A 57,671-nucleotide genomic window follows, 5' to 3' on the forward strand; every position below is an offset into this window, starting at 1 on the left:
TTCCCTGATCAGCTTTGGCTTCACCATCTTCCAGGTGTTCCAGAAGCTGCGGGACGCAGGCACGCTCGCGCACGCTGCCGCACCGCGCAATTTCGGGGTGACGCTGGTGTTGCTCGGCATCCTGATGCTGGTCGTCGGCATCATCTATCACGTGCTTTTCATGGCCGGATTGCGCCGCGAACGCGATGCGATGCGCGATGCCGGTCTGATCCATGCCCAAAGCGGATATCCCGTCTCATTCACGCTGATAACGGCAGTGATCCTGTTGCTGATCGGTCTCGTCGCCATCAGCAGCATGGTTTTCAACGTCGGTCCGTTCACGGACGCCTCAGCGGCATGAGAAAGGATGGACAACCTTGAGATGGAAACTCCCCGCATCATCGCGCTGCGAACCGCGCTTCGTGAACTGCACAAGGCGCAGGACAGCGCAATCGCCGAACTCGCAGATGAAAACAGCGCCGAGAACCGTAAGGCTCTCCACGACATTGCCGACACTTTGAAAACACTCCGATCAATCCAGAAGGAAGAGCAGGGCATCGTCACGCGGATTTTGAAATGGCTGCACGTGATCCCGTGAAAAGGCGCTTCAGCCATTCGCGATCATGCCACTGAGACAGCGGTAACCAAGGAGAAACAGGATGGCGAAATCACCAAAGACCGGCAAGCCGAACATCCTCGTCATATGGGGCGACGATATCGGCACGGCCAATCTGAGTTGCTACACGCACGGATTGATGGGCTACAAGACGCCCAACATCGACCGCCTCGCCAAGGAAGGCTTGATGTTCACCGACGCCTATGGCGAACAGTCCTGCACCGCCGGTCGCTCGTCCTTCATCACCGGGCAGAGCGTCTATCGCACAGGTCTTTCAAAAGTCGGCCTGCCGGGCGCCGATGTCGGCCTGCAGGCCGAAGATCCGACTATTGCGGAAGTTCTCAAGCCGCTCGGCTATGCAACGGGGCAGTTCGGCAAGAACCATCTGGGCGACATGAACAAATATCTGCCGACAGCGCATGGCTTCGACGAATTCTTCGGCAATCTCTACCACCTCAACGCCGAGGAAGATCCGGAAGATCCGAACTATCCGAAGGACCCGCGGTTCAAGGAAAAATTCGGCCCGCGCGGCTTGCTGCATTGCTGGGCGACGGACAAGGACGACCCCACCGAGCAACCGCGCTGGGGCCGCATCGGCAAGCAGAAAATCACTGATACCGGTCCACTGACGCGCAAACGCATGGAGACCGTCGACGACGAAATCGCGGCCAAGGCGAAGGACTTCATCAAACGCCAGAATGATGCCGGCAAGCCGTTTTTCATGTGGCTCAACTTCACCCACATGCATCTTCGCACCCACACCAAGCCCGAGAGCCTGGGGCAGGCAGGGCCAGACCAGTCGCCCTATCACGACACGATGATCGACCACGACAAGAACGTCGGAGAAATGCTCGACTATCTCGACGAGCTCGGCATCGCCGACGACACCTTCGTCATGTACTCGACCGACAACGGCCCACATATGAACTCATGGCCGGATGCCGGCATGACGATGTTCCGCTCGGAGAAGGACACCAATTGGGAAGGCGCCTTCCGCGTGCCGCTCATCGTTCGCTGGCCCGGCAAGGTTCCGGCAGGCGAGGTGACCAACGACATTGTCCAGCACCACGACTGGCTGCCGACCTTCTGCGCGATCGCCGGCGATGCCGACATCCCGAACAAGCTGCTCAAGGGCCACAAGGCCGGCGACAAGACGTTCAAAGTCCATATCGATGGTTACAACCTTTTCGATTTCCTGACGAAGAAAGGCGTGGAGAGCCCGCGCCATGGCCTCGTCTATTTCGACGACGACGGCAGCCTCGTGGCAGTGCGCTTCAAGAACTGGAAGGTCGTGTTCATGGAACAGCGGACCGAAGGCACGTTGCGCCTGTGGATGGATCCGCTGGTCGTCCTGCGCTGTCCCAAACTTTTCAACCTGAGGACAGATCCGTATGAGCGGGCGGACGTTACCTCGAACACTTACTTCGATTGGTACATGTCCAAGGGCTACATGATTATGGCGGCGCAAGCGGTCGTCCAGCCGTTCCTTGCATCGTTCAAGGACTACCCTCCACGCCAGAAAGCGGCGAGCTTCACGCTTGACCAGGCGCTCGCGAAGATGGCGGAGAGCTTCAACAGCGGGCACTAAAGCATGTGCTCCGGCGGCAGGCGCACGCCTGCCGCCGGCGTCTGCCGAACCGCGGAATCACAGACGGAGAACGCCATGACCTTCAGACATCTGCTCGCAGGCGCTTTCGCTTTCGGTCTTTCAATGTCCGTGACCGATCCCAGCGCCGCGAAGGTGTGGACTTCGGAGCAACTCGCCGCGCGCACGATCGAACGCCGTGCCGTCGAGGCGGTCATCTGGGGCATTCCGGCCGTCAATTACGACCTGATGCTGCAGGAAACGCTCAACAAGGCCAAAGGCAAGGTCAACCAGATCGTCTATTGGTCCCGCCTGCCGGATTGGAAGAACCAGACGCTCACACCGAACCCGGATTCCATCTACCTGATGCCCTTCATCGATACCAAGGACGTTGGCCCGGTCGTCCTCGAAATCCCGCCTGCAGACGGCGGCTCGATAACCGGCAGCATCGACGATGCCTGGCAGGCGGCTCTCGAAGATGTCGGACCGGCCGGCGTCGACAAGGGCAAGGGCGGCAAATACCTGATCCTGCCGCCGGGCTACAAGGACAAGGCGCCCGACGGCTACATCGCGCTGCCATCGAACACCTACCAGAGCTATGCGCTGCTTCGCTCCATCCTAAAAAGCGGCAGCGCAGCCGATGTCGCAAAGGCGGTCGAATACGGGAAGCGGGTCAAGCTTTACCCGCTCTCGGAGGCTGGCAATCCACCGCCGACCACATTCGTCGATGCGATCGACGTCGTCTTCGATGCCACGATCCCCTATGACATCGACTTCTACAAGTCGCTCGACCGCATGGTGCAATACGAGCCGTGGCTGGAGCGAGACAAGGCGATGATCGACATGCTCAAGTCGATTGGCATCGAAAAAGGCAAGCCGTTCGCGCCCGACGCCGGGACCCAAACGGCCCTGAGGGCAGCGGCACAGGAAGCCCACGCCTATCTCGACATGCGCTACGAGCAGTTGTTCGGGGCCACCTACTACGACAGCGCCCACTGGGCGGTGCCTGCCACGCCCGCCGTCATCGAAGGCATGTCGACACAATTTGCCAAGCCGGGCGACTATCCTACGGAGGGGCGCGGAGTGGCCTACTCGATGGGATTCTTCAGCGCCAAGCATTTGGGCGCCGGCCAGTTTTACCTGATGACGTTCAGGGACGCGGGCGGCAAGCAGTTCGATGGCGCCAGAACCTATCGCCTTACCGTGCCGGCGAAGGCGCCGGTGAGCCAGTACTGGTCGGCGACCGCCTACGACCGGGCGACTCACGCGCTGATCCGTGACCAGAAGTGGTCGAGCCGTTCGTCGCAGAACACGGACATCCAGAAAAACGCCGATGGCTCGGTGGACGTGTTCTTCGGCCCGAAGGCTCCGAAGGGCAAGGAATCGAATTGGGTGCCCACCAGCCCCAAAGGAAAATTCGAAGTCCTCTTCCGCCTCTACGGTCCGGAAAAACCGCTGTTCGACAAGACATGGATGCTGCCGGATATCGAGAAGACAAAGTGAGGACACTCACATGAAAATACGGGCTTTCACAATTGCCACGGCACTCTCGTTCGCCGCGCTTGGTTCCTTAGCGGGCTTGCAAGCCCGAGCAGCGGATGCCGTACCGGTCACCGTCGACAATTTCGTTCGCGCCGAAACCGATCTCTATTTCGGCAGTGCGATCAAGGACGCAGGTGGGATAGGCAAGTTCCTGCATCGCCGCGAGCCGATGCAGATCGAGCATCAGGCCGTTGTTCGCGCGAATCGCGATACGCTTTATTCGTCCGCCGTTTTCGACCTCGACGCCGGTCCCGTGACGATCACATTGCCCGACGCCGGAGACCGGTTCATGTCGCTGATGATCGTCAACGAGGATCACTATGTGCCGCAAGTCGTCTATGGGGGCGGTAGCTATAAGCTCGACAAGGAGACGGTCGGCACGCGCTATGTGCTTGCCGGTATCCGCACGTTGGTCGATCCAGCCAATCCCGACGACGTGACGAAAGTGCATGCCCTGCAGGATGCGATAAAGGCCGAGCAGGCCAATGCCGGCAGCTTCGAAAGCCCGGCGTGGGATCAGGCGAGCCAGAAGAAGGTGCGCGATGCACTGCTGGTTCTTGCCACCACGATGCCAGACTTCAAGGGTGCATTCGGCAAGAAGGGAGACGTCGACCCTGTCCGCCACCTCGTTGGCAGTGCGGCAGCATGGGGTGGCAATCCGGACAAGGATGCCACCTATCTCAACATCACCCCGGCCAACAATGACGGCACAACCGTCTACAAACTTGACGTCAAGGATGTGCCCGTCGACGGCTTCTGGTCGGTGAGCCTCTACAATGCCGAAGGCTATTACGAGAAGAACCAGTACAACGCCTACTCGCTGAACAACCTCACGGCCAAGAAGGGCGACGACGGCACAATCTCTGTCCAGTTCGGCAGTTGTGACGGCAAGATCGCCAATTGCCTGCCGATCATGAAGGGCTGGAATTACACCGTGCGGCTCTACCGCCCGCGAGCCGAGATTTTGGACGGGAAGTGGACATTCCCGGAGCCGAAGGCGGCCAAATAACAATCCTGCGATCTTCGGCGCCGTCACAAATACCGGCTGAACCAGGAGGGAAGGATGACGCGTCAAACTGCTCCACTCGCGAAAGCCCCGGTCAGATCGTCTGAAGCGGATGCTGCCGGGTTGAACCCGCAACCCTTGCCGCCCTCGCCGAACTGGGCGGCGGCGATGCCCTCCGGCCCTGACGCGCGGGTGAAAATCACCGAGCAGTACGCGCGAACCGTCGCGCGGGACGCCTTTCTCTGGGCTTGGCCCCTGGTCAATGTCATGAACCGCCGCGCGATAAATGCAGAGATCCCGCAGCCGCTGATCTCAGGCGGCGCTCCGGCCGCGCCACTCAACCGGCTATCGATGATTACGGACTACATAGCGCCCGACGAGCGGTTGGTAGCCTGCCCGAACCAGGATGTCGTCTATGGCGGCGGGCCGCTGGCGCTGGATCTTTCACCGGCGGTGATACAGGTGCCAGATTTCGGCAATCGCTTCTGGGTCTACCAGATCGTCAATTCACGAACCGACAGCTTCGCAAGCCTGGGCAAGATGTATGCGAGCCAGCCCGGCTTCTACTTGTTCGTCGGCCCGGGCTGGCAGGGTGAGGTACCCAAGGGCATCGCGAAGGTGTTTCGATGCACCACGACGACCGGCTACGTGATCCCTCGTGTGTTCATGGACGACACCATTGAGGACCGGGCAGCGATTCAGCCGGTCATCAACCAGATAAACATCTACCCGCTCAGCGAATTCGACGGCACCATGAAAACTGTCGACTGGAAAGGCATTCCGCATGTCGATGCCGAGGGTGGCGATAAGGAAACGCCATGGGTACCGCCGGCAACGTTCTTCGACGCATTGCCCGGTGCGCTCGCCGATGCTCCTCCGCTTCCCGGCGAAGAGGCTCGCTACGCCCAGGTCCTGGCGGTGCTGCAGGCGGCAAAGGTCGACGCGGGTCTGCGAAAGGCGATGGACGATGAGGCGGCCAGGGCCGATACCGAGCTTGTCGCTCCCCTGTTCGAATTCCGCAACTGGGGGGTCCAACTCCCGTTCAATTGGTCGACGACATCCAACAACGCAGCATTCGGCACGGACTATTTTACGCGGACTGCCGTCGCGAAATCCAACATCTTCGTCAATGCACCGAACGAGACGAAGTATTATTATCAAGACCTCGATGCGGACGGCCGACGTCTGAACGGAAGCAAAAAGTATACTGTAACTTTTCCGAAGGACCAAACGCCGCCCGTGAGGGGCTTTTGGTCGCTGACGCTCTACAACGAACACCATTTCTTTGCGCCGAACGTTATCAAGCGATACTCGGTCGGCACGAAGAACGCGGATCTCAGGCTTGCCGCCGACGGGTCCTTGACGATCATCGTTCAATCCGATGCGCCCTCGGACCCTGTGCAGCGGGCCAATTGGCTTCCTGCGCCGAAAGGTGCCGACTTCTCGCTCTTCCTGCGCGCCTATTGGCCAAAAACCGCGGTCATCGATGGCTCCTGGACGCCGCCACCAGTGGAACGGCAGTAGAGGCGACAACAGGACACCAAGAGGAGGAGAGCAATGACACGTTCATTCAAGGGCAAGATCGCGCTCGACGTTCGCGATTCCAAGGCGGATTGGGACGCCTTCCTCGACAATCGGGCACCCAAGGATGCCCCCAACGTCCTCGTCATCCTCTACGACGACACCGGCCAGGCAGCCTGGTCGCCCTATGGCGGACGCATCGAGATGCCGACGCTCGACCGGCTGGCGAAGAACGGGCTCACCTACACGCAGTGGCACACGACTGCCGTCTGTTCGCCGACACGCTCTTGCTTCCTGACTGGCCGCAACCACCATGCCAACGGCTTTGGCACCATCTCGGAAGCTGCCACGGGTTTCCCCGGCTACAACGGGCATATCCCGCTGGAAAACGGCACGATCGCCAGCATCCTGCGCGACGCGGGCTGGAGCACCTTCTGGATCGGCAAGAACCACAACGTGCCGGTCGACGCCTTCGGGATGAGCGCCTCGAAGAAGAAGTGGCCGCTCGGCCTCGGCTATGACCGCTTCTACGGCTTCATCGGCGGCGAGACGAACCAATGGTATCCCGAACTGATCGAGGACAACCACTTCGTCGACCAGCCCAGCCAGCCAGAAGACGGATACCATTTTTCGAAGGATATCGCCGACAAGGCTATCGGATTCATCCGTGACTCCCGCCAGGCCGACCCAGGGAAGCCCTGGTACATGTGGTACTGCCCCGGCGCGAACCATGCGCCACATCACGCGCCGCAAGACTTCATCGACAAGTACAAGGGCAGGTTCGACGACGGCTACGAGGCCTACCGCAAGTGGGTTCTGAAGCGGATGATCGAGCGCGGTATCCTGCCGGCCGACACGGAGCTGACGCCCATCAATCCGATGCCACCGGAGATCGCCGCCGAGGGCGACATGGTGCGGCCCTGGAACACTCTCAATGCCGACGAGAAGCGCCTGTTCAGCCGCATGGCCGAAGTCTATGCCGCCTTTTCGGAATACACCGACGTCCAGATCGGCCGGCTGGTCGACTACCTCGAGGAATCGGGACAGCTCGACAACACGCTGATTTTCTACTGCGCCGATAACGGCGCCTCGGGTGAAGGCAGCCCCAGCGGCTCCGTCAACGAAAACCTGTTCTTCAACGGCTTCCCGGATGATGTGAACCGCAACCTTGCCATGATCGACAAGCTGGGATCGCCCGACACCTACAACCACTATCCTACCGGCTGGGCGACAGCTTTCTCGACGCCATACAAGATGTTCAAGCGCTATGCCTCGTACGCCGGCGGCACCTGCGATCCGCTGGTCATCCATTGGCCAAAGGGGATCAAGGCCAAAGGCGAAATGCGCCACCAGTACCATCATTGCACCGACATCGTACCGACGATCCTGGAAGCCTGCGGCGTGAAGATGCCCGACGCGATCGACGGCGTAAAACAGTCGCCTTTGGCCGGCGTTTCGATGGCCTACACCTTCGATGACGCCAAGGCGCCGACCACCAAGGAGACCCAGTACTATGAGATGTGCGGCACTCGCGGCATCTGGTCGAAAGGCTGGAAGGCCGCCGCCGTCCACGCGCCGCTTCCTTCGGACCAGGGCCATTTCGACAAGGACGTCTGGCAACTCTTCCACACCGACGCAGATCGCTCGGAGGCCCGCGACCTGGCTGCCCAGCATCCCGAAAAGCTGAAGGAACTGACCGACCTCTGGCTATCGGAGGCCAACAAGAACAACGTGCTGCCGCTCATAGATCTCGGCGTGGCGGCCATGCACGCCGCCGAATACCACGCGCCAAAACGGAACCGATACGTCTATTATCCGGGCACGACCGAGGTGCCCGAGGCAGCGGCGGCTCCTACGCTTGCCGTGTCGTTCAAGATACTGGCCGAGGTCGAGTTCACCGGCAACAGTCAGGGCGTGATCGTGGCGCAAGGCTCGCGCTTCGGCGGCTATTCGCTATTCGTCAAGGGTGGCAAGCTGTTCTATGTCTACAACTTCCTCGGCATCCCGCCCGAGCAGCGGCTGGTTGTCGAAGCGCCCAAGCTGGGCAAGCACATTGTCGGCGTCGAGTTCGTCAAGGAACGGATCACCAAACAGCTGGAGACCCTGGGCCAGATGACGCTCTACGTCGATGAGGAACCGGTCGCGCACGCGGCCTTCCGCACCCAGACGGGCCGTTACATCCTCTGCGGCGAGGGGCTTTGCGTCGGCTACGATGGCGGCGATGCCGTCAGCAGCGAATACAAGCCGCAGTTCCCGTTCGCAAACGGGCGGGTGGTCAAGGTCGTCTTCGACGTCGCCGATGACGTGTATCTCGATCTGGAGCGGAAGTTCGCCGCCGCGATGGCCCGGGACTGAGGGAGCACGATGACGATCGCGCAGCTCATTCCCATGGCCATCAACCTCTCGATGGGGCTGATGGTGTTCGCGCTTGGGCTCCAGGCAAGCTGGCGGGATGCGGCATACTTGTTGCGGCAGCCGGGGCTTTTTGCCAGATCCCTGCTTTCCATGAACGTCATCATGGTTTTGCTGGCGATCGCGATGGATGCGTTGTTTGCCCTCAACCCGGCAGTCAAGCTCGCCCTGGTGGCGCTCGCTTTGTCGCCGGTGCCACCGGTCCTTCCCGGCAAACAAACCAAGGCCGGCGGCTCGGTTTCCTACACGGCCAGCCTGCTCGTTACCATGGCGGCGCTTTCCGTCGTCATCGTGCCGTTGGGTATCGCCCTCATCGGCCGCACATTCGGGTTCGGGATCGCCGTGCCGGCCAGCCAGATCGTATCGATCGTGGCGACAGGCATTGTCCTGCCGCTCATCATCGGGCTGCTCGTCCGCCAGTTCGCTCCCGCCCTCGCATCCCGCCTCGCGCGCCCGCTGTCTCTATTTGCAACGATCCTGCTGGTCGCGGCCTTCATTCCGGTGCTCATCAGGATCTGGCCGGCCATGGCGGCGATGATCGGCAATGGATCACTTGCCGCGCTGGCTTTCTTTGTCGTGGTTGGCGTCCTGGTCGGTCACGGTCTTGGGGGTCCGGAGGCCGACAACAGAACCGTGCTGGCCCTCGCCACCGCAACGCGTCATCCTGGCGTGGCCATCGCGATCGCCCACGCAACCTTTCCCGACGAGAAGGCCGCCATGGCCGTGGTACTCTGGCATCTGATCGGTAGCGCGATCCTATGCATTCCCTACGTGAACTGGCGCAAGCGCGTCCGCGCAGCAACGCAGTCAAAGACCGCATTGTGACGGAACTGTTGAGAATTTGCCGGAAAAGCCGGATGATTGAATGATTGCGATGCTTCTTCGTCGCCGCCGGCAATTGTCCGGGATCGACGCCTGGAGGCATCTTCTGGTCGCCGCGGTGACGGGAGCGGACGAACGAGGCGAGTTCATTCAGGAGAAGCCCAAATCCGGCAGCCCTGCCGCCGGCACAATCGACAGCCGCGGCCTGTCCGTGACGACGGCGCAAGGAGGTTGACGGATGGACGAAATCGCAAGAGCTGATGACCTGCTGGTCGAAAAACGGGAGGCGATCCCGCAGTCTGTCAATTCACCGACCGACGGCATGATCTGGATACCAGGCGGCTCGTTTCTGATGGGCTCCGACAAATTCTATCCCGAGGAGGCGCCGGCCCATCGCGTGAAAGTCGACGGTTTCTGGATGGACCGATTTACCGTGACCAATGGCGATTTCGAAAAATTCGTCGCCGCGACGGGCTACGTCACGCTGGCCGAAAAGCCGGCCAACCCGGACAATTACCCAGGCGCATTGCCGGACATGCTTTCGCCGTCCTCGACCATGTTCAAGAAGCCGGCCGGACCGGTCGACATGCGCAACCACTACAACTGGTGGGTCTATGTGCACGGCGCCAACTGGCGCCATCCGAGAGGCCCCGCCAGCTCGATCAAGAAGCTGGCCGATCACCCGGTGGTGCATGTCGCCCATGAGGATGTCGAGGCTTATGCGCGTTGGGCAGGCAAGGAGTTGCCGACCGAAGCCGAATGGGAGTTTGCGGCGCGCGGCGGCCTCGAAGGCGCCGACTACGTGTGGGGCGATGAACTCACGCCCGGTGGACAGCACATGGCCAATACCTGGCAGGGCGAGTTTCCTTATCGCAACTCGCTGGACGATGGTTACGAATACACGGCGCCGGTGGGCTCGTTCCCGCCCAATGGCTACGGTCTTTTCGACATGGCCGGCAACGTCTGGCAGTGGACGACGGACTGGTATCAGGAGCACGGCAGGATCGACAGCCCGTGCTGCACGGCGGAAAACCCGCGCGGCGCCCCGCGCGAGGCAAGCTACGACCCGCGCCAACCGGACGTGAAAATCCCGCGCAAGGTGACCAAGGGCGGTTCGCATCTCTGCGCGCCAAACTATTGCCGGCGCTATCGTCCCGCGGCACGCATGGCACAGCCCGTCGACACGTCGATTTCCCATCTTGGTTTCCGCTGCATTGTCCGCATCACCAGGGACGGCAACCCATGATCGTTGCACAATGGCTGAACCAGCTGGCTGAACTCAGCGCCCCGATCATCGATCTTCTGGCCCTGGTCCTGATCCTGGCAGGGACGCTCGAGGCCTTCGTAAACGGTGTCAGGGTGATGCTCAGCCATCCGGACGGGCACTACGCCATTCGCGCGGTGTGGATGCGTCATGCCAGATGGCTGATCGCCGGCCTTACATTCCAACTTGCGGCCGATATCGTCGAGACCTCCGTCGCGCCGAGTTGGGACGACGTAGGCCGCCTGGCGGCGATTGCCGTGATCCGGACGTTCCTCAATTTCTTCCTGGAGCGAGATCAACGGGAGGCTCGCGAACTCCAGCAGGAGAGTGAAGCCAGAAAGATGGCAATGACCTAGAGCGGTTCAAACGCCGAACCGCTCTATCTCTTTGTTTTGACGCAATTCCGGACGGAAACCGTTTCACACTTGTCCTGGAATTGCTCTAATGCATGTCGCCCAAAAGCGGCCCGGTTTGGGGCAACGACATGCAAGGCGCGTCGCCGGAATCCGTTTCAACGCAGCGCGCTTTAGACGGCCATAAGCCCTACTGGAGGCGAAGGCCGGCGAGTTGGAGGCCTTGTGCAAGCTCCGTGGTCAACTGCGGATCAAGGTGACGGCGAGACATATCGGAATGGAAATTCTGCTCGAAATCGGGGCGCTCTCTGCGTATGTCGGAGATGATTGCGGATGCATCTCCCTCTCGCCCCAAGCGTCCCAACGTTGCCGTCAACAACAGGTCGGTGAGATAGCATCCGTTGGCCTCGCGCTTCAGGCGGAGCAACACGTCACCCAGTTGTCCCTGGCGATAGGCGTCGAACGCCAGCGTCCACTCAGCGTCCGGTAGCGGCAACCCGTCGACCTTCAGGGCCTCGTTTGCAAGCCTTATCCCCTCGTCTCGCTCGCCGGTGGCGTAGAGAATCCGGGCGAATGTAGCTGCTACCTTGGTGTTGTAAGGGTTGAGCGTAATTGCCCTGCGCCCCGCGGACACCGCTGCTTCGACGTGGCCTGCCCGAAACTCCGCCATCATCTTGGCGGTGAAGCTGCGGGAGGATTCCGGGGCCAGCGCTACTGCACTATCGGCATGTTCGTGAGCGGCCGCAGTCAGGTCGGTCGACGCATCTGGCTGATCGATCGACAGGAGTATCGGGACCAGCATCGCATGCGCATCGGCATCGTACGGGCGCTGCCGCAACGTCCGCTCGAGGCATTGCCTCGCTTGCTCCAAGACTTGCGGCGTCTGCATCCCCAACGCGCGGTTGGCCCGCAGAACGCAACCATTGCCCAGCGTAGGATGTTCCAGGTCCCGGTTAGCCTCGACGGTGTTGATCGCGCCATCCAACGAGGCGATGCGTGCAGCCAGCCGGGAAACCAGCAATTCGGCCGGGTCGGCCGACGAGGCGGTATCGACGTGAACGCGCTCTTTCTCGGATTGAATCGCTTCCCCTGTCTGCTGGTCGACGACCTGCCACCAGACCGACTTCTGGACCGAATCCGAACTGTACTTCAGGATCAGTCGATAACGGCTAAGAGGCAAGGCAGCGGGGGTGCCTTCGGCGGTACTTGACGTGTAGGCGTCGGGCGCTGAAAGCCTTAGCGTACTGAAGTCTGAAAGCGCGCTCATCAGCAAGTCACGCAGGGCGATTGCTTCGTGATCGTTGACACCGTCCAATTGCAGATCGACGGCGACCGACGGCCTTTCCGAAATGGTCATGGTGTTCAGACCACTGAGCAGATTATAGCCAAAAAACAGCGCGACGCAGGACAAGGCCACTCCAGCCAGGCCCGTCCTTCTTAGGGCGACGATGGCTTTTCGCCTCATCATTCGACGTTGATCTGATCTGGTCGCGACAACCCGGGGACGAGATTGCGCGCGACCAAGGTGATCGCTCCCCTCAGGGTCCTCCCGGATGTGCCGGGAAAACACTGGCACATACCTGCCTTTCGGGAGTTCGATGCTGATCTCTCGGTCCGACCCGTATAGTTCATAGTAGCGGGCGAGAGCCGCTCGAAGCCGGGTTGCTTCGATTCGGACGATCGGATCGGTCGAAGCGTCGAAGGACGGCGGACGGCCGAAGACGTCAACGGCTATGGAGTATGCCTTGAGCGCGCTCTCGCGTCCGGCGAAAAGCTCTTCGGAAACAAAGCGCAAGAACTTTCTGTTGCGCTCGGAACATTGAAACTGAGGGTCTGAAAGGATCGCTTCGAGCTCTTCGTGAGCCTGCGTATAAGAGACTGCTAAATATCGACCCGAATCGATATCACCTTCGTGGTTGGCTTCCACTGCACGCTCCTCGGATCTTTTTGACAGCTCGCGTGCTGCATTCCAGCGTCTCAGGCTAAACCGCTGCTGTTGTTGACGCTATGCAGTTTGTGCCAGCGGTGATCGGGTAGACGGCGAATAGGCGACTTGGCTGCCTCTTTTCGCTGAAAAACGTCAAGTTTCGGCATATTGTGATTTTCCCGTTATTTTGAGAAGCAAGAAGCCACCCTTCGTTTGGCAGGATCGTTGGCAAGTACATTCGATTCTAAACTTAACCATCGGTAATTTTTCACGGTACGCTTGCGCCGCGAGCTGCTATACTTATAGCGTGGGGGGAGGGTCTCGCGGATCATCCCATGGTCAATGACGCTTCTGAGGAGAGGCAGCCTGGCGATTGCAGCGGTCAGTCTTTGCCTGCCAGTTCGGCTGGTCGGATGAATTCCGTTGCGCTCAACGTCCACACCGTCAAGCTTCAGACCGCGGAAGATCTTCGAGAGGCGGTGCGTGGTGCGGATTTGAAGATCGTCCAATTGGCGCCGGGCATATTTGACGGCCATTTGATGCATGCGCAGATCGGTGCGCTGTCTCTGAGCACTGGCGATTTTGGACCGGATATCCGCGCACGTGGCGTGATGAATCAGCACTTGGTGACAATCGGCATGATGCTGGAGAGCAGCGGTGCGGTCTCGCAATGGGACTACGACGTCGTTCCTGGCGACGTCATCGTGTTTCCCAAATCGGTCGAGCAGGAGGGGCGCTTTACCGGTCACTCCCGCTACGCCACAATCACACTCAGCGAAGACGCACTTGCTGCCTTCGCGGCAGGTGAGCCGGTTCTGCAGGACCCGCAGTTCTGGACCAAGATCTCGAGGTTCCACCGGTCACCGTCCCTGCGGGCATCTGCTCGCCGTGAGATTGGGGAAATGGTTTCGCAATTGCGTGAGGGTTTAGTCCCTGACGATGAAGCAGGGATACGCTATTTCCAGCGATCTCTTGTCGAAGCCTTCATCACAGGCATCGTCGATGAGGTGTCGAACGAGAGCGACGAACGGCATTGCTCTGGCGCGAAATTGGTCCGCGATGTCGAGGATTTTGTCGACAGCATCGAAATCGATCGTCCGGTGCATATCTCGGAATTGTGCTCGTCTCTCATGGTATCACGGCGCACTCTCCACCGTGCCTTTCAGCATACCCTGGGGATAGGTCCGGTCGCCTACCTGCGCCTGAGGCGCCTATCGGACGTTCATCGCGTGCTAAGCAGCGCGAACCCGACCTGTGTCGGCGTTACGCAAGCTGCCCTTGATCAAGGGTTCACCGATCTCGGGAGGTTTGCGGCGTTCTACAAAAGGATTTTTGGCGAGGTCCCTTCAGAGACACGCTTCAAAGCGACAAGCCCGCTTGGTCGCCGGTCACGCTCACGGCGCGGTACGGCCTTTCCGCCTGTCCAAGATCAGGCTGCTCCGGGATTAGATGTCAGTGGCTTTGGGACGGCCTTAATGCCGTTTTCCTGAAATGCCTGGTGCACGGCGATCAAAGCGGCGCGGCGGATCATGAAGTGTCTGCCCGCTTTCGCCTTGAATTTGGCCCGGATGACCAGCGTGCCGTCCTCGACTTCGCCAATTCCCTGGCTCTTGAACGGCTCGAGCATATCTGCGGCAAGTTCCGGGTTGGCTGACATATCCTGGCCGATCTTCTTGAAAATCTTGCGGACTTTTTCGACATCGGTGTCGAATGCAACGCGAAAGGTCAGTTTCTCGATCATCCAGTCGCGGCTGAAATTCTGAATCTTGCCAATCTCGCCATAGGGGATTGTCGCCAAGGCACCGCGCTGATGGCGCAGGGAAACCGACCGGACCGAGATTTTTTCCACGGTCCCCTTGGCGCCCGACGTTTCGATATATTCGCCGAAGCGGAATGCATCGTCGATCAGGAAAAACAGCCCGGAGACCAGGTCCTTCACCAGCGTCTGCGAGCCGAAGCCGATGGCCAGCCCGAACACGCTCAAGCCGGCGATCAGCGGCCAGACATTGACCCCGATCGACACCAGGATCGAGAGCAGCGCCAAGGCCACAATGCTCGATTTGCCGACCGCGCTGATCAGCGGCACCAGCGTGCCCAGCCGTGAACGCGGCGCACCCAGCGCCTCCTCGTCACCACCTACGGTGGGCAACTCCGCGCGCAAGGCGCGAACCGACACTGCGCCGACCACGTTCCACAGAAACGCCGCCACCAACATGATCAGCGCCACACCGGATGCGCCCTTGACGACCTCTCGCAGATCTATGCCGAACCCGGCAGCCAGCGGTGTCGCCCACAGCGTTCCCAGCATGGCAATCATGATAGCCACAACGGTGAAGCGGGCGGTCTGTCGCCCTGCCGCTGCCAAGATCGAGATGTCAGGAGACTCCAATCCGCGTTGCGCCCAGTTCCCGATCATTGCGTCGAGATGTGGTGCGGCGAGAAATATCAACCCGGTCAGCAGAACGGCCGACCCACGAAGCGATGCTCCCATGGTTAGCGCGGCCTGAGTGGTGAGAAAGGTGATTATCAGGAACGCGATCACGATTGCCGGCCACACTTTGGCGAGACGGGTGCGCCAGCGGCTTCTGGGGCGCGGACCGGCGACGGCGACTGCCATTGTGCGTCTGTGCCGCCATACGGCCCATCCAAACAGAACGTAGATCGGAATTCCCAAGCTTGTTCGCAGCAGATCCCCCAAGGCGGGTCCGACGGTCCAGAGCCGCAACGTCGCGATCAGTGTTGTGCCGATGATCGCCAAGCCAATGGCAAGCGAGAGGTCGCGCACGAGCGCCGCCAGATGGGCAGAGCGCTCCTCCGCGACCTCGGTTCGCCGCGATGCCATCAACAGTGATCTGACGGCGGCGAGGATGATGAAGCCGAGCACGGTCACCACCGTCCAAAGGTGAAGGGTTTGCAAAGGCACGCCAGACCCGGCCAGCAGCCGCGCAGCAATGAAGCCGATCACCAGCGCCACGACAATAGCCGCCACGCCCGCGAAGAATCTGCGCGATGCACCACTTGCGGCACTCGCCTTCGCGAACCGCCGGGCGAGCAGGATGTACACGCCGGCGACGAGCGCAACAACCAACACAATCTCGAACAGGAGCCCAAGGAGAGATGTTCCCCCGGCTGCAAGCGAGGTCCTCAGATTTTCAAACTCGACGGGAACGTCGCCCAAAGCGGAAACCCGCGCGTACAGTCCGGAGACGAAACGATCGGCGAGCTGTTCGAAGCCCGAGATCAACGAAGTAACGTCCGTATCCGCTGTCTTGTCCACGATTTCCCCCTCTTCAGCGCCTCGGAAGCCAGTTCCGGCAGTCAAGGCCGCTGTCTCGCTATCCAGCACCCGACCGTCGCACAATTCAAGCTTCTTTTCTGTCCGGACCTGTTGCCCGCGCGCGGGGTCCGAGCGCACTGAACTTGTCGCCCCAGAGCGCAACGACCGCGCCTATGAGATAGGCCTGATTGGAGATGTCTATCAGGCGTTTACAGTGGCTTTCTTCTGGCTCGATTCTTAGAAAACCAACATCTCATTCAGCTCTCGATTTGACGCCTCGCCGTAAGCAAGTATGCAAACGACAATGGCCCATTCGACGGGTGTGTTTCATCGTAGCGGAGCGGGCGTGTTGAGAGAAGTTTGGGCGACATTCCATCGCTGACTGAGAGGCAGCGCCGCGAGGAAGCGCTGAATGGCTCACGTCTTCGGCGATGCAAAATAACAACTGCGCCGCTCGACCAGCTTGCCCACCTGCGAGCCCCTTCCCAGATCAACTGCCAAGGCCTGGAGACGGCACACCAACCCGGATCAATCTCGAAAAATCCGGTGAAAGGCCCGACTTCCGCGCACGGTCGTCTATGTGGGCCACCTCCCGCAAGGTCGACAATGGCAAGCGGGTATCGAGCGCACCGCGGTCGTACGCATAATCAGGAAGATAGCCGTTAACAATGAGCCGCCAGTCGAATGGAACCACGTCGCCGACTGCTCGCATCATCTTGACGATCGTCGTCGTGCAGTTCGTCGTGATCGAATTGTAGAATGCAGGCTTCGTGGAAAGCGCATTTGCGTCCGAGACGTATTCCAGCAGAAGCGTCCGGGCCGCGTCAGGCGATGCTTTCAGGCGATAGATCTGGACGTCCTCTCCCCGAACATTTGACCTGACACCGACCACGTCTCGCTCGTCGGCCGCGATAATAACCAAGGGATTGCTCTTGAACAGATCCGCTATGGGCGAAAACTCGCCACCTACACGGCGCCGCACCTCAATGGACCAAGCAAGATATTCACCGCCCGAGAAGCCAAAGCTCATGATGACATGGGCCATTTTCGGTCCAGCCCAATAGGACATGAAGAGGTCGGCGGTCTGAACCGTGGAAAGGTCGTAGGTTCGGGTTGTCCAACGTTCGGTGAAATCGGTGTCGCTGCGCCATTCGAAATCACGCACGTCTTTCAGGGTTAACAGGTTTCCATCGCGCGTCCCGGTTACCTGACGGGCGACATCGGGCGCCCAGTCGGCGTCGCCCAAAGGCTTGATGGTGCTCCACCAGACCAGAACCGCAGCAAACGCGGCGAGAAACAGGACGAGCGCCCGGAAGCGAAAACGGCTGAACAGCGCGATGATCGTGCCGAGGCCGAACAAGATGAAAAGGGCGCAGGCCGCAGCCCGGCCGAGCTCTCCCGCAGGCAGGCGATACCACATGGCAAATCCGGCCCAGGCAGCTACGGCGGCAATGGCGAGCGACAAGATAATGGCGAACGAGATTTGAGCGATGCGACGCATCATTCCCCCTTCCAGCCCTACGGTACCAACAGAGGCGTCTCTTCAGGGGCGGCCGGAGTCGCTTGCTGCCGTCCGAATGCCATTCTCACGGGCGCTGGAACCAACTTCGAGATGGAGCATCCATAAAGCTTTGTTGCCGGCCCTAGCCTGGAACAATTACTTCTTACAACCTTTCGTGGAGGTCGCTGGCAAAGTACAGCCCTTGTTGGCCTGTGTCCTTCGAGAGCCGGTCAAATTCTCGACCTCGTTGCCGTAGTTTTCTCTGGTGTTCTGATCGACCACTGCAACGGGTGCCGAAATCACCAACCCTGCAGCACTGCCAGCCGCAGCCGCCGCGCCGGTCGTCGCTTGCACGATCGTGTCGCCAAGGCCCACCCTGCTGTCTGTCAGGGTCTGGCCAGCAGCCATCCGCGCTCCAATCAACTGGACGATCTGCGGAGACGAGGCGAACTTGCCGTGATTCAAACTGTCTCCGGACTTGACCTTCGTCAGGTCGATGACGGTTACATTGTTGCTTGAAAGTTCTTCCTTGTATGGAGCCTCTTCCGGATTGATGGAGCCGAGCCGGGGGATGTTGCCCCAGACCCGTCGCGAAAATGCGAGCGCCCGGTCATCCTGCGAGACAAAGAGGGTGAACTGGGGGTGCTGTTTGCCCATGTCGGCAATCTGTGTGCGAAACACGTCGACATCGACGTCAGGCGCGGCCAGCATGACGTTCTTGAACTTCGCCGGCAGTCCGCCATTGCGGATGGCCATCTGGCGCAAGGATTCCAACGCAAGCCAGTTGCCCATCGAATGGGCGAGGATCGAAACCTCTTTCACTTCAGGATCGCGAGCGAGGTATTGGAACAGCGTCTCGAGCGCATCTCGCGTGTAATTCGTGCTTTCGCGATCGTAGCCATAGGCCAGCGTACTGCCTCGGGAAGGCCATGTGACCAGGATCGGAGCGCTGTCGGTGCCTGTGTCGTGAGCGATCTGCGCAAAGCGATAAAGGGAGTCTTCGAAGCGGTTGTTGAAGCCATGGACGAATACCAGCACGCTGTGGTCCGGGCTCTTCCTGACAGTGGCGTGCAGCCATTCCTTCGCGCCATCCCGTGTTAACTCTTCGGCTTTCACCACCGCGAAATCGGTTGCCGGGTTTGAGGGCAGCTTCTTGGGCCAGGCGACCTCGCCGACCTTGCGCACCGACGCTGGTGGGATCGACACCGTAACGTCCGCGAATGAAGGAGCTATCCCGCGTTCGCCCGTATACATCTCGGCCGGATTGGTGGAGCGCGCGCGGGTCGTCGTCACCAGCATCTCCACCTTGCTGGATGCCGGAGATGTATCGGCTACGGGCAACAACACATTCGTTGGACGAGATGCGCAACCGCCAGACAGGCCGATCAGTGCGAATGCCAGCAACGCACGGGGGATACACATGAATTTGAACTCGCCTGCAAAGCCGGCTTCCAAAACGTCCCCCTCACGTGTGCAACGTCAACAAGCCGCCTCGGATACTGCTTGTTGCCAATCGAAGTCAGTTGACAATGATTGCCTCGACAGTGGCACCCAAGATCCGATCGGCACGCTGCTCCACACCACCAACCAAGTACCGGAATCCGTTCTTTTGCGCAACTGCTAGGCCCCGCGTCTCAACATTTCGCCTGGCTGCGCGCCGCCGGTCCGCTCCTAACTAAACAGCGAGGCATTCAACGAAGAGGTCGTCGCGTACCCAGCCGCTGCAAGCCATGCCGCCGACGTTACTTTGTGCGGGCGACGCCACCCGAAATCTCGATCGTTTCCGACCCGGTCAGGGGCTCGAGGTCACCATTGGGCCAGGTGACGAAACAGCCGTTCGGGCAGAATTCCACGGTCTCGCCGGGATGCAGTGCAAGCTTCGTCTTGCTGCCGCCTTCCGTCACGATCAATGTTCGGATCTTGCTGTCCTTGTTAACCACGCTGGCTGCCAAAGCCGAACCACCCACGGCAAGAACAGCAATGGCGGCGGCGAACGACGTCAACACGTCGCACTTGATCGACCGATTTAGTGGCGGGCAATATTTGAACTGCTGTGTCACTAGGGTCGTGAACCACCCATTCGGGTTGATCATGAAGGCGCCTCTGCCGACGAGGTTGGCATTGGCGATGGGATCACAGTTTCCGAACCGGGCTAGTCACCTGTCACCTGCCATTTGTCGTCGGGATTGAATTGCTTTATCGCGCCGGCCAAAGCCTCCGTCTTCGGGCCTAGATCGGCCTCGTAGACGATACCTTGCTGATTGACCACAAAGGTTTTGACGCCCGTTTCGGCATATTTCACGGGCCAGGCCACCAGCGCGAAACCCGCGATCATGTTGCCGTTGATGATATAGTTGTAGGCGCCTCCGGCGATATTCGCGCCTTGGCCGGTCAGGATGCGGAAGCGATACCCAAAATAGCCATTGCCTTTCTTCGCCTTGTCGAGAGCCGCCTGGTTGATGAAATCTCCTGCCGGACTGACGCCATTGGTCTCGTCGGACGGCCAATATAGTCCGTCGGCCCGGCCCTCGCTGCTGATCAGCTTCTGGGCGTATTCCAGCACGCCATCACCGTCGCGGTCCTCTGAAGCGTAGTCACGCTGAGCTTCCACATAGGCGCGAACCGTTTCGATCGCTGTGATCTCATTTTCCCCAACGCGCCGGTTGATGATCTCTTCGATGCCAGCCTCGGTATCGAAAGCCCACTTGCCGTCCTTGCCCTTGGCGATGGGGAATGGCAGCGTCCATAGCTTGTCACCAATGTCGAGTTCCTTGCGGTCGCCAAGATCACGGACAATCAGTGTCTTGGCAGCGCCTTGCCGGATCTGCGTGTAGGTGTCCATCACGCCTTCACTTGTCCTCAGCTTTGCGGCATCCAGCCCAAGCAGTACGGCCAGTCCATCGAAATCATCCTTTGCCAGGACTGACTTGAACGCGTCCACAGCCGCCGAGGGATCATCGAAAAGCGGCGGACCTTTTTTGGCCACGTAATCCTCAAGGCTGTGCACCTCCTGCGCGCTGGCAAAATTTGCGGAACCCGCGCCAATGCTCAAGAACATTCCGGCCCCGAGCAGCGAACGTAGAACAAGACTCCGGACGGACGTTTTCATGTCGGTTCTCCTCGCCAAATTTATTAACGCCGGCCACCGCCGCGCCCGCCACCGCCGCGCCCGCCGCCGCCGCGCCCGCCGCCGCCCTGCCTGCCACCGCCGTGCCTGATCATTTTGTTGCCGCCACCGCCGCTACGAATTCCACCTCCCATGCTCCTCGCACCGCGGTTGGAGGAAATTTGCTGACGTTTTCCGGAGCTGACGTTGCCAAGACCCGAAGGATTCCTCGGCCTGTTGTCCGCTCTCGCTGCCGGCCTCGACTTGCCAACCGGGCGATCAATCTTCCCTGACGCCTTGGCTGCAGGGCGATCATTCTTTCGTGCCCCGGCAATCTGGTTGTTGTTGGTTGGCTTTTTGAAATCCTGCCTCGACGCCGGGGGGCGGTTTTTCAAGCCCTCTCTGATTTCGCGTTGGCGGACGTCCTTCACCTTGCCGGACTTTCCGGCAAGCGTGCTCGCTCGGTCCCTTTTTAGATCGGACGCCTTGTTGCGCATATTGTTGCGATCGTCGGACTTGACCCGATTGCTGATCTTCGATTTGTCGATGTTGGCGAATTGGTTCTTGTCGAAATTTATTTTCGAACGGTCGACGTTTTTCCAGTCGACGTCGTTGAAATTGACCTTGCCGTTTCTGTTGTTGAAGCAATCGTTGCAGTCGATATCGATATCGTTGCCGTTCCAGCGGCCTCCCGACACACCCCAGTCATCCCAATCCACTGCCGCTGCCCAGACGGCGCCTGTCACGAAGGCGGCGAAATAGGGCGCGGTGGGGTAATAATAACTTGGGTAGGGGTCTGGATAATAGGAGATCGGAGCGACCGGATAGTCGGTGGTATAGAGCATTTGCGGCTCATACCGTGGAACGTAGATCGTGTCTGCGCTCGCGGACTGGATGACGACATTGTCGTTCTCCTCGACAACCTTGATCTTGTCATCCGACTTGATCACGCCTTTGGCGACAGCCGTGTCGCGCAACTGCTGAATGGCGACCAGAACGTCTTTTTGCTGATACGTCAGTGCGTCGCCAAGCGCCTGGGTCCACTCCAGATCGTCGTTCATCATTTTGACGATGTCGGGATAGTTGAGCAGTGAGATGACGCTTCCGTCCCAGCTCTCCTTCGGTTTCAGGCCTGGCTTCTTGGCGACCTGATCCAAAAACCGGTTCGCTTCCACGATCTGCAATGGATAAAGCGACGCTTCGGAAATCACCGCGACAAGTTCATCGGGATAGAGCGCTATTCGCGCTACCAGAACTTCGAGTTCATCCTCGTCGAGCGGTTCGGGCGCCGGGGTAGCCGCTGCGCTGGCTGTAGCGGCGGCTTGATCCTGAGCAATCGCGAAAGAGGGTGGACCCGAGCAGATCAAGAACGTCAGTATGGCCACAGTCCCAACAGGCCAACGCGGAAACTTGATCTCCATTGCCATCCCTCCAAGGTATGTGAACCTGGTTGTCAGCGATGTTCTGTCGCCGAGTCCGGGCGAGTGATCATGCCTTGGCGTTATGTTGGCGCATTACCTGCCGAGGGGCAATGTAAGTAACTGTATGCTACGTGTGCGACCCTTCACTTGTGAACCTCGCTGGTTAGCGCATCGGGGCGCGAGCCTGCGGAGCGGTGCCGCTTGGCGCAAAAAGGGCAGAGGCCAAGCAAAGCCAAGCCTTTGATAAGATCAGATCGATTGCAATCGGCAGCGCGCTCGTCACGGTCTGCTCGAACAATCCTTCAGTGGCCACCCAGCACGAGAGTCTGGACGGGCAGCAACAATGCCTGAATCCGAAGGATCATGGCATGCACAAGCGCTACGGTGTCCACCACATGCAGGAACACCCAATTAAGCGTGCTGATGTCCTTTGCCGCGAGCGCGTCGTGGTTGTTGGTGTATGCGTTGGCAATGCAACTGCTGCCCGGCGGCAGGCCGTCGAGCTCCCCAGGGAAGAGCGGCTCGAGGAAGACGGTGAGCGTCCCACCCTTCGAAAGCTGTTGAACGTCGACAAGCTGATCTGTCGGCCGGATTTGTCCGGCAGCGATGACATCCTGTACCTGGGTCACGACCATGGGAAGGATCGTAAACGGCTTGCCGACGCATGTGGCCTCGGCGATCATCCCCTGTTTCATCACCTGCGCCTCGATCTGGCCAAAGCCGGCAATTAGGGCGCCACGTCCGGCGTCTTCCGGGACCAGGATGCCGGCGGGCCGCACCATTGCGTTTACGACATCGCCGGGCCGAAGCGTGAACTGCTGGACGGTTCCGGCGACGCCGGCCCGAACCAGGGTTTTATCCAGTTCGACCTGTGCCTGCGCAAGTGCTGCCTCCGCACTGGCCTTCTGGGCGGGCAGCAGCGAGGCTATTTTCGTTTCGAGGGTACGCTTGCTTGCGACAGCAGCATCAAGACCACCCTTGCGGCCATCCACGGCGTTTTGCAGCCGCTCGACCTCCCGAACCGAAACGACGTCCTTTTTCACCAGCTGCTGCTTCATTTCCAGTTCGTCCAGGGCCTGCTGGTAGGCGCTTTGCGCCTGCTGGATGAGCCCATCCGCCGCTGCAAGGTCCGTTTGCGCCACCGTGGCCTCGGCGTCGGCTTCGGCTATTTGGCGCTTTGCTGTCTCGAGCGCGGCTTCCTGCTCGGAACTGTCAAGCCGAAAGAGCGGATCACCAGCCTTGACCTTTGCATTTATGCCAACGTCAACGAACACCTCGGCAACACGGCCGGTGGTTTGGGGAAGGATGGTAACGGTGCGGAATATCGCCGAGACGTTTGTCGTCGAAGGATGATAGTAAAAAATGAGGGTGATCAACGAAACGGTCAGCACCAGGCACGCCGTGATGCCCCAGCGCAACTCGTACCACATCGTATAGAGGTTGATCTCGCGCCCGATACGCTTGCCTTGCACATAACGGCGGAAAAGATAGTCCGGAAAGACCGTGAGCAACGAACAGAGAATTAGCTCAAACATGGCTCAGAGCATCCATGCGCGCGGTGTCGATTTTCTGCTCGGGACCAGGCTGCACCATCGCCTGCTCTTCCCCCTGCTCCTCCGCCCGCTCCTCGGCGGCGGGATCGCGTCCGGACAGTTTCTCGAGCGAGCGTGCAATTGAAGACATCGGCGTCTTGAAATCCGGCAGCTCGATGAACGCCAGCAACAGACCCGCGATCCAGAAAAGATGATTGTGGGTGAAAAGCGAGATCAGACAAAGGACAGCCACAATCTCCATTTGCACTTTTTTCGATCCATGCGCCATTCGTTCCGGAAGGGCATGGAGTTGAAAGTACAGATTGCCGATGATGAGGATCATTGCCAAAATCAGGACGACGACCACATTGAACAGCCAATCGGTCTGGCCGGGCGCAGTGACGAAGATCGGCAAATGCTCGATCGCCGCAGGATGTATCGTGTCCGCCATTTCGGCTCTCCCACAAAGACTCTCACGGCCAGCCCAGCCAAGGTACCATTCTCCAGATTGCCTGTCGATGGTTTGGAGGAACGGGTAGTGGGTCAGTTTGAAATTTCAGTAGTTGTTGAGCGAAACAGCACGGTTCCGTCTTCGGTCGCAATCTCGCGCACCGACGAGCAGCGCCTGGATCACTGCCACGCCGACAACGCCTACTGCCACACCGCGGATCGTGGCGGCGGTCAGCGTAACCAGGTGAGCCCCGCGTGCCGTGCTGCCGGTGACCCGCCGTCAGTCCCCCAAGCTGAGCAGTGTCGATGGATCGGCCGTTACCGGTGGCGCGAAGAAGGTCAGCCGCACTGCTTCCATAAGCAGTTGCGGCGGGGCCATCTCGCCTGCCAGTTCGACGATGCGCCGTTGCAGCTCCTTCATCCTGTCCGGGTTCACCGCGGCGAGATCGTGAGCTTCGGATTTGTCGTCGGCGAGGTTGAAAAGCTCCGCGTTCGGCGGCAGTGAGGCCTTCCACACAAGCTTCCAGTCGCCTTTGCGAACGGCTCCGGCCAGAGGATCGACGTTGTAGACCACTTCGGCGCGGGGAGACGGCTTTCCCTCGCTCAGGGCGTCCCAGACATTCATGCCGTCCAGTGGCTTGTTCTTCTCCAGCTTGGCTTCGGCGACGGCGGCAAGCGTGGGATACATGTCCGTAACGTGGACCATGCCGTCGACAACGCCCGGCTTGATCTTGCCCGGCCAGTTGGCGAAGGCGGCGACCCTGGTGCCACCCTCGTAGAGTGTGCCCTTGCCGCCACGATAAGGTCCGTTGCTGGCGGGCAGTGTGCCCCCGACTTTCGAATCGCCAGCAAACAGCGAGTCTTTCACGCCACCATTGTCGCTGTGGAAGACGATGATGGTGTTGTCGCGCATGCCTTTCTTTTCGAGCGCCGCAACCACCTTGCCGACGCCGTCGTCCATCACCGAGATCATCGCTGCATATTTGCGCCGGTTCTCGTCTGCGATGCCCTTGAAGCGGTCGAGATACTCCTGCGGCGCCTGGAAGGGCGTGTGCGGCGCGGTGAAGGCCAGGTAGAGGAATAGCGGGCTCTTGCCCTCGTGGCGCTCGACAACTCGCACGGCCTCGTTGCCGAACAGCGTGTTGTCGAAGCCGGTTTCGTTGAGCGGCTTGTTGTTGCGATACCAGTCCTTCACGCCGTGGGAGGAATGCTTAAAGTGGTCGATCTCTCCGACCAGCGCGCCGTAGAAATAGTCGAAGCCGCGCTGCCGCGGCCAGAACTCTGGCTTGGCATGGCCGAGATGCCATTTGCCGACCATGGCCGTCTTGTAGCCGGCGTCTTTCAGAACCTGCGGCAAGAGGTACTCGTCGACCGGAAGCCCGTAGGTGCCCGCTGCCGGTATGACGCCCGTCTGTAGTCCGTATCGCAGAGGATAGCGGCCGGTCATTAATGCCGCGCGCGTTGGTGTGCACATAGGCAGGGCGTAGAACTGGTCGAAGCGAGCTCCGCCCTCGGCAAGCTTGTCGAGGTTTGGCGTCTTGATATCGGAACCGTTGAAGCCGGCATCCCCCCAGCCCATGTCGTCAGCGACGACGTAGACGATGTTGGGCCGCTCGGACTGGGCGGCTGCAGGCTGAACCCCTGCAAGGCCGGCGAGTGCGCCCGAAAGGCCAACCGGTGTAGCCAGTCGCGACGCCGCTGCCGCCGTGCCGGCCATCAATGCGTCTCGCCGCGTGATTTTGTTGCTGATGCCGGCTTCAGCCGGGAAGTCTCGATCGTTGCTCATGTTTTGCCCCTGCTCTGCTAAACCAAATCATGCGTTCAAAACCCTGCGCGCCAAATATGCTGGCGCCGATCATTTCCCCGGTACCCAAAGCGGCAGGGCAGCGGTCAGGACGCGCCACACTGCAGCATAGCCCCGACAGGCCGTTGGATGTCCTAAGCGCACTTGTCCGATTAGGTCTTCTCTATCCATAGTCCCCACCAGCCCTGCGTGGGCATCGATCTCGCGGGACCATAAGCTACGTCTAATATAATGTGCAGCTATCCCTTTGGCGCAAGATCGTGACGGGTCGCGCGAAACCGCCGGCGCGGGGACCACGCCGCACAGTTGAATGCTGATCATCGACCGACTGGGCGTGGGCAGGAAAGCTGGCGCCGCGACATGACCTCCCGAACGTCGAGTGGAAAACGGTGGCCCGCACCTGAACTCAGACATTCGAATTCGACTAAAGGCAATCAAACCGGCTCAACAGATTTCACGTTGCCGTCGGTGTCCACGAGGCAGCTTGTCTTCTTGCCGCCGGCATCGAGCTCGACCTGATAAGTTTTGGAATCGATCTTGCTCGAGGAGATCGGAAGTATCTTGGCGCTGTTGACGCCGCTCGACTTGGCGACCGCGTTGGCGCAAAGCAGCTGCAGATCCGCCGGAGCCGTCTCAACCTGCGTCCTCGACATCTGCTCCGGAGCAGGCGGCGGCGTGCTGACGCAAGCGCTCAAGCTCTGCGCCATGAATCCAAGAGCTACAACCAGGATCGATCTTCTCACTGCACGTTTTTCCGACATTGCTTGGCCCTCTCCGAATGCCGCTTCAAACGCCCTTGTAAAGGGCCGCCCCCTGCATCAGAACGATGACCTTGGCTCCGACCTTGACGCGGGACGCCAAGTCGGTGATGTCGTCGTTCCGCATCCGGATGCACCCTGATGACACGTCGAGCCCGATCGTCCAGGGCTCCGGCGTGCCGTGTATCCGGTAGATCGTGTCCTGATCGCCCTCGTAGAGATAGAGTGCCCTGGCGCCGAGCGGATTGTCGGGACCTCCCGGCATGCCTGCCGCATATTTGACCGCGTTCGGATCCCGAGCGACCATTTCGACCGGGGGCGTCCAGGTCGGCCATTCCGCCATGCGGCCGACGCGCACGATACCGGCCCATCCAAAGCCTTCCCGGCCGACGCCGATGCCGTAGCGCATGGCCTGCTGACCCGGCTGCACAAGATAGAGAAAATGCTTGTTGCCATCGATGATGATCGTACCGGGCACCTCAGCGGTGCGGAATTGGACCATCTGCGGGCGAAATGCCTCGGGCACCTCCTTGTGGGCTGCGTAGTATTTTCGCGCTTTCTTCTTGTCGTAGTCGACCCACTTATGTGTCTGCGGATCGAACACCTGCGTCTGAGCGGCACACGCCAGTGTCGCGCCGATCGCGGTCATGACAAGCGCGGCGCCGAGAACGAGGCAGCGGCCAGCCAATCCGCGATTATTGCTTTTCGAAGTGACGGACCGGTTTGCGAGCGAAAAGGTCATGGTCGTCCCTGCCTCTACTTCGACCAGGCGCTAAGCCGGTCTTGATGCTTTGCAACCCAGGCCTGCGCGTACTTGGCGGGATCTTGCCGATCGACCTGCAATGCGTAGCTCATTTCGGTGACCTCGTCTGAGCTGAAGTCGACATGAGAGAGGAAGGCCGCCACTTTCGGCAGGCGCTTGGCCATCGATGAGGCAAACCCGATGTAGAAATGGGATGCGTCCCACGCCACCGGCGCCTCAGATTTTGTAAGCCAGTCAGGGTCGTCGCTCGGCATCACGATGTGCCACTTGGCCGGATCGTATTTCGGTTCGGTCAACTGGACGATATCATGGAGCTTGAACATATGGTGCGGACTGTAGCAGTAGAATGCCATCGGTTGCCCCGTTGCCGCGGCCGCATCGACTGCGGCCATTGCCATGTCTTCCGGCATCTGAAGGAGCGTCATCGTTTTTTCATAGCCGTAGCTCTTGGCCCGGATCTTCTCGATGCTCGTCGACGACCAGCCCAACGCGCCAATCCACATTTCGCCCTTGCCGTCGCCGTCGGTGTCGAACACGGCCGCTTTTTTGGGATCGGCCAGATCTGAAATGTCCTTGACGCCATATTTGTCAGCCGTCTCGCGCGTCACGCAGATGCCCTGCGTAGCCGACACACCCCTGGGACTGAGGTCCACGGTCTTGCGCCCGTCGACGTATTTCTTGACGAGTGTATCGAGATTGGGAAGCCAGACTTCCGGATAGACGTCGACCTCCCCGGTATCCATCCCGGCGAATGCCGTCATGGAGCCCATCTCGCGCACGTCGGCGTCCAGATTGAGTTTTTCCTTCAATCCGTACTTGATGATATTGGCCGCGGCCTGGCCCGATGGCCAGTTCGGCATTGCAATGAGGAGGTCAGCCGCAAGGGACCGGCCATGCACCGCCAGCATCGTCAGTGCCGCCAGCGACACTTTCAGCAGATGTCGCCGAAATCGACTGTCCATTTTTCCCTCCCCGCGGACCTGACATGAACCGCAGCGGCAACGGGAGGACTCCCGATCCGCCACGCAACCGGCACACCACCGCCGGAACCGCTTTTGTCTGCCAGCCGGCTTTCCATCCCGTTGATTGGTTCGTCTTCTCCCGAGACTACCGGATGGAGCCGGGAGCGGAACGTAAGTTACGTGGAGGGCGGGGTAACTTTTTGACTACGAGGCCGTTCAAACGACTCGCATCGGCGGCTTAATCTTAAACTGTGCCGATCACATGGAAATCAGTCGAAGGGCGTCGCCCTGCCCATGACGATCGATCGCTAGTAACAATTACCGGAATCGGCTTCCCTGGGCGAACATCGGCGATAGTATCTGTCTGAGTGATACCCATCGCCGTAGTATCGGTCGTGGTAATACGGATCGCCATAGTACGGATCGACATCATACCGATCGACATAATACGGATCGCCGTAGTACGGACCCCCGTAATAGTCACCGCCTCCGTAGTACCCGCCGTAGTAGCCGTTGCTGTTGGCAATCATGCTGCCGAGCAGCGCGCCGGCGACAAATGCGCCGCCCGGGGCCCAGAAGTCGTTGTGCCGGTGGTAGTGGCGGTAGCCGCGATAACCCCTGTACCAGCCGTCCCGAATTTGGATGACATCGGACTGACCGCTTTGTGCCCTGGGCACGAAGACCGGCGCGGCATCAACTGGAACAGAACTCGCAAGTACAAAAGTTGCGACGAGGGAGGTCGCTATGCCTGACGGGACTCTCATGATCGCGTCCTCGCTGGTGGCAATGTTTACCGTGTGCGAAACGTCGTCATTAGCGATACGAAACGTCGTCGATGCAAATTTGTTCCAGACACGTGCAAATTGCCTGAAGCGGCTCCGAACGTTTGACCGCCGGCTAATTCCGGAATTCCATCGGGACGGCAGTGGTCGCTCGATCTCTCGATGTCCCGGACGTTTCCATAGTGGTCCCGAACTGCGAACGAGGGGTGTCGTTCGGGCGCGCCTGAAAGGGGCCCACAAGGCGATCCCCCACCCCCGCCGGCCGATGGACCGGGGAGCGGCCGCCCCCGGCCGCGGCGATCTCGAAACCTGGCGTTCTGCGTTAAGACTGTGTCTGCTGGCAGCAGCCAATGGCCGAGATGGGTGGGAATTTTGCCTGGCGGGCGGTCAGTGCTTCAGGCATTTCCGGCCCACTGCCATTGCTTTGAACGTCCCCTTCAGATCAACGACAAAGGCCCCCTTGGTTTCCGGAAATACGGTCATCTTATATTTCTTCGCCACGTCGCGCTTGAACTTCGGATCGTCGGTCAAGATGTAGCCGCCAGAATATCCGCCCTTGAGTTCGCCACTCGTGCTGGTGGCCACACCCTTATAGAGATGGCCGTCGATGGAGACGAAGATGTCCGACTTGGTACCGTTCTTAAGACCGATATCCACCTTCGTGAACACGCCAAGATACCCGACCTCCTGATTTGCGGTAACGCCCATTTGTACTGAACTTGGCCCATCTTGGCGCACGATCAAGCAATCTCCGCGCGTTTGATTTGTATAGATCGTCCAGCCCTCGACGTCGTCCCCGTATCGGACAAGCACATCGCTGGCCTTGGGAAGCGGATTTTGTGTTTGTGCGGATGCCGCCGTCGCAGACGAAAGTGCTACTGCCGCGATGAGTGTCGTGAAGATTCGCATAGTACTACCTTCCCTTGTTTGCGTTCTTGCTCATGAGTGTCCGTTTTGTGGATCGTGACCGCCGTGCCCTTCCTGGGCGTTGCTCGGAAGTCATTTCACCAGTTCGATCTCCCTTCCGCCCCGTCGCTTCGAACCGCGGGCGCGTCGTAGAGGCGCACGACCCGCGACCGGTCGTTGCTTGGACAATCGTGTCGCTAGGACCGACCTGTTATCGGTCAGGCCTGGCCGGTGGCTGTCCGCGCCCGATCAGTTAACGAGGACGACCACGTACCTCGACCCCGTGTGCTGATAATATTTCGCGCCGCAATGCCAGATTGTCGTCCCGTTGACCGAAGTCTTGACGCAACCGGCCGGTAGACTGGCTACGTAGACGCTGGTTCTGCGGATGGTTCGCCGGGTTGTGCGCCGCGCGACGCCCGCCGCACTGCCGGGCGTAAGAGGATGGCCAACGCGGGCCAGCGCTTGAGATGAAATCGATCCCTGTGTGACCACGGAGACCGCATCAACCTGGACGAAAGTGGCCAAAGCCAGGGCCAGGACGGCGCAGTTGCGGAATGTAAATCTTGTTGTCATCACTTCCTCCCTGTTGTCGTTGATGCAGATCCCGGATCTAGAAACGCATGATCAGTCCCATGATGGGTCCTTGCTGGACGACGTCGAAGACGAAGCCGTCATTGCGGTAGTTGACGCCGAGCGCGCGGTAGCCGGCGACCGCCGAAAGCCGCTCGTTGAACCGGTAGCCCAGTGCGGCGGCGACATCCCAGTCGACATTGGCGCCGCCTGCACCAATCATGCCCCAACCCGTCAGATAGACTTCAGGCGTAAGCGAATAGTTCGCTCGAACGCCAACCAGGCCGTCCACCCAGGTCGCTCCGTCGCTGCCGGATACGCCGTCAAGGATACCGCCATGGAAGTTCAGGTCCGTGTCTACGGACCAGACCCTCATAGCGCCGACGAAATCGAGACGACCTGCGTCACTCTGGAGGATCGAATAGCCAGCGCCGACCAGCCCTGAAAATGTCTGCGACGAGACTTCGACACTGTTGGCGACGACGCCTCTCGGCGTGCCACTTTCTCCCGACAGTTTTACATACATGAGGTCGCCGAAAATGCTGTAGCGGTCGTAGCGAGCCTCGGCGACGGCCATGGCCGCGAAGTCGAGATTCTTCAGGATGTCGCTGAAACTCGAGTCGACCTCGACAGTGGGCAGGCCAAACTGCGCCACGTCTCCCGACATCCCGGCCGCCCAGAAATACGGCGCGACGGAGAACGTCCAGCCCTGTTCGGTCACGACTGGTTTCAGCTCCGGCGTCATTGGTGAGACCGCATCCGCGGCGCCGGCAGGATGGGCGAGCCAAAGGAAGGAAAGGCCAGCCCAACCCAGGACTTGTGTCCGATAGAAGATCATCATGTCAGGGTCCCCTCCTGAGGCTAGCCGTCGTTTGCGGATTTGTTGCTTGGGAAAACGAGGGTGCCTGACGGGTGCGAAGACCGTCCATCGACATGCTTCCCGCGCTGTCGGCGTGGCGATTCATGGCTGTTCACCGTGCCGGCCACGGGTTGATACCCGATTTGCGGGCCGCATCGGTATTCAGCACTGCTGCTCCCACCTCTCCAACCAGGCGATCTATCAATTCCTGCCATTCGGCTCGTCTGGCCTCGCGCAATGCCGGTGGGGCCTGGTCGACCTTCGAAAGCGCTAACTCTGCATCCGCGAGCTCCTCGCAAATATCGCGAAAACTCTCGCTTCGGTCCATCAGCCGATGGATCGTCAATTCAAACTGGGGGTATCGGCGCACTGCCGCCGAGACCGCTCGGTGCCTGTCAGACGATCCGTCTCTTGTGCTCATGACGCCAGTTCATCGACCTGACGCGATCGTATTGCAAAGAAAGGGCAGCGGGAGGTAAGTTACGTGGATAAGCATGTAACCGAGCGACAACAAAAACCGGCGGTTGCAAGGGATCAAGTGAGGACATGGCGATCCAGGCGGAAACGCCGGCACCAAGGGAGCACGAGCCCCCTGTAGAGGCTTGTCGCGCCCAACTTGCCCTTATCCTCGACAGTGCGGACTTCGATGCCACCAGCCGCGAGCGCCGCTTCCTCAGCCATGTGGTGGAAGAGGCTTTGTCGGGACGAGGCGACCGTATCAAGGCCTATTCGATCGCCGTGGAAGTGTTTGGTCGCGGCGAGGCGTTCGACCCGCAGACGGATCCGATCGTTCGCATCGAGGCTGGCCACCTCAGGCGTGCTCTCGAGCGATACTATCTGACAGCCGGACATACAGACCCAATCCTGATCACGATTCCCAAGGGTGGTTATGTTCCTATCTTCTCGCGTCGTTCGCCGGCTTCATTGGCGCAGCCGCGGGTGCCCATAGTTTCTCGATCAATCACCCACTCTCCGGTCGGGCGGATTGCGTTCCTGCTGCCGGCGGTGCTTGCAGCCATTCTTGCGGCTGGAGCATCGGTATTGGCGTGGTCGTGGGTGTCTGTCAGGTCAAGCGCGCCGGAAACGCCCCGCGTGCTTGTTGAGCCGTTTGAAGATCTGACCGGTACCGCCGCGGCGGCAGCCATTGCGAGCGGATTGAAGCAGGAGATTGTCAGCCAGCTTTCGAAGTTCAAGGATATTGTGGTCATGGAGTCGGCGCCTAACGACGGCGATGCGTCGACCTCGCCACCACGATTTGTCCTCGCCGGAAGTGTCAGCCTATCGGTCGATACCTTTCTGCTTCGAGTGAGATTGATCAACCGACCCGACGGTTCGGTTCTGTGGGCAGACAGTTATAATGGGCGGATGAAAGTCGCGGACCTTGTCGGAGCTCAGGCAGACATCGCGCGGAATGTGTCGACGAGCTTGGCTCAAACCTATGGCGTCATCTTCCAGGCGGACGCCAATCTCCACGTCGACAATCCGCCCGAAGATTGGGCCGCATATTCCTGCACGCTGTCTTTCTATGCATATCGGGTCGAGCTCAGCCCCGACACCCGTGCATCCGTGCGTGCATGCCTTGAGAAGGCCGTACGGCGCTTCCCGAATTACGCCACCGCCTGGGGTCTTCTTTCGCTTGTCTACATCGATGACTATCGCTTCGAGTTTCCCACCGACGCCACATCGTCCGCCGCCGTGCTTGAGCGCGCCCTGGCAGCCGCAAGGCAGGCGGTGGAAGTCGACCCTCTCAACGTAAGAGGGCTTCAGGGAGAAATGCTTGCGCTCTATTTCAGCAAGGAAATAAACCTGGCATTGGGAGTGGGCAAACGGGGTTTGGCGATCAATCCCAACGATACCGAGTTCATGGGCGAATACGGACAGCGCCTGGCGGTCTCTGGAAATTGGCGTGACGGCTGCGCGTTGATAACAGAGGCGCGCCAAAAAAATCCACGCTCGTTGGGCTACTATGAGGTGGATTTGGCTCTTTGCTCTTATTTCAGCGGCGATTATTCGCAGGCGGTTATGTGGATCAAGAAATCGCCTGTCCGATCGAACCCGATCTATCATATTGTTGCGGCTGCCGTTCTGAGCGAAGGAGGCTACAAGATCGAGGCTGATCGCGAGCGTGACTGGCTGGAGCAAAATCAACCGGCTTGGACGAAGAACATGCGCCACGTGGTTGCGATGCGCCTGGCCCGTTCGCAAGACGTAGAGATTTTCGTCCGTTCACTGCGGAAGGCCGGCTTCAACGTGGCGGATTGAGGGCAAATTCTGTGATGTTGGCAAGTACGGCAACTCATGCAGTCGGAATGGCCGCCAGAGCGATTCCAGGAAAAGTGTGAAACGGTTTTCCGTCCGGAATTGCGTCAAAACAGAGAGTTGGAGCAGTTCGCCGTTTCCGTGAAACGGTGAACTGCTCTAGTGGCGCAATGCGGCCTTAGATCAACACCTGCCACGCCTGGCTCGCGATGTAGCTTGTGGCCGGCTCATAAGTCATCTCTCCCCCCTGATCAGTCAAAGCCCGCGCCTCTGGCGGAGAGCGCGGGCCGACCAGGCGATGGAGTCCCGATCTTCGGCAGGATGTGGGTGAGACATCACCTGCCGCAACCACCAACTGTTAGCGACCTCTAATGTTCCGTCAAGCCAGTTCTGTGGCTTGCCGCACCCACGCTGGGATTGCCTCATGGCCCTGCAGCCAAGCGCACGCGTGTTCCTCCGAGACATGCCTCTATTGGCGCCCACCATGCGGTTAGGGCACGTTTCGAGGAGTGTTTCAGGGGGCATCATGGCTGACAAGATCCACGGCTTTCTGCCTGCCACGGCCGAAATGCCGACTGACCGTCAGCGGTTGATCACCCGCTATATCGCTTAAGCCCAAGGCTTCCGCGATCACACCATAGGCTAACGCGATCATGCAGTTCACAATACAACTACAAGCGGTCGATTCCTTAGGGATGTAGCCACTCCGAAAGCCCGCCGCGGGTCGCTCCCGTGGCGGGCTTTTCATCGATCGGGTTTCGGGCTTCCATCAGGGTGGCCTTGGGTAGACCGTCAGCGTCCCTTCTTGACCTTCGGCGCAATCTCTTCAATTCGCACCTTGTCCCCGATTTCCTTGGCCAAAGCGAAGGCCTTCTCCTTGTCCTTCGTTGACAGGACTGTGCGCCAGTGAGGTTTCTCGAACACGCTCACAACATAGGTCGGCACCGGCTTGTCGGTCATCCTTCCGGCCTTCGGTAATGGCCGGTGCGGTGGATGCTTGGGTGAAGCGCGCCGCACCGGCCACTGCAATAGCGGGAAAATCCCCCGCGCTGATAAGTCTATATTATATTAGATGTCGCGCAATTAAGACTGAAGTCCTTGTTTCGCCGGCCCTAAAGGCCCGCTCTCGCGGTGTGCGGGCTTCGCGCAAAAAAACGACCGGCTTTCCGCCTGATGACGTCACGACATCGTCACGGAGCGGGAGTTCGAGCGCAATGATCCCGGTGCTGGCGCACCCTGATCTCGATTGCGCTGGCAAGCCGGGAAGACTGCGAACGAAGCGAAAGCGGGAGTGGCCGGCGGACGGCCACAACGAGATGTTGGCGCGACCGCAAAATGTATCGTTTTACACAATTTCCAATTGCTGGACTCGCGCGATGCATCGGTAGTTTAATTTTTGCATCCAGCCAAGGAGTGGAAGGTCGCGAACTGGGAGGAAGTAGGCATGGGTTTCGAATTCGACATCCGCCATCCATCTGACGATCAGCCGTACGAAATCACCTCTTTCGCCCAAAAGTACGGCCTAACGATCCCAATTGCGGATGCCATGCTTTTCGCCAAAGGGCCGTCGCGGACGGCATGCGACGCTGCCGCATTGGCCTTCCTCTGCGCTATCGCCGCACAAGCCAAGAAACAGAGGGCGCAATAGGCCTGCCAGCACTGCGACACTACCGCCTCGGGCCGAAAGCGGGGTTGGCGTTCACCAGGGCGCGAATTGGCCAGACCTCCCGTCCATCACCAAGGCGACGCCGCGAGTCGCAGCTATCTCTGCGATAAGAGCCTACAAATCCGCATAAGGCCAACCAACCGGTAGACTGATTGGCGCTCTCAAGGAGCCGAGACAGAGCGTGCGTATTCGGGCGCAACTCACAGGGAGTGGCTCGCGCAGCAGCTGAGTTCATTCGTGGGTTTCGCGCGAGCCATTTCAGTGCCGCCTCGATGATGGCAACATCCTCGGGCCGCGCCTACGCCGACGGTATCGGCCGCCGAAATACCGTGACGAGCAAATAGAGGGGGCCTTCTCTGGTGTCTTTGGCGAATGCAACGGTCGTTGAACGCGATATCGAAGGTCCGAGCGCAGAGCAGTTGGCTGCCAGAACCTGGTACAGATGGGCCCCTTACTCAATTGGGCGATGCAGCTTACGCTCTATTTGGTACTCACCACTGCTGATCGACTTTGGTAGGCTCACGCCGTGAGCTTTGTCTGCGCGTCGCGAGCTTTGCGCGGCGCGTGGTCGGTGAGAGTCATGGAGGTCCCGTCATGGATCATGTCCAGACATCCAACGCGGATTGCCACAGCCCTGCACTCTCCGGTGGTATCCGACGATTCTCGGCCGTGGCGGCGTTGTTTCATGACCCTCGCAAGAGGTCACGCGGCGCTGCGATAAGCCTTATCCCGTTCTGCCTGATCCTGCTATTTGGCGCCCCAGCAAAGAGTCAATCGGAGACTGACGACAGGCTCGCCCCTCAAGACACTGTCGAGCTAAAGGTCTCGGGGTGGGATGCCTTGCGCGGCGGCATCACGGAGGGCGTGGAGCTCAACGGTGCTTTTACGATCGGTGCAACCGGGACGCTGGATCTTCCGGGGATTGGGCACGTTCCGGCTGCGGGTCTGCGTGAGAGTGAATTGGCAAGGCTGATTACCGATCGCTTACAGGCCAGAAGTGGCTTCGACACCCGTCCCGTCATGACCGTGCAGCGCACGCAGTCGGCAGCGTCTTCGGGCGGCGCCAAAGCCGAGGGGCACCCGGCTGGGGCGCCGCCAGACGTGAGCGGTTCTCGCCCATTGGTGGAGGCTGCCGCGACCGGGCTAGGAGGGGAACGATCCAAGACGGATGCGTCATTGCATGAACTATCTGCCGTTCGCCAGGAGCTTGAGGCGGCTCGCCAGCAGGCGTCTGCGGATCGTCAGTCTGCAGACAGGGTCGAGCGGGTTCTTCGCAGCGAACTGGAAGCGGCGCGAGACGAACTTGATGAGATGCGGCGCGTCACAGCCGACGCAGGCGTGCGTGCGCGTGCGGTCCCAGAGGCGACAACTCTTCAAGGACAAGCCCTTGAAGACCAGAAGCAAAGAGCCGAACGGCTCGCGCAGGGTCTGGCGATGGCGCAGCGCGAAGTCGAAAGCTTGCGAGTCAAAGCCGCTCTCGCGATCCGCGAAAAGGCCGCAGCACTCGGCGCGCACCAGGCGGCGGAAGCTTCCCTGTCTGGAGCGAGACGCGCGCTTGACGAAGGGCGGCAGACGATTGAACGCCTCGAACGTGATCTTGCCGCGACGCACCAATCTCTCGATGCTCTTGAGGCGAGCGGAAAACTGGCTGCGGCTGCGCAAATGGCAGCTGTTCAGGACCGCCAGATCGCTGAGGCCGCTGCAAAGCGGGCCGGCGAAGCGCTCGCATTGGAACGTGGGAGAGCAGATGCTCTCGAGCGCGATCTCGATGCTGCCCGCCAGGATCGCGACGCGGCAAAAGAGGAAGTCGCCCGGCTCTCTGCTGCTTTGGAGCAACAGCGCGAAAGGGCCGTCGGCCTGACCCGCGACCTCGTTGCGGCACGCAACGAAACCGACATCCTGCAAGCTCGCACTACGCCTCGCGATCAGCGCATCGAGCCCGCTCCCAAAGCGCCTGTCGGTGATCGCGCAGGCCAACGCACCAGTGCACTCGCAGGGAAACGGGCTAGATCGGCCCATGAGCCCGAGGGGCGAGAAATCCGCAAAGTGGCGGTCCGCAAGTCACCGCAACCTGTTCGGCTGACGACGATTAGCCTTCCCGCCGCGTTGCTCCCGACGCGGGCGCCGTTGGGCACGGCACAAGGATTATGGTGATGCGCAAGTATCCGGCTGCCGTATTGGCGATCGCAGTTGCGATCGGGCCTGCTTCGGCTCTTGCTGGTGGCCTTGGAGGCAAAGTCGGTGGTATCGGGGTCGGCGCCAGTGTGGGCGTTGGCTCGAACGGCGCCTCCGTCGGTGTTGGCGCGAGCGTCGACGGTGTCGGAGGAGCAAACGTTGGAGGGTCGGCCGGCGCGAGCGAGGGGTCGGCGGGCGTTGCAGGCAAGGTCGGTGGCATCGGGGTCGGCGCCGGTGTAGGCGTCGGTTCGAACGGCGCCTCCGTCGGTGTCGACGCGAGCGTCGACGGAATCGGGGGAGCCAATGTTGGAGGCTCGGTCGGCACGAGCAACGGATCGCTTGGCGCCAACGTTGGAGCCGGTACCAACGTCGGCGGCGTAGGCGGCCTTTCGGCAAGCCCCAGTGCTGGAGACGAATCCGCCGGTGCTGGCGCCACTCCGGGGAGTACGGCAAATAGTCGAGCGAGCGCGGCGTCGGGGGCTACCACAGGGCCAGCAAGTGTCGGCGTCGGCAAGAAGGCGGCCGCCATAGTCGTGACCAGGGGCGTGCGACACGCAGTCGCCCTGCCACGCAGCCTCTGGCCCTCCAAAGGTGGTCGCGACAGGCAAAGCACCACAGGTTATCCCTTACGGCCTCAGGCGCCGTTAAAGGTGATACCTGGCACCCCGCCCGCCGTGGTTCGCGTCTGCCGTCAGGCGATCATGTCGGCTGCGAAGCCACTTGGTGCCGTGAGTGTGCACGCAGCCAGCGCAGGTACCCTGCGCCGGCACCGTCGCGGTGCCCTCACCGCACCAATCGAGGTGCGCATAGACTATGCAAGACAAGGCGGCATCGAAGTTCGACAGGCGCGGGTTGGATGTCGCCTCGACGCGGCGGGACAGGTCGTCGCGGTGACATAGGTTTGACGAACCTGGCGGGTGTCCGACGTCTCACTACCAGACGATAGGGCCGCGTCCATTCGCCAAAGCGTCCGAACATCCGGCTTGCCTGCTCGTAGCGCTCAGGAGTGGCATTGACACATGCGCGGCTCCGGCCCCAGCCGGCCCTGACGGCTCGGCGGAGCGCACTGCGCGATCCTAACCAGGTGTGTTCGCCTTGACGACCTTTTGGCATTCCGGCGTCAGCTCGCTGAAATGTTCCGTCAGACATTGAATGACGCGGCCGCCGCCTGGCTCCACGCCTTTGCAGAATTTTTCGAAGTTCGCTTGGCAAGCCTCACGTTCGGCCGCTGTCTGCGCCTGAGCCGCAAGCATCTGAACGGCTAGGAAAACCACGCTCAAGGCAATTCGCATGACAAACCCCTCCAAAATGGCTAACATTCAATCAAAATACCGTGAAGTGTTGAGGGGGGTCAAATGCTTTTGGTATCGCGCATTGCGCTGGCCGTAACTTTGCTTGCGGCGACGGCACTGCTTTCAGCATGCAACAAGCAAAATGCCTATGTCCCGCCGCCGCCGCCCAAGGTCGACGTGGCGCTGCCGCTCAAGCAGACGGTAACGCCCTATCTCAACGAGACGGGGAATACGGCCGCCATCAATTCGACGCCATTGATTGCCCGGGTGGCGGGCTTCATCCAGGAAATAGACTACAAGGACGGCGACCGCGTCAAAGCGGGCACCCGACTGTTCCTTATCGAGCCTGAACCTTACCAGTTGGCGCTTGAACAGGCCCAGGCTGGCCAGACGTCGGCCGATGCCTCCGTCAAACAGTCCAGCGCCGACCTGAAGCGGCAACAGGATTTGCTCGCGCAGAAGGTAATTTCGGCGTCCACGTTGGACCAGTCTGCCGCTGCCGCTGCGGTCGACGTGGCCAAGCAGCAGCAGAACGCCGTTGACGTCAAGCAGGCGCAACTCAACCTGAGCTACACCGAAGTCAAGGCGCCATTCGACGGCATCGTCACCGCCCGCCAGGTATCGGTCGGCGAGTTCGTAGGCACTGGCAGCACTTCCGACCTCGCAACGATCGTCCAGATGGATCCGATATACGTCAATTTCAATGTCAGTGAGCAGGATGTGCAGCGGATCCGGGCTGAAATGGCCAAGCGTGGTCTGACAATGCAGAGTCTCAAGAAGATACCGGTAGATGTCGGCCTCCAGACCGAGACTGGATATCCGCACAAAGGAACGCTCGACTATGCAGCGCCGGCGGTATCTTCCTCAACGGGCACGCTTCTGGTTCGCGCCGTCTTGGAAAACAAGGACAATGCGCTGCTGCCCGGTTATTTCGTCCGACTGCGCATCCCGCTCGGCGAGCAGCCGGACATGTTGCTCGTACCGGATCGTGCAATCAGCAGCGACCAGAGCGGCCGCTATGTGCTTGTCGCCGGAAAGGACGACACAGTCGAGCAACGCGGCGTCGAGATTGGCCAACTGGTCGGCGAGTTGCGCGTCATTACCTCCGGCCTGACAGCGGAAGACCGCGTCGTCATATCTGGCTTGCTGACAGCCCTGCCGGGCCAGAAGATCGAACCGACCGTGAAGACCCTCCAGCAAACTCCGGCCAATGGTGCTGGCCAATGATCTCCAAATTCTTCATCGAACGACCCGTTTTGGCGAATGTCATTGCCGTCCTTATCGTCGTCGTTGGCATCGTCTCGCTCTTTGCGTTGCCGGTAGCGCAATATCCCGACGTGGTTCCACCGACCGTTTCGGTAACCACCCGTTATCCGGGCGCCAGCGCACGCACGGTCATCGACACCGTCGCACTGCCGATCGAGCAGCAAGTCAATGGCGTCGAGAACATGCTCTACATGCAGTCCTTCGCTGCCTCCGACGGCAGCTACAACCTGACCGTCACTTTTGCCATCGGTACAGATCTGGACCTGGCCCAGGTGCTTGTTCAGAACCGGGTCTCTGCCGCCATGGCGGGGCTGCCCCAATCAGTGCAGGTGCAGGGCGTCAACGTGCAGAAGAAGTCGACCTCCATCCTCGAGATCGTGACGTTGACTTCGCCCGACGGAAAATATGGCAGCCTCTATCTTAGCAACTACGCGACTATCAGCCTTAAGGATGAAATCTCGCGGTTGCCTGGCGTCGGCAATGTCAGCGTATTCGGCGCTGGTCAATATTCCATGCGGATCTGGCTCGATCCCGAAAAGATGCTGGCGCGCGGCTTGACCACGCAAGATGTCGTTCAGGCACTTCAACAGCAGAGCGAACAGGTCACAGCAGGTCAGATCGGCGCCCCGCCGGCGCCGGACGACCAGTCCTTCCAATATTCGATCGAAGTGTCCAGCCGCCTTGACGATCCCGACCAGTTCGGCGCCGTTGTGGTCAAGACAGGCGCCAATGGCGATATGACGCGTGTTCGCGATGTCGGGCGGGTTGAACTCGGTGCGCAGACCTACGGACAGTTCTTCAACCTCGACGGCCAGCAGGCCGCCGGCATGGCCATCTTCCTGGCACCCGGCGCGAACGCGCTCGATGTGGCCAAGAGGGTCGCGTCCAGGATGGAGGAATTGGCGCGTGCCTTCCCCCAGGGCATAACTTACGCGATACCATTCAACACGACGAATTTCGTCAGCCAGGCGATCAACGAGGTCTACAAGACGCTGTTTGAGGCGGCGGTACTGGTTTTGATCGTCATCCTCGTCTTCCTGCAGGATTGGCGGGCGATGCTGGTTCCGGCGACGACCGTACCGGTCACCATCATTGGCGCGTTCGCGGCGATGGCGGCGCTCGGCTTCTCGGTCAACCTTTCCACCTTGTTCGCCATCGTGCTCGCCATAGGCATCGTCGTCGATGACGCCATAGTCGTGGTCGAGGGGGCCGCCCACAACATGGAACGCGGCATGTCGAGCCACGACGCCGCCATTGCCGCCATGAAGACATTGTTCGCGCCGATCATCGGTATCACGTTGGTGCTGCTGGCGGTGTTCCTGCCGGCGGCCTTCCTTCCCGGCCTTACGGGCCGGATGTACGCGCAATTCGCGCTGGTGATCGCGGCGACCGCGCTGATCAGCGCCGTCAACGCCGCGACATTGAAGCCAACGCAATGCGCGACATGGCTTAGGCGTCCCATACCACCGGAACAGCGCAATGTCTTCGCGCGCGGCTTCAATGCGGTCTACCAGCGTGCCGAGAATGCCTACGTCCGGTTGATCGGAGGGATGGTCCGTCATAGCGCCGTAACGGGTGTGGTCGCACTCATGATCATAGGCGCGGCCGGCTACGGCATGTCGCGCGTCGCCACCGGTTTCATCCCGATCGAAGACCAGGGTTATCTGCTCGCGGCGGTTCAGCTGCCTGACGGCGCCTCGCTGGGTCGCACCCAGGAAACGCTGCAGCAGGTTTCGAAGATCGCCAAGGCTACACCTGGGGTGGAGACGGTGGTCACCATCGCCGGGCTTTCGGCCCTCGACAACAATTCGACGCTAGCCAACGCAGGCGTCGCTTACATCATTCTCAAGGACTGGGATCTGCGCGGCAAGAGCGAAAACCTGACTTCGCTCTACGCCACTCTCAACAAGAATCTGTCGGGCATGGCCGACGGCATTGTTCTGGTGCTTCCTCCGCCACCAATCCAGGGCATCGGCAACGCCGCCGGCTTCACGCTGCAAGTCGAACTCCGCGACGGCAGTTTCGACCTCTCGAAGCTGCAAGGCTCCGTCAGTGCGATCGTCAAAAAGGCCGAGACACAGTCGGGCATCCAGCGCGTCTCATCATCGTTCCGCGCCAATGTCCCGCAGTACAAGGCCGAGATCGACCGCGACAAGGTGCAGGCCCTCGGCCTGACCACGGACCAGGTATTCCAGACGCTCGCCGGTTATCTCGGCTCCAGCTACGTGAGCCAGTTCAACAAGTTCGGGCGTGTCTTCCAGATCTATGTGCAGGCTGACGCCCAGTTCCGGTTGACGCCGGAGGAAATCGGCCGCCTTACCGTCCGCAACAACAACGGAGACATGATCCCGCTCGGAACCGTGTTGACGATTGAACCCAGCGTCGGTCCATCGCTGATCAGCCTGTACAATCTCTATCCTGCCGCGTCGATCGTAGGCGTGCCCGCTGCAGGCTTTTCGTCAGGTGACTCAATCAAGCTGATGGAGGAGATTGCCGCGGATACCCTTCCGCCCGGTACTGGCTCCGATTGGACTGCGCTGTCTTTCCAAGAGAAGCTCGTTACCAATCAGGTTTACCTGGTGTTCGGGATGGCGCTGCTGCTTGTCTACCTGGTCCTTGCCGGCCAATATGAGAGCTGGCTCGCTCCGATCTCAATCCTGCTCGCCGCGCCACTGTCTCTGGTGGGGCCGGTCTTGGTGCTCAATAGCCTTGGCATCGACAACAACCTCTATGTCCAGATCGGCCTTATCCTGCTCATAGCACTGTCAGCCAAGAACGCGATTCTGATCGTCGAGGTCGCACGCGAACTGCGTGCCGCCGGCACGCCTATCGTCGAATCGGCGATCGAAGCCGCTCGTGCCCGCTTCCGGCCCATTCTGATGACATCGTTTGCCTTCATCCTCGGCGTGGCGCCGCTGGTGTTTGCAACCGGCGCCGGTGCGAGCGCGCGAAAGTCGATCGGCATCACGGTCTTTTCCGGCATGCTCGCTTCGACCTGCCTGGCCATTCTTTTTGTGCCATCCTTTTTCGTCATCCTGCAACGATTGGAGGAACGACGCTCCGCACGCACGAAGAAGAGCGAGGCCACCCCAACGCTCGTCAAGTAACGATACAATCAAAGCTGGATGGCGCGCCGGCATGCCTGTCGTTGCTCGCACTGGATGTGCCAGGGACGTCCACCATCGACGGCCTATGCGAACAGGCTCAGCCGACCCTGACGACAAAATGCTTCGTCACCGGTTCGATGATCTTCCAGGTTCCCTTGAAATCGGCTTCCACCACGAAGGCGTCGCCGGGGCCCACCTCGACCGGTGCACCGCCATCGGGGGTGATGATAATGCGGCCGGCGATCATGTGCACGAACTCGTAGTCGGTGTAGGTCGCGTGATAGGTGCCCGGCGTCGCCCGCCATGTGCCAGAGATCACCTTACCGTCCTCGGTCGTGTGCTGGACGGCGGTTTGCATGGTCGGCCTGCCTTCTACCACGATCCATCCGGCCAGATCGCCGGCGTCGGCCTTTTCGACAGCGCCGAATTTGAGGATTGTCTCGCGTGTCATGGCTCAGGCTCCGTTTGATTGGCTCAGGCGTCAATTGCCTGGACGGTCAGATAGCGGATGCTCCTGACGCCGGCAACCAGCCGGCACCATCCGGCCGACATCACTATGAAGCTTGCGCCGCATGCGCCTCGAGCATGCGCCGCGCGCTTTCCTCGTCGGTGATCAGGATCGTCGGGGCGATCAGGGTCATAGCGCCAAGCAAGGCTTCGATCTTCTCCTCGCCGCCGGAGGTGAGGATGCGGATCGGCGCCTTGCGCAGACGGTCGACATCCACCGACATCACGTGGCTGTTGACGGGGTGGTCGACCAGATCGCCATTGCGGTCGAAAAAATGGAACAGAAGGTCGCCAACGGCGCCACGCGCAAGCAGGGCCTCCCGATCCGCTTCCTTGAGAAAGCCGCCGCGAGAGAAGGTGGTGGCTGAGGCGATGCCGCCGACGCTCAGCAGAACGGCATCGAGCACGTTGGCCATTTCAAAAACCTCCTGCAGGCCGCAGCGCTCGACCAGCGCGATCTTGGTCTCGACGCTGTCGACGACGGCCGGCGTTGGGATCAGATAGCCGTCGCCCTGGAAGATTTGGGCGAAGCGCCAGGCGAACTCGGCCGGGTTGAATCGACGCACGACGCCGACACCACCGAGCAGCGAAATGACCTTGAAGTCGGTGAGCGACTTGGCGCTGATGAAGGGCAGGCTTGAGAACAGCGTCCTGCCCCAGCCGACGCCGACGCGCATGCCGGACTTCATCGTGTCGGACAGGAAGCTGCCGGTCTTGGCGCTGATCGCCGGGGTCGGGTCGGCATTGGGGGCGGAAAGCGGCGCCACCAGCGCCTGTTGCAGCCCGAAGGTCTTTTCCAGCGCCCGCTCCAGCCGCACGATTTCCGACAATTCGCTCTCGATGCTGATCTTCACCTCGTTGCGCGAGCGGGCGTCCGCCAGCATGCGCACGATGGTGACGCGGCCGACGCCAAGCACGTCGGCGATCTCGTTCTGCGTCATCTGCTCGACGAAATACATCCAGGCGGCGCGAATCCTGAGGCGATCCGTCCGGCTTTCGCTGGCGACCTGCTCGGGCGTCTCGCTTCCACCTCGACGATCGTCGGTTTCGCTCTGTCGTCGCCTGCCCAAATTCGTCCCTCCCCCACGGCGATGGACGAGCGCGCCGTCGCCGATTCTGCATGCTGGTCTAGTATCGCCTATTGATCTACCAATCGATAGGAACAATCTAGAAGTGGCGGCTGCCTTATGTTGGCGGCCATCCGCAGCAATTCGAGGCGATTGGCAATGCTCCGACAAATCTCCGAAGATGTCCGCGTCAATCTGAAAGATCGGTTACGGGAAGTCCGTGAAATCATTCGCCAAAGCCGCCATGACGGCAGCGGCGACGCCAGTGTCGTGCGCGAAGCAACCAGCCATCTGCCGCCATTTCCAGGCAAAGGCATCGAAGGCCTGCTCAGCCATGCCGCAAGTGCCTTCGACGAAGCGCTGTCGATCGCCGAATCCTTTGTCCCGCATGAGCGCCCGATCAAGGTGGACGGCACCACCGTAAAAGGCCTCGCCACCTATTTCCCGGCCGGGAACGAAGATCGCCAGTTGAGCGCGGAGCGCCTGTTCCGGCGCGACATGTATTATCTGACCAAGGCGGTGCTGGCCGGCCTGAACATCGACAATGCCCGCATTCACGAAGCCGATTTCGCCGCCGTCCATGCCACGATGCGCAAGCGGCATGGCGATCTGCTGGCCGCTTTGGTCGCGCCTGGTGCTGGGCTTCCGGCGATCGCGGCCACCTGTTCGGCGTTGCTGGTCGAGTGTCTCAACCAGCGCCCCGTCCACTTTGCCGACACGCCGGAGACGTCGGCGATCGGTGACCGGACGCTCGACATCAGCTGCCTGGCGCCGCTCGTTCTGGCCTGTGGCCTGGCAACCACCGGCAGGGACGGCCTGCCGGAACCGGATATGCTGGAAATTGCGATCCTGGCAGCCGATATCCGCCAAGACCGCATTGTGCAGGCCTGCGCCAAGGCGAGCCCGGTCGACGAACTGACACCCGTCTTCGCCACCTTGCTTGCCCATTTGCCGTAGCGGCCCAGAACTCGGCTAGGCGGCACATTCGGCCGCCATGGCCATGATCGCCTTCTTGGCACGCTGGATCGAGGCTGGGCTCATCGAGAGCTCGGTAAGCCCCATTTTGACGAACGTTGCAATGAGATCGGGGCGGCCGGCCGCTTCGCCGCACATGCCGACCATGATGCCTGCGGCGACCCCGGCTTTGGCCGTCATTTCGATTGCCGACATGACGGCCGGATTGGTGACATCGTTGAGCTTGGCCACTGTCGGGTTCAGCCGGTCGGCGGCCATGATGTACTGGGTCAGGTCGTTGGTACCGATCGAGAAGAACGCCACCTCCCTGGCCAGCGCCGGCGCGATCAGCACGGCCGCAGGGGTCTCGATCATCACGCCGAGATCGAACGCCGCATGCGGCACGCTTTCGGCTTTCAGCTCGGCCGCACATTCCGCGACCAGAACCCGCGTCTGCCTGACCTCGCCGATGTCGGCCACCATCGGCAGCATCACCTTGACGTTACCATGCACGGCCGCCCGCAGCAGCGCCCTGAGCTGGCGCTTGAAGATGTCGGGCCGGTCGAGGCACATGCGGATGCCGCGCCAGCCCAGAAAGGGGTTTTCCTCGTCGGGAAATTCGATGCCGGCGATCGGCTTGTCGCCGCCGATGTCGAGCGTGCGCACGATGACCGGGTACGGTGCAAAGGCCTTGGCCAGCGCCGCATAGGTCTCGGCCTGCATGTCTTCCGAGGGAAGGTGCATATGGCGCATGAACAGAAGCTCGGTGCGGAACAGGCCGACGCCCATCGCGCCGGCTTCCTGCGCTGCCTCGATTTCCTCCAGCGAGCCGATATTGGCCGCGACCTCGATCACCTTGCCATCGGCCAGCTTCGGCGTCACCGTCTTGAAGATGCTTAGCCCGGCGCGTTCCTGCGCCGCCGCTTCGACACGGCCGGCGAATTCGGTGCGGGTCGCCGCGTCGGGGTCGACGATCACGCGGCCGCTGTTGCCATCGAGGGCCACTTCGCGCGCCGTGCGTAAGGCATTGATCTGGTCGCCAAGGCCGAGCACCGCCGGAATGCCGTGCGAGCGGGCGATGATGGCGATGTGCGAGGTGGCGCCGCCATGGCCGCACACCACCCCGCCGATGCGCTTCAGCGGCGCGCGCGCCAGATCCCAGGCGCCGATGTCGTCGGCGATGAGGATGGCGCCTTCGGCGATGTCTTCGAGGCTGATGTCGTCCTGCCCGAGCAGCACGAGGCAGATCTGCCGCCCGACCGCATGGACATCATCCGCCCGCGCGTTGAGATAGTGATCCTCGACCGCGCTGAAATCGGCGGCGATGGTGGAGGCGGCGGTGATGACGGCTGAAACCGCGTCGTTGCCGCCCTTGATCAGGTCCTCCGCCTCGCCGGTCAGGCTGTCGTCGGCAGCGATGTCCCTGAGCGCAGCGATGATGCCACGGTCACCGGCCGACAGACTGTCCTGCGCCAGGGCCCGATCCATGCGCGCCTGGACGGCAGCGACGGCGGCGCGGAACCTGTCGATCTCGCCGGCGATCTCCTCGGCCTGCAACCTGCGACCTTGTACGGCGATATCAGGCGGGAAATGCGCGAAGGCCGGCCCGATGGCAAAACCTTCGCTTGCGGCCACGCCGCGCAACCCGGTGGTTGCGCCGGCAACAGCAGGCGCAGAGCCCAAGGCGGCAGCGGCGTCCTGGCCCGCATTGCCGGTCGGCGGTGAATCCTCGTCGTCAAGGCCGGCCTTTGGATTTTCGAGATAGCCGATCAGCGCCTCGATGGCCTCGATGGCGTCGGCGCCGTTCGCCCGCACGGTGACTTCCTGGTTTTCCTTGACCGCCAGCAGCATCAGCTTGACCGAGCTCTTGGCGCTGACCGCCTTGCCGTCCTTGACCAGTTCGACGTCGGATTCGAAACCCTTGGCGAGCTTGACGAACCGCGTCGCGGGACGGGCGTGCAAACCTTCATGCACTCTGACGATGGTCGAGCGTTCCATGGCAATACTCTGGTCCTGGGCGCCAACATAGGTCGCGGCGCGAATGCCGTCAGGCGGCGATGGTGATGATCGCGCCGGTCGTGAGCGCAGCCACGAGCGCTTGCGCATCGACTTGCGAGGCGCAGATCTCGCCGGGCCTCTCGGCCTCGGCAGCGCCGTTGAACGAGATGACGACATGGCCCATTTCCAGCACCTTGCTCCAGGCGCTGGAACCGACCGCGGTAATGGTCGCGGCAACCGGGCCAAGGGTGATCGACGCGCCCTTTTGCGGCGCGCCGTCGCTGGGTCCGTGCTCCGTCTTGTGGAGCACGGAAACCTCGGCAAGCTCCGGCGGCGAGCCATCGGCAAACAGGATGACCACGCCCCCTTCGGCAAGATCCGCCACTTCGGGTCCGATGGCAGTGACCCGTGTTCTCAACAGAACCGTCATATGGCGAACCTCATTTCCTAACTTCTCTAAGAGCGATTCACTGTTTCACGAAAACGGCGAACCGCTCTATCCTTTGTTTGGCGGAATTCCGGACGGAAAACCGTCTCACACTTTGCCTGGAACTGATTCAGAACACGATCAAGCTGACGATCCAGGCGATCAGCACCGAGACCGGGCCCATGATCTGGCGGCTGATGAGCACCGCCGGAACACCGATCTCGATCGTCTTCGGTTTGGCCTCACCGAGCGCCAGGCCGACAGGAACGAAGTCGCAGCCCACCTGGGTATTGTAGGCAAACAGCGCCGGCAGTGCCATTGCCGGCGAAATCGTGCCGTTGGCGATCTGCGGACCGATGATGGCAACGCCGATGACCTGTGCGATGACCGCGCCTGGCCCGAGGATGGGCGACAGGAACGGCAGGCCGCAGATCGCCGAGATGATCAGCAGGCCGACGATGTTGTTGGCCAGCGGACCCATCGGCTGCGCCAGCACATCGCCGATGCCGGTGTAGAGGATCAGACCGATGAGCATGGTCACGAAGGCCATGAACGGCAGCACGTTGCGCACGACCTGGTCGATGGTACGGCGCCCGGCATTGAAGAAGATGCCGACGACACGGCCCATGACGCGGCCGATCGAGCTGATCAGGCCGATCACGCCGCCCTCGCTCGGCAGCGGTTGCGGCGCCGCCGCCGCGTTGTTATTGCCTGGATTCATCGATCCTGCTCCCCCTGCAGTGGTGACCGCTTCGGATCCGTCCGCCATTGTGATGTTGGCCGGCTTCACGCCCGAAACGTAGATGTCCTCGGTGATGAACTGGGCGAGCGGCCCAGACTGGCCGACCGGCGTCAGATTGACGGTCGGGATACGCTTGCGCGGATAGACGCCGCACCGTGCGGTGCCACCGCAATCGACGACGACAACCGCCATCTCGCTTTCGATCGGCGGCGCCTTGAAGCCGTCGACGGCTTCGGCGCCGGTCATATCGGCAATGAGCTGCGCCACCGGATGAATGCCGCCACCGGTTACGGAAACAACCTTGCTGCGCTGTTCGGTCGGCTCGATCACCAGCGGACCGCCCCAACCGGTTTTGCCCCGGGAGATTTGTACGGCTTTGTATGTCTTGGCCATGATGTCCTCCCCGCCCTTACAGCTCGACGCCCTGGCGGCGTGCCATGATGGCAGTGATGCGTTCGGTCAGCATGCCCTTGAGCAGGATGACGACGAGGCCGACGATGGCATACCAGATCGCCACCTTGACGTGATAGCCGGCGACGACGGCGCCCTTCTTCTCCAGTTCCAGCAGCGCGACGAGAATGCCACCCCAGACGAAATACTCGCCGGGATTGATGTGCGGGAACAGGCCGAGCGGCGGGTGCACATAGGACACGGCCGCGTCATAGAAGGCCGGCTTGTGCTTCTCTTCCAGGAACGATCCGAACGTATAGGCCATCGGATTGGTGAGGAAGAACACCGCCAGCAGCGGCAGCAGCGTGTAGCGGGTCAGCGCGATCCTGCCGGCGCCGCGCGCCAGGCCGTGCACGCGCTCTTCGCCGACCAGTTCGGTGACCGCGTAGAAGGCCGTCATCAGCACCACCAGCGTCGGAATGATGCCGGTGACGAAGCCGGCGAAGACCTCGCCGCCCTTCTGGAAGATACCGATGAAATACTTGCCGATGGCGGTCAGCCAGCCGAGCTGCTCTTCCTGCTGGACTTCCTTCAGCTTTTCCTTGAACTGATCGACGGTGATCGGTCCGCTGTCCGCCTGTGCGAGGACAACGAGATGGTCGGAGGCATGCTCTACCGCGAGCTTGCCATGCAATGCAGCATCCGAGACCATGGCACCTGCGACATGCAGATTGTGCACGGCCATGTCGGCATGCTGCGCCAACAACGAAAATACAGACATTTCTCCTCCTTATGCCGCCCGCCGGTTGATCCCAGTCGGTGCGCGGCGTCCTCTCTCTAAGCCCTTGCTACGTTCAAACCGGACAGGCCCGGCTTCTTCCCCGGCTCCGACCGTGTCTTGTCGATCTGTTCGATCGCCCGCTTCACGGCCTCGGCCACACCGGGTTCCCCCTCCCCCATGATTGCAGGGTTGGACCGGACTCGATCGAGGGAAACGCCCTCGAATTCTTCATGTCTCTTGAACTTGGTGAACACGGAACGGCCGCTCATCACCATCAGGCGGCGCACGACCAGGTCAGGCGTCACCACGACCAGCGCGATGGTGCCCTTGGCCAATCGACCGCGGAAATTGCCGGCTCCGACGAAGCCATCCTTGTACTGGTCGGTGACGCCCCTGAAGACATCCGAATAGTGCCGCATTTGCAGCCAGACGCCGAGCGACTGCAGCGCCCAGACAATAACCAGCAGAAGCAGTCCCCACTGCCAAATCGCCATTCGGTTCTCCTCCCGAAGCCTGTGTTGAACCGCACCTTGGACCGACGCGTGACAACAGCAAAGTGAGAACATTTGTTTCCGAGAATGTCAATATGTATGATATTGGGCGTGACCTCGGTCATCCACAGGCCGTCACCGATTTCGGCGGCGGCGCCGTTGTGCTAGCCTGGCCGGGAACAGGATACGAGAAACATGGATCTGCCCTTCAGGGACGAATTGGCGCTGATGCCCGACCTTCGCCACCGGCTGCGGCAGTTGCGCTGGTTCCGCGCCACCTTCCGCGGCAGCGCCAAGGTGGTGTCGGACACGTTCGGCGTGCGCTTTGAAATCGATGAAGCGAAGCTCACCAGGGCCTTTCTCGACTGGGTCGAGGTCATGGAGGCGCAGAAAGGCTTCGCCGCGGTCGACCGCGCCGACTTCATCGTCTTTGCCGCCGGCCTCGTTTTGCGCGAACTGATCAGGCAGGCGCCGGCACGGGAAATCTCCGGCCTCAGCCAGTTGATTGAAACGGATTCGAATGCCGGCACGCTGGAAATCATCCGTTTCTGGCCGGAAGGGTTCCTCTACACCAACTACTGCGTCTCGGTGATCTCGGCGATCCACGAGCAGGAATTCGGCAATGCGCCAAGCATCGACAAATGCGCCGACGACCTGCGCACATGGTGGTCCTATCGCGAGAACGTGACCGAGATGCCAGCCTACGCAGTGGCTTTCCTAGACCGCTTTCTCGGCGCCGAACCGAACTGGATCACGCCCGATCGCGCGCAGTCCCGGCAGGCCATGCAACGGGCACTCGGATCCGCGCGTGCCAGCGATGCCATCCGCCGGCTTTGATTGCCCCTCGGTTTCGAGCCTCCAGGCATGCGGCTGGCAAAGCAAGCGCACTATTGAACATCTGACTTTTTGCCGATAGCGATGTGCGAAATCGACTCGGGAGAAAAGCGCGTGGCGCGATCAAGGCCTATCATTTTCGATTGCGACGGCGTTCTTGTCGACAGCGAGCCTCTGGCCGCCCGCGCTTATGAACGCGTCTATGACAAGCATGGCATGCCTGGGGTTCACGGCGGTATCATCGCCCAATGCATCGGTATGAAGCAGTCCGACATCATCGCCAAGATCAGGGATTTGACCGGTCACCAGTTTCCGGCGGCTGCGGACGGCGACATCTGGGCCGAGACCAAGATCCTGTTTTCGCAGGAGTTGAAGCCGACCCCCGGCATCACCGCGTTTCTGGAGGCGCTTTCGGGCGACCGCTGTGTCGCCTCGTCATCCTCCGTCGAGCGCATAAACCACAGCCTGACTGTGACCGAACTGGCGCGGTTTTTCGGCGATGCGATCTACAGTTCCTCGATGGTCAAACGCGGCAAGCCCGCGCCTGATATCTTCCTGTTCGCCGCCGACAAGATGAGCGCTGAGCCGGCAGACTGCATCGTCATCGAGGATTCGCCCTTCGGGATAGAGGGCGCGGTCGCCGCAGGCATGACGGCTATCGGCTACACCGGTGGCGGCCATACCTATGCGGAGCACGGCGCGCGACTGACAGCGGCAGGTGCCGATTTCATCTGCAGCGATTGGCGAGAAGTTAGCCGGCAACTGGCCGGGCTCGGTGTGCCGGCCTAATCTATCAGCGAACAGGCAGTCCAAGGCGGACCCATTCGCTGGGCGGGATCGCCGGTCCGACGTTGAAGGTGAAGGACAAGACCCTCGTCGCATCGGTGTCGACCTGGCACCGGAAGCCTAGATGGTACCATTTCGTCGTTGCGCGGAAAGCGACATCCGGGGCGTCGAGGACATTGCCCACCTTCAGCGGAATACTTGGGATCAGGTCGGGGAAATAAGAGGCATCCACCAGTTGCTGCTGCAACGCGCTGGCGCAAAGTCGGGCAATACGCTTCTCGCGAGGCACCCCACCCATCGCGCTCGTAGCCAGCGCATCGCCGGTAGCGCCCTGCGAGTAGAGCCTGTGAACCCCCGGAAGGCCCGAATAAGCCCGCGAAGCACTAGCGGCGGTATCCGTGGAATTTGGCCTCCCGGCGCTCTCGCTTCGGGACCTGGAGACCTTCGCAGGGCCGGGCTTCGGCGCATTTGCGGGTTTGGGCTTCGGCGCTTCGGTTGACGTGGGAAGCTCGATCTCACCGTCGTCGGCAGCCAAAGGCGGTGTCGCCGCTTCTGTCTGCTTGTCGGGTTCGTTCGCTCCCGCCTCTTCCTTGTCCGCCTGCTGTTTATCCATATCCTGGGTTGGAGCTGCCTGTTTCTCCTGTTCGGGCTCGGCGTCCTTCGCAGCGTCCATCGGCTTCTCGCCGACTTTGGTTGAATCTGGCCGCCCCTCGGCGACCGCCGGCGCGGCAGATTGGTTCTCTGCAGGCTTCGGCACGACAGGCGGCTTCGAATCGTCCTCCTTGGCCGGCGACGGCGAGGTGTCTTGAGCGCTGGTCCCATCCAGGGATTTCCTGGGGCCGGTGTCCTTGTCGCCAAACTGGAAAACAGGCTTCAGGACTTCGATCTTCGAGGGCTTTTCCGGCGCAGGTGGTTTTTCTGCTTTCGGTTCCGGCGGTTTTTCAACCTTCGGTTCCGGTGGCTTCGGAGGCGGCACCGGAGCAGGTTTCGGTTTTGGTTGCTCGGGCGGAGGCACGAGCGCGACATTGACCGCCTGCTCCTCCTGCGGCTGTTGGGGAGGCCTAGGCACGTTGTAGACCACGAGCGCTGCGACGAGCGCGTGCAGGATCAGCGATGCGGGCAAGGCCCACAACAAACTCCGGCGCCGGTCTCGTGTCTCGTCCTTCATTCCTTCCGATGTGGAATGAAAAAGCGGCGGCTTCAAGCACTGCCACTGTATTGGCGCCGTTTAGCCGCTGACAGCTTGTGGATCACCACTACCAGCGCAGCCCGGCCAAGGCGCTGGGGCAGCTCATTGAGCGGCTACCCACGATCCGATCCATCAAGACCGGAGATCAGCCAGTTCGCCGCCGCCAGGATGGGTGGCGATCCGGCCGACTGCATCGTCATCGAGGATTCGTCCTTCGGCATCCAGGGCGCGGTTGCCGCCCGGCTGACGGCGGCTGGTGCCGATTTCGTCTGCGCGGACTGGCAAGAAATTAGCCGGCAATTGTCCGAGCTTGGCGTGCCGGTCTAATTTAGCGGATACTTGGCGAATCCACGGCTGGCCCATTCGCCGGGCGGGACTAATGACCCCACACGGAAGTTGAAGGATAGGACCCTCGTCGCATCGGCATCGACTTCACATCGGAAGTTTAGATTGTACCAAGTGCTTCTGGTGCTGAAGGCCGCTTGAGTAGGGTTGAGAACATTGCCTTTGTCCAGCGTGATGGTTGGCACCCATTTGACCGAATAGTCGGCACTTTGCAGTTCCTGGCTCAGAACATTGCCGCAAAGGGTGGCCACGCGCTGACCGCGCGGCACATTCTCCATGGAGCTTGTAGCGAAGGCACTGCCGGTTGCCCCCTGCGAGTAAAGCTTTCTGACGCCCGGAAGGCCGGAATAGATTGGCGATCCTGCAACATCGTTGTTGGTGGGATTTGACCTTCCAGCATTCCCGATCGGCGCTTTGAAGGCTCTTGCGGGTTTGAACGTCAACGTCTTGGCGGGTTTGGGCTTTGCCTTTCCAGTCGAGGCGGGAGGCGCTGGCTTACCACCAGTCTCAGCCGCCAATGGCTTTGGCGTCACAACCGCTTGCTTTTCGGCGGGTTGCTGTGCGAGCTCCTGTTTGTCCGGCTGCTGTCTGTCAGCGTCCTCGGTCGCCTGCTTCTCCTCGTTTTGCGCGGGTTTGGCGTCCGGCGCGGCGGCCTCCCGCGTTTCCTCGCCTTGCGCGGGCTTTTCATCCGGCGCAACGGTGGCCGGCTTCTCGTCAGGCTTGCTGGGCTCTGCCTTCTGCTGTGGCGTTGCAGCCGGGGCGGGCTGTGTCAGCGCGGGTGTCGGTGTTATAGGCGGCTTCGCCGCCTCATCCTTGGCCGGTGATGGCGTGTTGGGTTTAGCGCTGCTTCCGTCGAGCGATTTCTCCGGTCCCGTATCTTTCTGGCCGTACTGGAAAACGCGCTTCAGAACATGCTCGTCTGGCGTTTTCGGGGGCTCCGGAGGCGGCTTTTGTTCAGGCGGCTTTTCAGCCTTCTTTTCAGGTGTCGGCTCCGGTGGCTTTGGAGCAGGTTTCGGTTTAGGCTTCTCGGGCGGCGGCACAATCGCGACATTGACGGGCTGTTCTTGCTGATCCGGCTGCTGCTCGGATCTCGGCACGCCAAAGAACAAGAACGCTGCGATCAAGGCATGCAGGATCAGCGATGCGGCCAAGGCCCATCGCCAATTTCGAAACCACTCTCGTATCTTGCCGTTCATTGCGCCCGATGTGGAATGAAATAGCGGCGGCTTCAAGCACAGGCACTGTATTGGCGCAATTTAGCCGCTGACAGGTTGGTGATTTCGATGTCCACGCGCAGCAGCTGACGGCGAGACGGGTGCGGCCTTTGCCCCCAAGCCGCCGAGCAGGTCGAGCATCATCATGATGCCGCCCCCGTCGCCGGGATGAGCCATCCGGATCGTATCCGCAGACGCGCCTGCGCGCCGCGCTCCAGCATCACCGGATCGGGCTGTTCGAAATGCAAGGTGAGGTCGGGGTTGGCGGAAGGCGCAAATTCGATGCGCGCCGAGCCACCTTGGTAGATCACCCGCTTGACGAGGCCATCGAAGCCGGGACCGTCCGGCACCACCTCGAGATCGGCTGCCCGGCAGCAGATCTTTGCGCCGGCGCGCGGCCGCTCGCCGGTCCGGCAGCGAACGACCAGCTCGGTGCCGAGAACCCTGACCTTGCAGTGCCTGGCCTGCTCTGAGCTGAGCACATCGGCGGGAAGCAAGATACCTTGCGAAATGAAGGATGCCACCATTTCATTTGCCGGCTCATGATACAGTCGGCGCGGCGTCGCCAACTGCACCAGGCGTCCATGATCCATCACCGCGATGCGGTCGGCCAGCGCCATCGCTTCGGCCTGGTCATGGGTGATGTAGACGATGGTGGTGCCCGTGCGCTTGTGAAAGGCGGCGAACTCATCCTCCATCGAGGCTCTCAGATGCACATCCAGATTGGCGAGCGGCTCGTCGAACAGCACCAGCGACGGCGCGGCGACAAGGCAGCGCGCCAGCGCCACCCGCTGACGCTGGCCACCGGAGAGATTGGCCGGCCTGCGGTCGCCCAGCCCCTGCAGATTGACCAAAGCAAGCGCGTCCTCGACCTTCTGGCGCGCAGCCGCCTTGTCGAGCTTTGCCACCTTGAGCGAATAGCCGATGTTCTCGGCGACCGTCATGTGCGGCCACAGCGCATAGTTCTGGAAGACGATGCCGACGCGCCGCTTTTCCGGCGCGACGCTGCCGCCCTTGCCCGACATGACCTCATTGGCGATGCGGATCTCGCCTGACGTCACCTTCTCGAACCCGGCGACGAGGCGCAGCAACGTCGTCTTGCCGCAGCCGGAGGGGCCGAGCACGGCCAGGAACTCGCCGTCGCCGACATCGATCGATACATCCTTGACCGCGTCGAAGTCGGCAAAACTCTTGGTCACATGGTCCAGGGTCAATCGCGCCATGGCAGCACTCCGCTTGGAAGGTGTGGGGCAAGCAGATTGGTCGCCAGCATCAGCACGAAGGTGACCGCCACGGTGATGACGGACATCGCCGCCGCGTAGTTGGAATCGCCGCCCTGCTCGAAGGAAAACATCACCACGCCGATCGTCTCCGAGTCCGACGACCACAGCAGCACCGAAACAGTGAGCTCGCTGAGCGCCGTCATGAAGATCAGCAGGCCGCCGGCGATTGCCGCCGGCGCCACCAGCGGAAAAATGATCGTGCGCATGCGCAGGAACAGCCCGGCACCGGCCACCTGGGCCGCTTCTTCCAGCGCCCGGTCGATCTGGTGAAAGCCGCTGATGGTCGGCCGCAGCGCCAGCACCAGGAAGCGGGCGAGGTAGGCATAGAGGATGATCCAGACGGTGTTGTAGAGCTGGATACCGGTGAGCGGGATCGGCCGCAGGAACAGGAGCAGCGAGGCGATTGCCAACACCACGCCGGGCAAGGCATAGGGCAGCTCGACCGACAGGTTGATCAGCCGCACCCAGCGCTGCTTGCCCCAGGCAATGAGGTAGCCGATCGGCACGGCGACGAGGACCGCGAAGAAGGCCGCCGCGATCGACAGCCAGAAGCTGTTGAAGAAGGCGCGGCTGGCCGCTTCATGCTCGAACAGCACGAAGCGATAATTGTCGAGCGTTGCCGTCTTTGCGGTGAGTGCAATGCCGTAGCCCGGCACAAGCGACGTCAGCAGCAGCCCGAACAATGGCAGGAACAGCACCGCCACGATCAGCAGCCACATGCCGGCCTGGACGGCAGGCCGCCAGCGGCCGAGTTCGTAGGGCTCGGCCGGCAGCGACGTCGAGCTGATGCGATAATCGCGGCGGCGGCTCACGACCTCCTGCGCGAGAATGCCAGCCATGGCGATGATGCCGATCAACACTGACAGGAACGCGGTTTCGCCGAGCACCGCAGGGCCGCCGCCGGCCAGCCGCTGATAGATCAGCGTCGGCAGCACGAGATAATTGGCGGGAATGCCGAGAAAGGCAGGGATGCCGAAATTGCCGACACAGGACACGAAGGCAAGTGCCGCGGCCGCCATGATCGACGGCGTCATCAAAGGCAGCACGACGGTGACCAGCACGGTGAACCAGCCGGCGCCCCCGGCGCGCGCCGCCTCGATCAGTTCGCGCGGCAGCTTGCGCAGGCCGGCGCGCACCAGCAGGAAGACCAGCGGGCCGTATTGCACGCCGAGCAGCA

General features: G+C 60.9%; 50 protein-coding genes and 1 pseudogene (2 of these 51 running past the window's edge). 21 read left to right on the plus strand and 30 right to left on the minus strand.

The window, feature by feature from the left end:
- From AC1DZP_RS01070 to AC1DZP_RS01120, 11 genes are all read left to right on the plus strand, one after another.
- Window positions 1-340, plus strand: partial view of a YidH family protein gene (locus AC1DZP_RS01070; protein WP_477299857.1) — the 3' portion only. It extends 140 nt beyond the left edge of the window; the window shows 340 of its 480 coding nt (coding positions 141-480); its start codon lies off the left edge, out of view; the stop codon is at window positions 338-340.
- Between the two features lie 6 nt (window positions 341-346).
- On the plus strand, window positions 347-577 hold the full coding sequence (locus AC1DZP_RS01075; RefSeq protein ID WP_457153601.1) for a hypothetical protein: 231 nt from the start codon (window positions 347-349) through the stop codon (window positions 575-577).
- A 61-nt stretch (window positions 578-638) separates the two neighbouring features.
- On the plus strand, window positions 639-2,183 hold the full coding sequence (locus tag AC1DZP_RS01080) for an arylsulfatase (RefSeq protein ID WP_457153600.1): 1,545 nt from the start codon (window positions 639-641) through the stop codon (window positions 2,181-2,183).
- Window positions 2,184-2,258: 75 nt separating this feature from the next.
- The gene (locus tag AC1DZP_RS01085; RefSeq protein ID WP_477228341.1) at window positions 2,259-3,683 is read left to right on the plus strand and encodes a DUF1254 domain-containing protein; all 1,425 of its coding nucleotides are present in this window, start codon (window positions 2,259-2,261) and stop codon (window positions 3,681-3,683) included.
- A 10-nt stretch (window positions 3,684-3,693) separates the two neighbouring features.
- On the plus strand, window positions 3,694-4,731 hold the full coding sequence (locus tag AC1DZP_RS01090; RefSeq protein ID WP_457154905.1) for a DUF1254 domain-containing protein: 1,038 nt from the start codon (window positions 3,694-3,696) through the stop codon (window positions 4,729-4,731).
- Between the two features lie 54 nt (window positions 4,732-4,785).
- Window positions 4,786-6,252: a DUF1254 domain-containing protein gene (locus AC1DZP_RS01095; RefSeq protein ID WP_477299858.1), complete on the plus strand. Its 1,467-nt coding sequence runs from the start codon at window positions 4,786-4,788 to the stop codon at window positions 6,250-6,252.
- Between the two features lie 33 nt (window positions 6,253-6,285).
- Window positions 6,286-8,604 carry an arylsulfatase gene (locus AC1DZP_RS01100; protein WP_477299859.1) on the plus strand — a complete coding sequence of 773 codons (2,319 nt, stop codon included), beginning with the start codon at window positions 6,286-6,288 and terminating at the stop codon, window positions 8,602-8,604.
- Between the two features lie 9 nt (window positions 8,605-8,613).
- Window positions 8,614-9,486: a bile acid:sodium symporter family protein gene (locus AC1DZP_RS01105; RefSeq protein ID WP_457154495.1), complete on the plus strand. Its 873-nt coding sequence runs from the start codon at window positions 8,614-8,616 to the stop codon at window positions 9,484-9,486.
- A gap of 40 nt (window positions 9,487-9,526) precedes the next feature.
- A complete protein-coding gene (locus tag AC1DZP_RS01110) occupies window positions 9,527-9,718 on the plus strand; it encodes a hypothetical protein (RefSeq protein WP_457154496.1) in 192 nt (63 codons plus the stop codon).
- Window positions 9,719-9,805: 87 nt separating this feature from the next.
- Window positions 9,806-10,729, plus strand: a complete 924-nt coding sequence (locus tag AC1DZP_RS01115) for a formylglycine-generating enzyme family protein (protein WP_457154497.1) — start codon at window positions 9,806-9,808, stop codon at window positions 10,727-10,729.
- Entirely contained in the window at window positions 10,726-11,103 is a 378-nt protein-coding gene (locus tag AC1DZP_RS01120) for a DUF1622 domain-containing protein (RefSeq protein WP_477299860.1), read from the plus strand. Before AC1DZP_RS01115 ends, AC1DZP_RS01120 begins: the two co-directional genes overlap by 4 nt.
- Before the next feature lie 187 nt (window positions 11,104-11,290).
- On the opposite strand, the gene AC1DZP_RS01125 is transcribed toward AC1DZP_RS01120, so the two are convergent.
- A complete protein-coding gene (locus tag AC1DZP_RS01125) occupies window positions 11,291-13,027 on the minus strand; it encodes a tetratricopeptide repeat protein (protein ID WP_477299861.1) in 1,737 nt (578 codons plus the stop codon).
- 335 nt (window positions 13,028-13,362) lie between these two features.
- Between AC1DZP_RS01125 and AC1DZP_RS01130 the strand changes: the two genes are divergently transcribed.
- The gene (locus tag AC1DZP_RS01130; protein ID WP_477228336.1) at window positions 13,363-14,517 is read left to right on the plus strand and encodes a helix-turn-helix domain-containing protein; all 1,155 of its coding nucleotides are present in this window, start codon (window positions 13,363-13,365) and stop codon (window positions 14,515-14,517) included.
- Here the strand turns inward: AC1DZP_RS01130 and AC1DZP_RS01135 are convergent.
- From AC1DZP_RS01135 to AC1DZP_RS01205, 15 genes are all read right to left on the minus strand, one after another.
- Window positions 14,457-16,466 carry a mechanosensitive ion channel domain-containing protein gene (locus tag AC1DZP_RS01135; RefSeq protein ID WP_477299862.1) on the minus strand — a complete coding sequence of 670 codons (2,010 nt, stop codon included), beginning with the start codon at window positions 16,464-16,466 and terminating at the stop codon, window positions 14,457-14,459. The genes AC1DZP_RS01130 and AC1DZP_RS01135 overlap by 61 nt on opposite strands.
- A 328-nt stretch (window positions 16,467-16,794) precedes the next feature.
- Window positions 16,795-17,808: an Lnb N-terminal periplasmic domain-containing protein gene (locus AC1DZP_RS01140; protein WP_457154178.1), complete on the minus strand. Its 1,014-nt coding sequence runs from the start codon at window positions 17,806-17,808 to the stop codon at window positions 16,795-16,797.
- 153 nt (window positions 17,809-17,961) lie between these two features.
- Window positions 17,962-19,227: an alpha/beta hydrolase gene (locus tag AC1DZP_RS01145; RefSeq protein WP_477228451.1), complete on the minus strand. Its 1,266-nt coding sequence runs from the start codon at window positions 19,225-19,227 to the stop codon at window positions 17,962-17,964.
- A gap of 320 nt (window positions 19,228-19,547) precedes the next feature.
- The gene (locus tag AC1DZP_RS01150) at window positions 19,548-19,811 is read right to left on the minus strand and encodes a hypothetical protein (protein WP_477300181.1); all 264 of its coding nucleotides are present in this window, start codon (window positions 19,809-19,811) and stop codon (window positions 19,548-19,550) included.
- Between the two features lie 146 nt (window positions 19,812-19,957).
- On the minus strand, window positions 19,958-20,914 hold the full coding sequence (locus tag AC1DZP_RS01155; protein ID WP_477299863.1) for a DUF2950 domain-containing protein: 957 nt from the start codon (window positions 20,912-20,914) through the stop codon (window positions 19,958-19,960).
- A gap of 23 nt (window positions 20,915-20,937) precedes the next feature.
- Complete coding sequence (locus AC1DZP_RS01160; protein WP_477299864.1) at window positions 20,938-22,332, minus strand: DUF3300 domain-containing protein; 1,395 nt, start codon at window positions 22,330-22,332, stop codon at window positions 20,938-20,940.
- Between the two features lie 302 nt (window positions 22,333-22,634).
- Entirely contained in the window at window positions 22,635-23,867 is a 1,233-nt protein-coding gene (locus AC1DZP_RS01165) for an HlyD family secretion protein (protein ID WP_477299865.1), read from the minus strand.
- Window positions 23,860-24,315 (minus strand): hypothetical protein, encoded by a 456-nt coding sequence (locus AC1DZP_RS01170; RefSeq protein ID WP_457154948.1) that lies wholly within the window; start codon window positions 24,313-24,315, stop codon window positions 23,860-23,862. The genes AC1DZP_RS01165 and AC1DZP_RS01170 overlap by 8 nt, the downstream gene beginning before the upstream one ends.
- A 279-nt stretch (window positions 24,316-24,594) precedes the next feature.
- On the minus strand, window positions 24,595-26,100 hold the full coding sequence (locus tag AC1DZP_RS01175; RefSeq protein WP_477299866.1) for an arylsulfatase B: 1,506 nt from the start codon (window positions 26,098-26,100) through the stop codon (window positions 24,595-24,597).
- A gap of 452 nt (window positions 26,101-26,552) precedes the next feature.
- The gene (locus tag AC1DZP_RS01180; protein ID WP_457155891.1) at window positions 26,553-26,879 is read right to left on the minus strand and encodes a hypothetical protein; all 327 of its coding nucleotides are present in this window, start codon (window positions 26,877-26,879) and stop codon (window positions 26,553-26,555) included.
- A 25-nt stretch (window positions 26,880-26,904) separates the two neighbouring features.
- Window positions 26,905-27,525: a L,D-transpeptidase gene (locus AC1DZP_RS01185; RefSeq protein ID WP_477300182.1), complete on the minus strand. Its 621-nt coding sequence runs from the start codon at window positions 27,523-27,525 to the stop codon at window positions 26,905-26,907.
- Window positions 27,526-27,632: 107 nt separating this feature from the next.
- Window positions 27,633-28,601 carry an ABC transporter substrate-binding protein gene (locus AC1DZP_RS01190; RefSeq protein WP_477300183.1) on the minus strand — a complete coding sequence of 323 codons (969 nt, stop codon included), beginning with the start codon at window positions 28,599-28,601 and terminating at the stop codon, window positions 27,633-27,635.
- Window positions 28,602-28,909: 308 nt separating this feature from the next.
- Window positions 28,910-29,365: a hypothetical protein gene (locus AC1DZP_RS01195; protein WP_477299867.1), complete on the minus strand. Its 456-nt coding sequence runs from the start codon at window positions 29,363-29,365 to the stop codon at window positions 28,910-28,912.
- Between the two features lie 405 nt (window positions 29,366-29,770).
- Window positions 29,771-30,292, minus strand: coding sequence for a hypothetical protein (locus tag AC1DZP_RS01200; protein WP_477299868.1), 522 nt, complete (start codon window positions 30,290-30,292; stop codon window positions 29,771-29,773).
- 610 nt (window positions 30,293-30,902) lie between these two features.
- Complete coding sequence (locus tag AC1DZP_RS01205; protein WP_477299869.1) at window positions 30,903-31,703, minus strand: hypothetical protein; 801 nt, start codon at window positions 31,701-31,703, stop codon at window positions 30,903-30,905.
- A 564-nt stretch (window positions 31,704-32,267) separates the two neighbouring features.
- Here AC1DZP_RS01205 and AC1DZP_RS01210 point away from each other — a divergent pair.
- Window positions 32,268-33,983, plus strand: coding sequence for a hypothetical protein (locus tag AC1DZP_RS01210; protein WP_477299870.1), 1,716 nt, complete (start codon window positions 32,268-32,270; stop codon window positions 33,981-33,983).
- A gap of 789 nt (window positions 33,984-34,772) precedes the next feature.
- Here AC1DZP_RS01210 and AC1DZP_RS01215 read toward each other — a convergent pair.
- Window positions 34,773-34,940: a hypothetical protein gene (locus AC1DZP_RS01215; protein ID WP_167392245.1), complete on the minus strand. Its 168-nt coding sequence runs from the start codon at window positions 34,938-34,940 to the stop codon at window positions 34,773-34,775.
- Window positions 34,941-35,424: 484 nt separating this feature from the next.
- On the opposite strand from AC1DZP_RS01215, the gene AC1DZP_RS01220 reads away from it, so the two are divergent.
- Together AC1DZP_RS01220 and AC1DZP_RS01225 are read left to right on the plus strand one after the other, a co-directional pair.
- Complete coding sequence (locus AC1DZP_RS01220; RefSeq protein ID WP_095089588.1) at window positions 35,425-35,628, plus strand: hypothetical protein; 204 nt, start codon at window positions 35,425-35,427, stop codon at window positions 35,626-35,628.
- 612 nt (window positions 35,629-36,240) lie between these two features.
- Window positions 36,241-36,666, plus strand: a pseudogene (locus tag AC1DZP_RS01225) (polysaccharide biosynthesis/export family protein); the annotation flags it as partial.
- A 165-nt stretch (window positions 36,667-36,831) separates the two neighbouring features.
- On the opposite strand, the gene AC1DZP_RS01230 reads toward AC1DZP_RS01225, so the two are convergent.
- A complete protein-coding gene (locus AC1DZP_RS01230) occupies window positions 36,832-37,623 on the minus strand; it encodes a hypothetical protein (protein ID WP_477300195.1) in 792 nt (263 codons plus the stop codon).
- A gap of 1,274 nt (window positions 37,624-38,897) precedes the next feature.
- A complete protein-coding gene (locus tag AC1DZP_RS01235; protein ID WP_095089594.1) occupies window positions 38,898-39,113 on the minus strand; it encodes a cysteine rich repeat-containing protein in 216 nt (71 codons plus the stop codon).
- 63 nt (window positions 39,114-39,176) lie between these two features.
- Between AC1DZP_RS01235 and AC1DZP_RS01240 the strand changes: the two genes are divergently transcribed.
- Together AC1DZP_RS01240 and AC1DZP_RS01245 are read left to right on the plus strand one after the other, a co-directional pair.
- Window positions 39,177-40,340 carry an efflux RND transporter periplasmic adaptor subunit gene (locus AC1DZP_RS01240; protein WP_477227808.1) on the plus strand — a complete coding sequence of 388 codons (1,164 nt, stop codon included), beginning with the start codon at window positions 39,177-39,179 and terminating at the stop codon, window positions 40,338-40,340.
- Window positions 40,337-43,486: an efflux RND transporter permease subunit gene (locus AC1DZP_RS01245; RefSeq protein WP_477299871.1), complete on the plus strand. Its 3,150-nt coding sequence runs from the start codon at window positions 40,337-40,339 to the stop codon at window positions 43,484-43,486. Before AC1DZP_RS01240 ends, AC1DZP_RS01245 begins: the two co-directional genes overlap by 4 nt.
- 97 nt (window positions 43,487-43,583) lie before the next feature.
- On the opposite strand, the gene AC1DZP_RS01250 is transcribed toward AC1DZP_RS01245, so the two are convergent.
- Together AC1DZP_RS01250 and AC1DZP_RS01255 are read right to left on the minus strand one after the other, a co-directional pair.
- The gene (locus AC1DZP_RS01250) at window positions 43,584-43,937 is read right to left on the minus strand and encodes a cupin domain-containing protein (RefSeq protein WP_184875962.1); all 354 of its coding nucleotides are present in this window, start codon (window positions 43,935-43,937) and stop codon (window positions 43,584-43,586) included.
- A gap of 103 nt (window positions 43,938-44,040) precedes the next feature.
- The gene (locus tag AC1DZP_RS01255; RefSeq protein ID WP_095089205.1) at window positions 44,041-45,063 is read right to left on the minus strand and encodes a sugar-binding transcriptional regulator; all 1,023 of its coding nucleotides are present in this window, start codon (window positions 45,061-45,063) and stop codon (window positions 44,041-44,043) included.
- A gap of 156 nt (window positions 45,064-45,219) precedes the next feature.
- Here AC1DZP_RS01255 and AC1DZP_RS01260 point away from each other — a divergent pair, with 156 nt between their 5' ends.
- On the plus strand, window positions 45,220-46,017 hold the full coding sequence (locus AC1DZP_RS01260; protein WP_477299872.1) for a hypothetical protein: 798 nt from the start codon (window positions 45,220-45,222) through the stop codon (window positions 46,015-46,017).
- Window positions 46,018-46,032: 15 nt separating this feature from the next.
- Here the strand turns inward: AC1DZP_RS01260 and ptsP are convergent, their stop codons facing one another.
- From ptsP to AC1DZP_RS01285, 5 genes are all read right to left on the minus strand, one after another.
- Complete coding sequence (gene ptsP / locus AC1DZP_RS01265; protein WP_477299873.1) at window positions 46,033-48,012, minus strand: phosphoenolpyruvate--protein phosphotransferase; 1,980 nt, start codon at window positions 48,010-48,012, stop codon at window positions 46,033-46,035.
- Between the two features lie 49 nt (window positions 48,013-48,061).
- Window positions 48,062-48,442: a PTS glucitol/sorbitol transporter subunit IIA gene (locus AC1DZP_RS01270; protein ID WP_095089211.1), complete on the minus strand. Its 381-nt coding sequence runs from the start codon at window positions 48,440-48,442 to the stop codon at window positions 48,062-48,064.
- Between the two features lie 127 nt (window positions 48,443-48,569).
- Window positions 48,570-49,574 carry a PTS glucitol/sorbitol transporter subunit IIB gene (srlE, locus tag AC1DZP_RS01275; RefSeq protein WP_095089213.1) on the minus strand — a complete coding sequence of 335 codons (1,005 nt, stop codon included), beginning with the start codon at window positions 49,572-49,574 and terminating at the stop codon, window positions 48,570-48,572.
- 16 nt (window positions 49,575-49,590) lie between these two features.
- Window positions 49,591-50,352 carry a PTS glucitol/sorbitol transporter subunit IIC gene (gene srlA / locus AC1DZP_RS01280; protein WP_013892733.1) on the minus strand — a complete coding sequence of 254 codons (762 nt, stop codon included), beginning with the start codon at window positions 50,350-50,352 and terminating at the stop codon, window positions 49,591-49,593.
- A gap of 56 nt (window positions 50,353-50,408) precedes the next feature.
- Window positions 50,409-50,846, minus strand: a complete 438-nt coding sequence (locus AC1DZP_RS01285; RefSeq protein ID WP_477299874.1) for a transcriptional regulator GutM — start codon at window positions 50,844-50,846, stop codon at window positions 50,409-50,411.
- A gap of 192 nt (window positions 50,847-51,038) precedes the next feature.
- On the opposite strand from AC1DZP_RS01285, the gene AC1DZP_RS01290 reads away from it, so the two are divergent.
- Together AC1DZP_RS01290 and AC1DZP_RS01295 are read left to right on the plus strand one after the other, a co-directional pair.
- The gene (locus tag AC1DZP_RS01290) at window positions 51,039-51,680 is read left to right on the plus strand and encodes a hypothetical protein (protein WP_477299875.1); all 642 of its coding nucleotides are present in this window, start codon (window positions 51,039-51,041) and stop codon (window positions 51,678-51,680) included.
- 111 nt (window positions 51,681-51,791) lie between these two features.
- Window positions 51,792-52,466: an HAD family hydrolase gene (locus AC1DZP_RS01295; protein WP_477299876.1), complete on the plus strand. Its 675-nt coding sequence runs from the start codon at window positions 51,792-51,794 to the stop codon at window positions 52,464-52,466.
- A gap of 4 nt (window positions 52,467-52,470) precedes the next feature.
- On the opposite strand, the gene AC1DZP_RS01300 is transcribed toward AC1DZP_RS01295, so the two are convergent.
- Window positions 52,471-53,631 (minus strand): DUF930 domain-containing protein, encoded by a 1,161-nt coding sequence (locus AC1DZP_RS01300; protein WP_477299877.1) that lies wholly within the window; start codon window positions 53,629-53,631, stop codon window positions 52,471-52,473.
- 126 nt (window positions 53,632-53,757) lie between these two features.
- On the opposite strand from AC1DZP_RS01300, the gene AC1DZP_RS01305 reads away from it, so the two are divergent.
- Window positions 53,758-53,979, plus strand: coding sequence for a hypothetical protein (locus tag AC1DZP_RS01305; protein ID WP_477299878.1), 222 nt, complete (start codon window positions 53,758-53,760; stop codon window positions 53,977-53,979).
- Here AC1DZP_RS01305 and AC1DZP_RS01310 read toward each other — a convergent pair.
- From AC1DZP_RS01310 to AC1DZP_RS01320, 3 genes are all read right to left on the minus strand, one after another.
- Window positions 53,976-55,193, minus strand: a complete 1,218-nt coding sequence (locus AC1DZP_RS01310) for a DUF930 domain-containing protein (protein ID WP_477299879.1) — start codon at window positions 55,191-55,193, stop codon at window positions 53,976-53,978. The two genes, AC1DZP_RS01305 and AC1DZP_RS01310, sit on opposite strands and share 4 nt — an antisense overlap.
- 161 nt (window positions 55,194-55,354) lie before the next feature.
- Window positions 55,355-56,434 (minus strand): ABC transporter ATP-binding protein, encoded by a 1,080-nt coding sequence (locus AC1DZP_RS01315; RefSeq protein ID WP_477299880.1) that lies wholly within the window; start codon window positions 56,432-56,434, stop codon window positions 55,355-55,357.
- Window positions 56,422-57,671 carry the 3' portion of an ABC transporter permease gene (locus AC1DZP_RS01320; protein ID WP_477299881.1) on the minus strand. 454 nt of this gene lie beyond the right edge of the window, so the window shows 1,250 of its 1,704 coding nt (coding positions 455-1,704); its start codon lies beyond the right edge, outside the window — the gene reads right to left on this strand; its stop codon occupies window positions 56,422-56,424. The genes AC1DZP_RS01315 and AC1DZP_RS01320 overlap by 13 nt, the downstream gene beginning before the upstream one ends.

The organism is Mesorhizobium sp. P2_F8, from assembly GCF_056403655.1.

Bases quoted from the DNA above. Each gene is read 5' to 3' on its own strand.
- AC1DZP_RS01160 (WP_477299864.1), bottom strand. From the start codon at position 22,332: ATGGAGATCAAGTTTCCGCGTTGGCCTGTTGGGACTGTGGCCATACTG.
- AC1DZP_RS01310 (WP_477299879.1), bottom strand. From the start codon at position 55,193: ATGAACGGCAAGATACGAGAGTGGTTTCGAAATTGGCGATGGGCCTTG.
- AC1DZP_RS01130 (WP_477228336.1), top strand. From the start codon at position 13,363: ATGGTCAATGACGCTTCTGAGGAGAGGCAGCCTGGCGATTGCAGCGGT.
- ptsP (WP_477299873.1), bottom strand. From the start codon at position 48,012: ATGGAACGCTCGACCATCGTCAGAGTGCATGAAGGTTTGCACGCCCGT.
- AC1DZP_RS01140 (WP_457154178.1), bottom strand. From the start codon at position 17,808: ATGATGCGTCGCATCGCTCAAATCTCGTTCGCCATTATCTTGTCGCTC.
- AC1DZP_RS01195 (WP_477299867.1), bottom strand. From the start codon at position 29,365: ATGAGAGTCCCGTCAGGCATAGCGACCTCCCTCGTCGCAACTTTTGTA.
- AC1DZP_RS01290 (WP_477299875.1), top strand. From the start codon at position 51,039: ATGGATCTGCCCTTCAGGGACGAATTGGCGCTGATGCCCGACCTTCGC.
- AC1DZP_RS01210 (WP_477299870.1), top strand. From the start codon at position 32,268: ATGGCGATCCAGGCGGAAACGCCGGCACCAAGGGAGCACGAGCCCCCT.
- AC1DZP_RS01115 (WP_457154497.1), top strand. From the start codon at position 9,806: ATGATCTGGATACCAGGCGGCTCGTTTCTGATGGGCTCCGACAAATTC.
- AC1DZP_RS01300 (WP_477299877.1), bottom strand. From the start codon at position 53,631: ATGAAGGACGAGACACGAGACCGGCGCCGGAGTTTGTTGTGGGCCTTG.
- AC1DZP_RS01145 (WP_477228451.1), bottom strand. From the start codon at position 19,227: ATGTGTATCCCCCGTGCGTTGCTGGCATTCGCACTGATCGGCCTGTCT.
- AC1DZP_RS01075 (WP_457153601.1), top strand. From the start codon at position 347: ATGGACAACCTTGAGATGGAAACTCCCCGCATCATCGCGCTGCGAACC.
- AC1DZP_RS01110 (WP_457154496.1), top strand. From the start codon at position 9,527: ATGATTGCGATGCTTCTTCGTCGCCGCCGGCAATTGTCCGGGATCGAC.
- AC1DZP_RS01175 (WP_477299866.1), bottom strand. From the start codon at position 26,100: ATGAGCAACGATCGAGACTTCCCGGCTGAAGCCGGCATCAGCAACAAA.
- AC1DZP_RS01200 (WP_477299868.1), bottom strand. From the start codon at position 30,292: ATGCGAATCTTCACGACACTCATCGCGGCAGTAGCACTTTCGTCTGCG.
- AC1DZP_RS01250 (WP_184875962.1), bottom strand. From the start codon at position 43,937: ATGACACGCGAGACAATCCTCAAATTCGGCGCTGTCGAAAAGGCCGAC.
- AC1DZP_RS01165 (WP_477299865.1), bottom strand. From the start codon at position 23,867: ATGTTTGAGCTAATTCTCTGTTCGTTGCTCACGGTCTTTCCGGACTAT.
- AC1DZP_RS01100 (WP_477299859.1), top strand. From the start codon at position 6,286: ATGACACGTTCATTCAAGGGCAAGATCGCGCTCGACGTTCGCGATTCC.
- srlA (WP_013892733.1), bottom strand. From the start codon at position 50,352: ATGTCTGTATTTTCGTTGTTGGCGCAGCATGCCGACATGGCCGTGCAC.
- AC1DZP_RS01285 (WP_477299874.1), bottom strand. From the start codon at position 50,846: ATGGCGATTTGGCAGTGGGGACTGCTTCTGCTGGTTATTGTCTGGGCG.
- AC1DZP_RS01215 (WP_167392245.1), bottom strand. From the start codon at position 34,940: ATGACCGACAAGCCGGTGCCGACCTATGTTGTGAGCGTGTTCGAGAAA.
- AC1DZP_RS01205 (WP_477299869.1), bottom strand. From the start codon at position 31,703: ATGATGATCTTCTATCGGACACAAGTCCTGGGTTGGGCTGGCCTTTCC.
- AC1DZP_RS01090 (WP_457154905.1), top strand. From the start codon at position 3,694: ATGAAAATACGGGCTTTCACAATTGCCACGGCACTCTCGTTCGCCGCG.
- AC1DZP_RS01190 (WP_477300183.1), bottom strand. From the start codon at position 28,601: ATGGACAGTCGATTTCGGCGACATCTGCTGAAAGTGTCGCTGGCGGCA.
- AC1DZP_RS01315 (WP_477299880.1), bottom strand. From the start codon at position 56,434: ATGGCGCGATTGACCCTGGACCATGTGACCAAGAGTTTTGCCGACTTC.
- AC1DZP_RS01085 (WP_477228341.1), top strand. From the start codon at position 2,259: ATGACCTTCAGACATCTGCTCGCAGGCGCTTTCGCTTTCGGTCTTTCA.
- AC1DZP_RS01120 (WP_477299860.1), top strand. From the start codon at position 10,726: ATGATCGTTGCACAATGGCTGAACCAGCTGGCTGAACTCAGCGCCCCG.
- srlE (WP_095089213.1), bottom strand. From the start codon at position 49,574: ATGGCCAAGACATACAAAGCCGTACAAATCTCCCGGGGCAAAACCGGT.
- AC1DZP_RS01170 (WP_457154948.1), bottom strand. From the start codon at position 24,315: ATGGCGGACACGATACATCCTGCGGCGATCGAGCATTTGCCGATCTTC.
- AC1DZP_RS01245 (WP_477299871.1), top strand. From the start codon at position 40,337: ATGATCTCCAAATTCTTCATCGAACGACCCGTTTTGGCGAATGTCATT.
- AC1DZP_RS01180 (WP_457155891.1), bottom strand. From the start codon at position 26,879: ATGTCGGAAAAACGTGCAGTGAGAAGATCGATCCTGGTTGTAGCTCTT.
- AC1DZP_RS01080 (WP_457153600.1), top strand. From the start codon at position 639: ATGGCGAAATCACCAAAGACCGGCAAGCCGAACATCCTCGTCATATGG.
- AC1DZP_RS01235 (WP_095089594.1), bottom strand. From the start codon at position 39,113: ATGCGAATTGCCTTGAGCGTGGTTTTCCTAGCCGTTCAGATGCTTGCG.
- AC1DZP_RS01095 (WP_477299858.1), top strand. From the start codon at position 4,786: ATGACGCGTCAAACTGCTCCACTCGCGAAAGCCCCGGTCAGATCGTCT.
- AC1DZP_RS01155 (WP_477299863.1), bottom strand. From the start codon at position 20,914: ATGAAAACGTCCGTCCGGAGTCTTGTTCTACGTTCGCTGCTCGGGGCC.
- AC1DZP_RS01220 (WP_095089588.1), top strand. From the start codon at position 35,425: ATGGGTTTCGAATTCGACATCCGCCATCCATCTGACGATCAGCCGTAC.
- AC1DZP_RS01240 (WP_477227808.1), top strand. From the start codon at position 39,177: ATGCTTTTGGTATCGCGCATTGCGCTGGCCGTAACTTTGCTTGCGGCG.
- AC1DZP_RS01270 (WP_095089211.1), bottom strand. From the start codon at position 48,442: ATGACGGTTCTGTTGAGAACACGGGTCACTGCCATCGGACCCGAAGTG.
- AC1DZP_RS01260 (WP_477299872.1), top strand. From the start codon at position 45,220: ATGCTCCGACAAATCTCCGAAGATGTCCGCGTCAATCTGAAAGATCGG.
- AC1DZP_RS01185 (WP_477300182.1), bottom strand. From the start codon at position 27,525: ATGACCGCGATCGGCGCGACACTGGCGTGTGCCGCTCAGACGCAGGTG.
- AC1DZP_RS01105 (WP_457154495.1), top strand. From the start codon at position 8,614: ATGACGATCGCGCAGCTCATTCCCATGGCCATCAACCTCTCGATGGGG.